General features: G+C 39.5%; 61 protein-coding genes, 7 tRNA genes and 1 pseudogene (1 of these 69 only partly in view). 31 read left to right on the top strand and 38 right to left on the bottom strand.

The features are described 5' to 3' along the window. Positions 1 to 49 precede the first annotated feature (49 nt). From MHB62_RS03015 to cotP, 3 genes are read left to right on the top strand one after another with little or no spacing between them, the layout of a single operon-like run. Positions 50 to 322, top strand: a complete 273-nt coding sequence (locus MHB62_RS03015) for a spore germination protein (RefSeq protein WP_003243854.1) — start codon at positions 50 to 52, stop codon at positions 320 to 322. A 13-nt stretch (positions 323 to 335) separates the two neighbouring features. Further along, positions 336 to 578 (top strand): spore germination protein, encoded by a 243-nt coding sequence (locus MHB62_RS03010; RefSeq protein ID WP_003234151.1) that lies wholly within the window; start codon positions 336 to 338, stop codon positions 576 to 578. Positions 579 to 590: 12 nt separating this feature from the next. Next, entirely contained in the window at positions 591 to 1022 is a 432-nt protein-coding gene (gene cotP, locus MHB62_RS03005; protein ID WP_003234154.1) for a spore coat protein CotP, read from the top strand. Positions 1023 to 1036: 14 nt separating this feature from the next. Here cotP and MHB62_RS03000 read toward each other — a convergent pair whose 3' ends face one another. Then, the gene (locus MHB62_RS03000) at positions 1037 to 1744 is read right to left on the bottom strand and encodes a DUF421 domain-containing protein (RefSeq protein ID WP_003234156.1); all 708 of its coding nucleotides are present in this window, start codon (positions 1742 to 1744) and stop codon (positions 1037 to 1039) included. A 208-nt stretch (positions 1745 to 1952) separates the two neighbouring features. Between MHB62_RS03000 and MHB62_RS02995 the strand changes: the two genes are divergently transcribed. The 4 genes from MHB62_RS02995 to MHB62_RS02980 all read left to right on the top strand — a co-directional run bounded on the left by MHB62_RS02995 (position 1953) and on the right by MHB62_RS02980 (position 3656). Continuing rightward, the gene (locus MHB62_RS02995; RefSeq protein WP_003234158.1) at positions 1953 to 2534 is read left to right on the top strand and encodes a DUF421 domain-containing protein; all 582 of its coding nucleotides are present in this window, start codon (positions 1953 to 1955) and stop codon (positions 2532 to 2534) included. 123 nt (positions 2535 to 2657) lie between these two features. Next, the gene (locus MHB62_RS02990; RefSeq protein WP_019712444.1) at positions 2658 to 2888 is read left to right on the top strand and encodes a spore germination protein; all 231 of its coding nucleotides are present in this window, start codon (positions 2658 to 2660) and stop codon (positions 2886 to 2888) included. 33 nt (positions 2889 to 2921) lie between these two features. After that, the gene (locus MHB62_RS02985; RefSeq protein ID WP_009969672.1) at positions 2922 to 3215 is read left to right on the top strand and encodes a hypothetical protein; all 294 of its coding nucleotides are present in this window, start codon (positions 2922 to 2924) and stop codon (positions 3213 to 3215) included. A gap of 204 nt (positions 3216 to 3419) precedes the next feature. Further along, positions 3420 to 3656, top strand: coding sequence for a spore germination protein (locus MHB62_RS02980; protein WP_003244342.1), 237 nt, complete (start codon positions 3420 to 3422; stop codon positions 3654 to 3656). A 39-nt stretch (positions 3657 to 3695) separates the two neighbouring features. Here MHB62_RS02980 and MHB62_RS02975 read toward each other — a convergent pair whose 3' ends face one another. From MHB62_RS02975 to MHB62_RS02960, 4 genes are all read right to left on the bottom strand, one after another. Continuing rightward, positions 3696 to 4034 (bottom strand): thioredoxin family protein, encoded by a 339-nt coding sequence (locus MHB62_RS02975; RefSeq protein ID WP_003244013.1) that lies wholly within the window; start codon positions 4032 to 4034, stop codon positions 3696 to 3698. Between the two features lie 185 nt (positions 4035 to 4219). Continuing rightward, on the bottom strand, positions 4220 to 4609 hold the full coding sequence (locus MHB62_RS02970; RefSeq protein WP_003234169.1) for a DoxX family protein: 390 nt from the start codon (positions 4607 to 4609) through the stop codon (positions 4220 to 4222). A 101-nt stretch (positions 4610 to 4710) separates the two neighbouring features. After that, complete coding sequence (locus MHB62_RS02965) at positions 4711 to 5649, bottom strand: ring-cleaving dioxygenase (protein ID WP_003234172.1); 939 nt, start codon at positions 5647 to 5649, stop codon at positions 4711 to 4713. A gap of 15 nt (positions 5650 to 5664) precedes the next feature. Beyond that, entirely contained in the window at positions 5665 to 6285 is a 621-nt protein-coding gene (locus MHB62_RS02960; RefSeq protein ID WP_003244392.1) for a nitroreductase family protein, read from the bottom strand. A gap of 475 nt (positions 6286 to 6760) precedes the next feature. On the opposite strand from MHB62_RS02960, the gene mneP reads away from it, so the two are divergent. The 4 genes from mneP to MHB62_RS02940 all read left to right on the top strand — a co-directional run bounded on the left by mneP (position 6761) and on the right by MHB62_RS02940 (position 10464). Continuing rightward, the gene (mneP, locus tag MHB62_RS02955; protein WP_015252717.1) at positions 6761 to 7654 is read left to right on the top strand and encodes a manganese transporter MneP; all 894 of its coding nucleotides are present in this window, start codon (positions 6761 to 6763) and stop codon (positions 7652 to 7654) included. A gap of 113 nt (positions 7655 to 7767) precedes the next feature. Continuing rightward, on the top strand, positions 7768 to 8580 hold the full coding sequence (locus MHB62_RS02950) for a MerR family transcriptional regulator (protein WP_015715309.1): 813 nt from the start codon (positions 7768 to 7770) through the stop codon (positions 8578 to 8580). 89 nt (positions 8581 to 8669) lie between these two features. After that, positions 8670 to 9359, top strand: coding sequence for a DUF554 domain-containing protein (locus MHB62_RS02945; RefSeq protein WP_019712443.1), 690 nt, complete (start codon positions 8670 to 8672; stop codon positions 9357 to 9359). Positions 9360 to 9561: 202 nt separating this feature from the next. After that, positions 9562 to 10464, top strand: a complete 903-nt coding sequence (locus MHB62_RS02940; RefSeq protein WP_019712442.1) for a carboxylesterase — start codon at positions 9562 to 9564, stop codon at positions 10462 to 10464. Positions 10465 to 10876: 412 nt separating this feature from the next. Here the strand turns inward: MHB62_RS02940 and MHB62_RS02935 are convergent, their stop codons facing one another. The 3 genes from MHB62_RS02935 to ydfH form a co-directional block, all read right to left on the bottom strand. After that, positions 10877 to 13051, bottom strand: a complete 2175-nt coding sequence (locus MHB62_RS02935) for an MMPL family transporter (protein WP_019712440.1) — start codon at positions 13049 to 13051, stop codon at positions 10877 to 10879. 115 nt (positions 13052 to 13166) lie between these two features. Continuing rightward, positions 13167 to 13808 carry a two-component system response regulator YdfI gene (gene ydfI, locus MHB62_RS02930; RefSeq protein WP_003244318.1) on the bottom strand — a complete coding sequence of 214 codons (642 nt, stop codon included), beginning with the start codon at positions 13806 to 13808 and terminating at the stop codon, positions 13167 to 13169. After that, positions 13801 to 15024 (bottom strand): two-component system sensor histidine kinase YdfH, encoded by a 1224-nt coding sequence (gene ydfH, locus MHB62_RS02925; protein ID WP_032678641.1) that lies wholly within the window; start codon positions 15022 to 15024, stop codon positions 13801 to 13803. Before ydfH ends, ydfI begins: the two co-directional genes overlap by 8 nt. Positions 15025 to 15291: 267 nt before the next feature. Here ydfH and MHB62_RS02920 point away from each other — a divergent pair, with 267 nt between their 5' ends. The 3 genes from MHB62_RS02920 (at position 15292) to MHB62_RS02910 (ending at position 16146) form a co-directional block, all read left to right on the top strand. Then, on the top strand, positions 15292 to 15441 hold the full coding sequence (locus MHB62_RS02920) for a hypothetical protein (RefSeq protein ID WP_003234189.1): 150 nt from the start codon (positions 15292 to 15294) through the stop codon (positions 15439 to 15441). Then, entirely contained in the window at positions 15438 to 15617 is a 180-nt protein-coding gene (locus MHB62_RS02915) for a hypothetical protein (protein ID WP_010886421.1), read from the top strand. The genes MHB62_RS02920 and MHB62_RS02915 overlap by 4 nt, the downstream gene beginning before the upstream one ends. An 85-nt stretch (positions 15618 to 15702) precedes the next feature. Then, on the top strand, positions 15703 to 16146 hold the full coding sequence (locus MHB62_RS02910; RefSeq protein ID WP_014478970.1) for a carboxymuconolactone decarboxylase family protein: 444 nt from the start codon (positions 15703 to 15705) through the stop codon (positions 16144 to 16146). A 79-nt stretch (positions 16147 to 16225) separates the two neighbouring features. Here the strand turns inward: MHB62_RS02910 and MHB62_RS02905 are convergent, their stop codons facing one another. Next, on the bottom strand, positions 16226 to 16906 hold the full coding sequence (locus MHB62_RS02905) for a helix-turn-helix transcriptional regulator (protein WP_019712438.1): 681 nt from the start codon (positions 16904 to 16906) through the stop codon (positions 16226 to 16228). 89 nt (positions 16907 to 16995) lie between these two features. Here MHB62_RS02905 and MHB62_RS02900 point away from each other — a divergent pair, with 89 nt between their 5' ends. Beyond that, positions 16996 to 17619: a flavin reductase family protein gene (locus MHB62_RS02900; RefSeq protein WP_019712437.1), complete on the top strand. Its 624-nt coding sequence runs from the start codon at positions 16996 to 16998 to the stop codon at positions 17617 to 17619. A 117-nt stretch (positions 17620 to 17736) separates the two neighbouring features. On the opposite strand, the gene MHB62_RS02895 is transcribed toward MHB62_RS02900, so the two are convergent. Next, on the bottom strand, positions 17737 to 19185 hold the full coding sequence (locus MHB62_RS02895; RefSeq protein WP_019712436.1) for a PLP-dependent aminotransferase family protein: 1449 nt from the start codon (positions 19183 to 19185) through the stop codon (positions 17737 to 17739). A 132-nt stretch (positions 19186 to 19317) separates the two neighbouring features. Between MHB62_RS02895 and MHB62_RS02890 the strand changes: the two genes are divergently transcribed. Further along, positions 19318 to 20238 (top strand): DMT family transporter, encoded by a 921-nt coding sequence (locus MHB62_RS02890; RefSeq protein WP_019712435.1) that lies wholly within the window; start codon positions 19318 to 19320, stop codon positions 20236 to 20238. Between the two features lie 56 nt (positions 20239 to 20294). Here MHB62_RS02890 and MHB62_RS02885 read toward each other — a convergent pair whose 3' ends face one another. The 5 genes and pseudogenes from MHB62_RS02885 to MHB62_RS02865 all read right to left on the bottom strand — a co-directional run bounded on the left by MHB62_RS02885 (position 20295) and on the right by MHB62_RS02865 (position 24460). After that, positions 20295 to 21080, bottom strand: coding sequence for a GNAT family N-acetyltransferase (locus MHB62_RS02885; RefSeq protein WP_080015514.1), 786 nt, complete (start codon positions 21078 to 21080; stop codon positions 20295 to 20297). Positions 21081 to 21273: 193 nt separating this feature from the next. Then, positions 21274 to 21591: pseudogene (locus tag MHB62_RS02880) on the bottom strand (hypothetical protein). Next, positions 21578 to 22885 (bottom strand): arsenical efflux pump membrane protein ArsB, encoded by a 1308-nt coding sequence (locus MHB62_RS02875; protein WP_015252728.1) that lies wholly within the window; start codon positions 22883 to 22885, stop codon positions 21578 to 21580. The pseudogene MHB62_RS02880 and the gene MHB62_RS02875 overlap by 14 nt, the downstream one beginning before the upstream one ends. 12 nt (positions 22886 to 22897) lie before the next feature. Then, positions 22898 to 23233, bottom strand: coding sequence for a metal-responsive transcriptional regulator AseR (aseR, locus tag MHB62_RS02870; RefSeq protein WP_015252729.1), 336 nt, complete (start codon positions 23231 to 23233; stop codon positions 22898 to 22900). A 630-nt stretch (positions 23234 to 23863) separates the two neighbouring features. Beyond that, the gene (locus MHB62_RS02865; protein WP_020425115.1) at positions 23864 to 24460 is read right to left on the bottom strand and encodes a TetR/AcrR family transcriptional regulator; all 597 of its coding nucleotides are present in this window, start codon (positions 24458 to 24460) and stop codon (positions 23864 to 23866) included. Between the two features lie 206 nt (positions 24461 to 24666). Here MHB62_RS02865 and MHB62_RS02860 point away from each other — a divergent pair, with 206 nt between their 5' ends. Continuing rightward, entirely contained in the window at positions 24667 to 25854 is a 1188-nt protein-coding gene (locus MHB62_RS02860) for an MFS transporter (RefSeq protein ID WP_019712431.1), read from the top strand. Between the two features lie 161 nt (positions 25855 to 26015). Here the strand turns inward: MHB62_RS02860 and MHB62_RS02855 are convergent, their stop codons facing one another. After that, a complete protein-coding gene (locus MHB62_RS02855; protein ID WP_003234217.1) occupies positions 26016 to 26888 on the bottom strand; it encodes a YitT family protein in 873 nt (290 codons plus the stop codon). A gap of 254 nt (positions 26889 to 27142) precedes the next feature. Between MHB62_RS02855 and MHB62_RS02850 the strand changes: the two genes are divergently transcribed. Beyond that, positions 27143 to 27472, top strand: a complete 330-nt coding sequence (locus MHB62_RS02850) for a winged helix-turn-helix transcriptional regulator (RefSeq protein ID WP_003243941.1) — start codon at positions 27143 to 27145, stop codon at positions 27470 to 27472. An 81-nt stretch (positions 27473 to 27553) separates the two neighbouring features. Beyond that, positions 27554 to 28126 carry an alpha/beta hydrolase gene (locus MHB62_RS02845; RefSeq protein WP_003234219.1) on the top strand — a complete coding sequence of 191 codons (573 nt, stop codon included), beginning with the start codon at positions 27554 to 27556 and terminating at the stop codon, positions 28124 to 28126. A gap of 52 nt (positions 28127 to 28178) precedes the next feature. Here MHB62_RS02845 and MHB62_RS02840 read toward each other — a convergent pair whose 3' ends face one another. Together MHB62_RS02840 and MHB62_RS02835 are read right to left on the bottom strand one after the other, a co-directional pair. Continuing rightward, the gene (locus MHB62_RS02840) at positions 28179 to 28604 is read right to left on the bottom strand and encodes a MaoC family dehydratase (RefSeq protein WP_003234221.1); all 426 of its coding nucleotides are present in this window, start codon (positions 28602 to 28604) and stop codon (positions 28179 to 28181) included. A gap of 193 nt (positions 28605 to 28797) precedes the next feature. Next, positions 28798 to 30189, bottom strand: coding sequence for a PLP-dependent aminotransferase family protein (locus MHB62_RS02835; protein WP_003234223.1), 1392 nt, complete (start codon positions 30187 to 30189; stop codon positions 28798 to 28800). Between the two features lie 154 nt (positions 30190 to 30343). Between MHB62_RS02835 and MHB62_RS02830 the strand changes: the two genes are divergently transcribed. Then, on the top strand, positions 30344 to 31207 hold the full coding sequence (locus MHB62_RS02830) for a DMT family transporter (protein ID WP_003234225.1): 864 nt from the start codon (positions 30344 to 30346) through the stop codon (positions 31205 to 31207). 129 nt (positions 31208 to 31336) lie between these two features. Here the strand turns inward: MHB62_RS02830 and MHB62_RS02825 are convergent, their stop codons facing one another. Continuing rightward, complete coding sequence (locus MHB62_RS02825; protein ID WP_015252737.1) at positions 31337 to 31882, bottom strand: TetR/AcrR family transcriptional regulator; 546 nt, start codon at positions 31880 to 31882, stop codon at positions 31337 to 31339. Positions 31883 to 32214: 332 nt separating this feature from the next. Between MHB62_RS02825 and MHB62_RS02820 the strand changes: the two genes are divergently transcribed. Further along, positions 32215 to 32490 (top strand): HPr family phosphocarrier protein, encoded by a 276-nt coding sequence (locus MHB62_RS02820; protein WP_014478952.1) that lies wholly within the window; start codon positions 32215 to 32217, stop codon positions 32488 to 32490. 809 nt (positions 32491 to 33299) lie between these two features. After that, positions 33300 to 33959: a hypothetical protein gene (locus tag MHB62_RS02815; protein ID WP_026009832.1), complete on the top strand. Its 660-nt coding sequence runs from the start codon at positions 33300 to 33302 to the stop codon at positions 33957 to 33959. 346 nt (positions 33960 to 34305) lie between these two features. Here MHB62_RS02815 and MHB62_RS02810 read toward each other — a convergent pair whose 3' ends face one another. From MHB62_RS02810 to MHB62_RS02795, 4 genes are all read right to left on the bottom strand, one after another. Beyond that, positions 34306 to 34899 (bottom strand): YdeI family protein, encoded by a 594-nt coding sequence (locus MHB62_RS02810; protein WP_019712427.1) that lies wholly within the window; start codon positions 34897 to 34899, stop codon positions 34306 to 34308. Positions 34900 to 35139: 240 nt separating this feature from the next. Further along, positions 35140 to 35514, bottom strand: coding sequence for a hypothetical protein (locus MHB62_RS02805; protein WP_032722936.1), 375 nt, complete (start codon positions 35512 to 35514; stop codon positions 35140 to 35142). A gap of 230 nt (positions 35515 to 35744) precedes the next feature. Further along, positions 35745 to 37037 carry an MFS transporter gene (locus tag MHB62_RS02800; protein WP_032722960.1) on the bottom strand — a complete coding sequence of 431 codons (1293 nt, stop codon included), beginning with the start codon at positions 37035 to 37037 and terminating at the stop codon, positions 35745 to 35747. 109 nt (positions 37038 to 37146) lie between these two features. Beyond that, positions 37147 to 38535 (bottom strand): PLP-dependent aminotransferase family protein, encoded by a 1389-nt coding sequence (locus tag MHB62_RS02795; RefSeq protein WP_032722935.1) that lies wholly within the window; start codon positions 38533 to 38535, stop codon positions 37147 to 37149. A gap of 226 nt (positions 38536 to 38761) precedes the next feature. Between MHB62_RS02795 and MHB62_RS02790 the strand changes: the two genes are divergently transcribed. Continuing rightward, on the top strand, positions 38762 to 39640 hold the full coding sequence (locus MHB62_RS02790; RefSeq protein WP_032722934.1) for an AraC family transcriptional regulator: 879 nt from the start codon (positions 38762 to 38764) through the stop codon (positions 39638 to 39640). A 122-nt stretch (positions 39641 to 39762) separates the two neighbouring features. Here MHB62_RS02790 and MHB62_RS02785 read toward each other — a convergent pair whose 3' ends face one another. After that, positions 39763 to 40722: a DMT family transporter gene (locus tag MHB62_RS02785; RefSeq protein WP_015252746.1), complete on the bottom strand. Its 960-nt coding sequence runs from the start codon at positions 40720 to 40722 to the stop codon at positions 39763 to 39765. A gap of 112 nt (positions 40723 to 40834) precedes the next feature. Between MHB62_RS02785 and MHB62_RS02780 the strand changes: the two genes are divergently transcribed. The 3 genes from MHB62_RS02780 to MHB62_RS02770 all read left to right on the top strand — a co-directional run bounded on the left by MHB62_RS02780 (position 40835) and on the right by MHB62_RS02770 (position 43874). Next, positions 40835 to 41716: an AraC family transcriptional regulator gene (locus MHB62_RS02780; protein WP_032722933.1), complete on the top strand. Its 882-nt coding sequence runs from the start codon at positions 40835 to 40837 to the stop codon at positions 41714 to 41716. A gap of 237 nt (positions 41717 to 41953) precedes the next feature. Next, positions 41954 to 42838, top strand: coding sequence for a DMT family transporter (locus MHB62_RS02775; protein WP_015715285.1), 885 nt, complete (start codon positions 41954 to 41956; stop codon positions 42836 to 42838). Positions 42839 to 43412: 574 nt separating this feature from the next. Beyond that, positions 43413 to 43874 carry a CarD family transcriptional regulator gene (locus tag MHB62_RS02770; protein WP_024572643.1) on the top strand — a complete coding sequence of 154 codons (462 nt, stop codon included), beginning with the start codon at positions 43413 to 43415 and terminating at the stop codon, positions 43872 to 43874. Positions 43875 to 44561: 687 nt separating this feature from the next. Here the strand turns inward: MHB62_RS02770 and cspC are convergent. Continuing rightward, complete coding sequence (gene cspC / locus MHB62_RS02765; protein ID WP_003234247.1) at positions 44562 to 44762, bottom strand: cold shock protein CspC; 201 nt, start codon at positions 44760 to 44762, stop codon at positions 44562 to 44564. Between the two features lie 698 nt (positions 44763 to 45460). On the opposite strand from cspC, the gene MHB62_RS02760 reads away from it, so the two are divergent. Then, the gene (locus tag MHB62_RS02760) at positions 45461 to 46489 is read left to right on the top strand and encodes a fatty acid desaturase (protein WP_032722932.1); all 1029 of its coding nucleotides are present in this window, start codon (positions 45461 to 45463) and stop codon (positions 46487 to 46489) included. 423 nt (positions 46490 to 46912) lie between these two features. Here the strand turns inward: MHB62_RS02760 and MHB62_RS02755 are convergent, their stop codons facing one another. Together MHB62_RS02755 and MHB62_RS02750 are read right to left on the bottom strand one after the other, a co-directional pair. Continuing rightward, the gene (locus MHB62_RS02755) at positions 46913 to 47266 is read right to left on the bottom strand and encodes a hypothetical protein (protein WP_032722931.1); all 354 of its coding nucleotides are present in this window, start codon (positions 47264 to 47266) and stop codon (positions 46913 to 46915) included. Next, a complete protein-coding gene (locus tag MHB62_RS02750) occupies positions 47263 to 47496 on the bottom strand; it encodes a helix-turn-helix transcriptional regulator (protein WP_003240464.1) in 234 nt (77 codons plus the stop codon). Before MHB62_RS02750 ends, MHB62_RS02755 begins: the two co-directional genes overlap by 4 nt. Positions 47497 to 47976: 480 nt before the next feature. Here MHB62_RS02750 and MHB62_RS02745 point away from each other — a divergent pair, with 480 nt between their 5' ends. The 3 genes from MHB62_RS02745 to MHB62_RS02735 all read left to right on the top strand — a co-directional run bounded on the left by MHB62_RS02745 (position 47977) and on the right by MHB62_RS02735 (position 50990). Further along, positions 47977 to 49587, top strand: coding sequence for a ribonuclease YeeF family protein (locus MHB62_RS02745; RefSeq protein ID WP_284675194.1), 1611 nt, complete (start codon positions 47977 to 47979; stop codon positions 49585 to 49587). Positions 49588 to 49707: 120 nt separating this feature from the next. Further along, entirely contained in the window at positions 49708 to 50226 is a 519-nt protein-coding gene (locus MHB62_RS02740; protein ID WP_015252758.1) for a hypothetical protein, read from the top strand. 200 nt (positions 50227 to 50426) lie between these two features. Then, complete coding sequence (locus MHB62_RS02735) at positions 50427 to 50990, top strand: GNAT family N-acetyltransferase (RefSeq protein ID WP_032722930.1); 564 nt, start codon at positions 50427 to 50429, stop codon at positions 50988 to 50990. A gap of 220 nt (positions 50991 to 51210) precedes the next feature. Here the strand turns inward: MHB62_RS02735 and MHB62_RS02730 are convergent. The 8 genes from MHB62_RS02730 to MHB62_RS02695 all read right to left on the bottom strand — a co-directional run bounded on the left by MHB62_RS02730 (position 51211) and on the right by MHB62_RS02695 (position 52501). Further along, a tRNA-Leu gene (locus tag MHB62_RS02730) sits at positions 51211 to 51294 on the bottom strand. 80 nt (positions 51295 to 51374) lie between these two features. Next, positions 51375 to 51456: transfer RNA gene (locus tag MHB62_RS02725), tRNA-Leu, on the bottom strand. Positions 51457 to 51467: 11 nt separating this feature from the next. Then, positions 51468 to 51543 (bottom strand) — tRNA-Lys (locus MHB62_RS02720). 26 nt (positions 51544 to 51569) lie between these two features. Then, positions 51570 to 51644 (bottom strand) — tRNA-Gln (locus MHB62_RS02715). 11 nt (positions 51645 to 51655) lie between these two features. Continuing rightward, positions 51656 to 51727: transfer RNA gene (locus MHB62_RS02710), tRNA-Glu, on the bottom strand. Between the two features lie 29 nt (positions 51728 to 51756). Then, positions 51757 to 51847: transfer RNA gene (locus MHB62_RS02705), tRNA-Ser, on the bottom strand. A 4-nt stretch (positions 51848 to 51851) separates the two neighbouring features. Then, positions 51852 to 51926, bottom strand: a tRNA-Asn gene (locus MHB62_RS02700). A 122-nt stretch (positions 51927 to 52048) separates the two neighbouring features. Further along, on the bottom strand, positions 52049 to 52501 hold the full coding sequence (locus MHB62_RS02695; RefSeq protein WP_003246525.1) for a SprT family protein: 453 nt from the start codon (positions 52499 to 52501) through the stop codon (positions 52049 to 52051). Positions 52502 to 52604: 103 nt separating this feature from the next. Between MHB62_RS02695 and cmpA the strand changes: the two genes are divergently transcribed. Further along, complete coding sequence (cmpA, locus tag MHB62_RS02690; RefSeq protein WP_003225207.1) at positions 52605 to 52718, top strand: cortex morphogenetic protein CmpA; 114 nt, start codon at positions 52605 to 52607, stop codon at positions 52716 to 52718. Between the two features lie 9 nt (positions 52719 to 52727). Here cmpA and MHB62_RS02685 read toward each other — a convergent pair whose 3' ends face one another. From MHB62_RS02685 to sigB, 3 genes are all read right to left on the bottom strand, one after another. Then, entirely contained in the window at positions 52728 to 54887 is a 2160-nt protein-coding gene (locus MHB62_RS02685; protein ID WP_015252761.1) for a Tex family protein, read from the bottom strand. Between the two features lie 106 nt (positions 54888 to 54993). Continuing rightward, on the bottom strand, positions 54994 to 55593 hold the full coding sequence (gene rsbX, locus MHB62_RS02680) for a phosphoserine phosphatase RsbX (RefSeq protein ID WP_003234303.1): 600 nt from the start codon (positions 55591 to 55593) through the stop codon (positions 54994 to 54996). Further along, positions 55593 to 56184 carry the 3' portion of an RNA polymerase sigma factor SigB gene (gene sigB / locus MHB62_RS02675; RefSeq protein ID WP_029727187.1) on the bottom strand. Its footprint extends 197 nt past the window's final position, so only the last 592 of its 789 coding nucleotides appear in the window; its start codon lies beyond the right edge, outside the window; the stop codon is at positions 55593 to 55595. Before sigB ends, rsbX begins: the two co-directional genes overlap by 1 nt.

The following is a 56184-nucleotide window of genomic DNA, read 5'->3' as shown; positions in this document are numbered from 1 at the left end:
TGCAGCGGCGCATAATGTACTGTACAGAAAGATGGAAGGGTGTGATGGGATGCCGTCTACAGTAATCAACCTATATTATTTGAAGATCAACAGTATTTCGGGCAATGGTTCAATTACAATAGGCGAAGCTGCTTATAACAGCCCTACCAACAATCAAAAATCTCAAGGGACCAACTCTTCTTTCGGTGATACATCACCTACAGAATCCGTAATGGAAAACTTCTTAAACGATCCTGATGTAAATGACCAGACATCTATCGGCAACTCTGATACATCCAACGTTAATGCTCCTCCGATTGCACCACCGCCAATTTTAGATTAAAGGGGTTTCGTCTATGCCATATCAAATTAATATCGCAAATATTAAGATCAACGGCGTCACGCAAAACGGAAATATAGATGTCGGTCCGACTGTGCACAACAGCCATACTGCGAACAGCAAATATTTTGGAGCAAACTTTTCCTTAGGGGATCTTTCGCCTACGTCTTCACTTTTAAACACTGGAAATATTGATTCAGACGTTAGTGACCAAGACCAAATCGGAAACCCTTCTGCGCCGATTTCAAATCAAATTTAAGGAGAATCTCATATGGATTTCGAAAAAATTCGAAAGTGGCTTGAGATTACGAATGAATATAAACAAAGTGACTTTTGGACAAATGTGCTCAAATATAAAGCCCCGGAACATTTTTTTGATTCCGAAGCTTCTACGTTTGTTTACGACTTTTATCAAGATGAGGAATATAATTTTATCATTGTGGAAATGCCCGGTGTGTATGAGGAAGAATTAACGATCCGTTTACTGTCTAAAACCCAGCTGCTGATCAAAGGAACGATCACGCCTGTTTTTCCAGCCGAAATGGAAGTGCTGCGTGAACGGTATTACGGAGAAATTGAGCGAATCATTCAGCTTCCCGAAGCCGCTGAAACTCATTTGTTACAGATTCAGCTGTTAAACGGGCTTCTGCATATTTCGTACCCAAGACAAGTTGAAACCGTTGCGTTCAATAAGGGGCTTTAAGATTGATTGTTCCTTCATTCCTTATCCATAGGGACTGATATATGGTCTTTATATTGATCCACATAAATATCCCCATTACCCAGCAGCACTGCGTACACGGTCTCTTTCACCTTTATGTCTCTTTTTCGCAATTCTTCCAAAAGCCAGGATTCCGTCAAACGATTCTGCTTTAAATTATTCTCAATGATTTCTCCGTCCATAATAAGTTCTATCGGAAGCCTTTGTTCTTGGTTTACCGCAATCATTAAATCCTGTTTGGTCACATGCCGGAATTGCGGTTTTCTTAACACAGTCAGCTGACCATTCGTTTCAAGAATGGCAAAAAGAACTTCTTCGATATTAAATATTTCTTTTTCCCGTAATTGCTGATTTAAATAATCAAGTGTGTAACGCATTTTCCTCATATTTGATTCAAGTATCTTCCCGTTTTGAATCAGCACTGTTGGATCTCCGGCAAAAAATTTCCTCAGCTTCCTGTTCTTTATCGACAGAAACGAAATTAGAAAAATGGTTAGCACAAAAATACTAAACGAAATGGCCATATTGTGCGGTTTTATTGAAGTATTGTAAGCTAATCCGGCAGCAATCGCCCCTAGTGTGATCGCCGCAATAAAATCAAAAATCGTCATTTGAGAGATTGTCTGTTTGCCTAAAATTCGTTCTGCGATTAACAGCAAGCCAAAGCTGGCAACCGTTCTAATGACAACTTCAAGTTCAATCATGTTATGGCGCTCCCCGCTTCCCAGATTGTTTCGGCCAAAAAACTCCTGTTGCTATCATTGTTTGGCTTAATATATCCATCTATACCAAAAATATTGTTCGGTTCAGGACAGAATGAACCGACTGCCTTTCGGATATATTAAATTGCGATTGGCCGGAAGAAAAGCCAATCCCATGACAAATCTAATTCATCATTGGTCAGGTGGTAGCATGAATTTCACTTGGGAATCTCTTGTTCTCATTGTAGCCGGGGTCATTTTGCTGAGAATTTCAGGAAGGAAATCAATCGCACAAATGACGTCGACTCAAACGGTTGTCATGATTTCGATCGGAACTATTATCGTTCAGCCAATCATCGAGTACAGCCTCTTCAAAACATTAATTGCAGCGGCAATTTTCACAAGCACACTCATCGTTATGGAATGGATCCAAATGAAATCGAACACCATTGAAAAGATGTTAACCGGAAAAGCAAAAATCGTCATTGAAAACGGACAGCTTCATATCGAAAACTTAAAGAAGATGAGACTTACAGCTGACCAGCTTGAAATGCAGCTAAGGCTTCACGGCGTTACGGCTATACAAGATGTCAAAATTGCGACATTAGAGGCAAACGGGCAATTAGGAATAGAATTAACTGATGACGCCAAGCCTTTAACAGTCAGGGATCTGAAAAAACTCATTCACCCCGATTTCATAAATAAGGACGGACAAGCCCAGTCTGGCAATCAGAATATTTTTGATGAAGTTGGCAAAAAAAATAAAAAAAACGTCCCTAAAAAGCTGCATTAACAAAAGGCGCTTGTGGCATTTTGCAGGTTTTTGTCTCTTACTGAAAGTTTTTGCCGTTTTGTTTAAGCAACTGCTGCTCACACACCATATTGTATAAACAGTCATAACAGAGAGGAGAGATGAATGATGAAATTCCCAGTTTATATTCATTTGATATCCGGGAACAGCGTTTTTAATAACGGATTTGCAGTTTCCATCAGCCCGTTCTCTGTGTCTAAAACAACAGAGGGTTCCGGTGGGAGTAATACAGGTTTGGTTTTTGAATCCAATGCTTTAAGCCAAACAAGCTCCGCCAATCAAGCCCAAAATGTAACATATGCGATCCAAGAGCTGCTTTCCAAGCTTTTAGCGTAAAAATTAAGAAATAAACACTTCATGAGGTGCCGTATGGCTTTTCCAATTATTCACACGAACTTTTGGGATGCTGTGATAGCTGTTCCAATCATCATATTGATAACCCAAATCCTCAAAATATTATTGAAAATCCCCAAAACTTTTGTACCGTCAGTTGCCTTAATAACAGGCCTTGTCATTTCTGTTTTCATAAGCCATCGACACAGCCTCTTTTCTGGCGTATTTATGGGCTGGTTTTATGGCTACGCTGCTATAGGCTCCTACTCATCATTAAAAACGACTATCTTATCCTTCAGGCAAACGAAAAACGATACATCAAATTCATAGATGACATATAACGATCTGCCGCCTCTTTATCAGGCGGCTTTATTTCTGCTGATAGGTTGATCATCTTCAAAAGATGATCATTCACTCGCTATTATTTTTACCATTATGTTGATGCAATGATATAAAAACGCAATATCATAGAAGTAAATAGACTGCCAGCGTCCTTTATGACAGCTACTTCTGAGTGAAAGGAGTTTTTGAAGCATGCGATCTCAAATCAACATCTCAAATCTCACGATAAATGGAATGACACAAAACGCCAATACAGATATCGGACAAAACTTGCAAAACAGCCATACTGCGAACAGCAAAAATTACGGAGTGAATTTCACATTAGGAGATTACTCTCCTTCTCATTCAATTATTATTTCAGCAAGTTGTGATAATGATACAAGTGATCAAGGGCAGGTTGATAACCCTTCTTCGCCTAGTGAAGAATAAAAAAAGAACTCATTTGAGTTCTTTTTTTGCCTTATTCCTTTATTCGCCTTCATATAATCGATAAACCCTTTTCAGCTTTTGTTCAAGCTGTTCAAAATGAACAAAACGGGCTTCTCTTAGAAACTCAGTCCCATCAATGAACAAAAGAAGCACAGGAACGGTGAAAACTGAAAATCTGCCGGCGACCTCTGCTACATCGTCAGCATTGATATGCCCCAATTTGATGTTTGGAAACTGATCCAATACTATTCTGAGCTGGGGCAGAACTGCGTGACATACTGTACAGCCAGGCCTTGATATATAAATAAAACTGAATTTGTGCTGTTTGATAAAGTTTTCTATAGAAACTAATGAATGTAATCCTGTCATCTCTTTCATCCATTTACTCCTTCAAATAGGTCTGTTTTTCATGACCAAGCTCATCAATACGTATCATTCACTATACAGATTTATATTTATGATATCCGCTTTTTTGCTTTGCAGAGTACCTGCAAGCTTGCCGAAAATGTGAAAATAAAAGAACAGTTACTGACAAGCAGCAACTGTTCTTACATACTTTCGTATTAAAAATGCAAAGCGTAAGCTCCTGAACCGATGAGTGCAACCCCTATGGAAACTGCAATGAGCACCAGGTTATATTCAAAACCTCCGGCGCCATTCGCAAAACCTTTCGCTCCATGGACTTTTACGATAGCACCTAACATGATGATTGTTATGATAGCAGCTCCAAGCGGGAGGAATACGCCTAAAATAAATAGAATTCCGCTTACTAACTCCCCAAGACCTGATAGAGCGGCCGCAACGTTTCCTGGTTTCACCCCAATTGATTCGAACCATTGTCCGGTTCCTTTAATCCCGTATCCGCCAAACCAGCCGAATAATTTTTGTGTGCCATAAAACAAAAACACCACACCAATCATTATACGAATAAGCAACAGTCCTGCATCTTCCATTTGTATCTCTCCTCATCTTTGATTTTATCTGATTCTTTGCTGACAGTACCATCCAGCAATCATCAATTGAATATATGTTTCTTTATTTTTTATGTGTCAAATCAATCTAACTCTCTTACTTCAAACGGCAGCAGCCCTTGTTCAATTTGTGTGCGATGCGGTTCATATTGCACAGGCAGCATCAGTTTTTCGCCCATTGTTTCCTGTGTTTCATCATGTGCAAAGCCTGGGGGATCAGTTGCGATTTCAAACAGGATTTCCCCGTGTTCCCTGAAGTAAATGGCATTAAAGTAGTTTCTATCCCGAACAGGAGTTACACCATATCCGTGGGAAGCAATATATCTTTGCCAATCTAACTGATCTTCATCATCGTTAGCCCGCCAAGCGATGTGATGCACCGTTCCGGCCCCCATTTGCCCGCGGCCAATAGGCGTTAACTTAAGGTCAATCACATTTCCGATATCACCGGCGGAACGATAACGAACGAAGTCTCCTTCTTTGCCGACTCGCTCCAGCCCCATGATGTTTTCTAAAAGGTCAGCGGTTTTGTCAGGCTGCTCTGATAATAGGGTTGCACCCCCAAAACCTTTAATGGCAACATCGGGCGTTACTTCTCCGAAAGTCCACGTATTAGCCTCTCCTTCTTCTCTTTCCACGATTTCTAAGTGCAGTCCATGAGGATCATCAAATTCTACATATTGTTCCCCAAAGCGCTCGATTTTGGTGTAGGGAACGTTGAACTTTTCTAGTCTCTTTTCCCAAAATGCCATAGCCCCTTTCGGCACGACATACGAAGTCACGCCAACTTGACCGTCTCCAATGACGCCTTGGCGGGCTCCGGCCCACGGAAAGAAGGTAATGATTGTTCCCGGCTTCCCGCCTTCATTCCCAAAATAAAGATGATACGTACCTGGGTCATCAAAATTGACAGTTTGCTTGACCAAACGAAGCCCAAGCACTCCTGCGTAAAAATCTGTGTTCTCTTGAGGGTGACCGACAATCGCTGTAATATGATGAATTCCCATCGTTTTTTTAGCCATTTTTATCCGCTCCTTTTACATATACTCAACAAACTCATTCACAGGCTTCCGGTAGCCGCGCGGTCTTCTGCTCTCTGTTTTTTCTTTTCCAATCGTAATCATCATGACAACCTCAAATTGGTCGTCTATGTTCAAAATCCGTTTTACGGCTTCCGCATCAAAGCCGATCATCGGGCAGGTATCCCAGCCTTTTTCCTTAGCACTCAGCATAAACATCATCGCAGAAAGTGAAGCATTCCTTATCGCCTCATCTCTCTTAAATTGTTCTCCCCTGTTTTCATAAAACGAAACGGTGTCTTGCACCATGTGGTCATACTCTTGCTTATTTAATATCCCCAATACCTTTAAACCTTCATAGATATCGGCCGCTTGTTGATATGCCTGCTTATCCCCTAATACCAAGAGAACCGCAGAAGAGCTAACCACTTTATATTGTCCGTTTGCGGCCTGCTTCAGCTTTTCCTTTACGTCCTGGTCAAGAACCGTCACATATTTTGTATGCTGCAAATTAAAAGCCGATGGTGCCAATGCAACCAATTCAAACATCTCATTGAGATCTTCTTTTGTGATTGGATGACCTGAAAGAAAATTGCTTGCAGATCGTCTTTCATTGACTAAATGAGTAAATTCAGCCATTACGCTACACTCCCTTTTATCTCGAATTCGAGATATTATGTTATAAAAAATCATATTGAATATTGTGTAAAAGAACTGACAACGATTGAACACTTAGAGTTGCGCTTGATCGCTGATCTTTCCGACCAAATATCTCAAATTAAAATATCTTGAATATGAGATAATAGTAAAATACAGATCTTCTCATGTCAATAGGTTTTTGAAAATTAGGTGGAAATTTTTCACTGACGGCAGCATTTTAATAGCGAATCATCACTGTTGTTACATAAGAACTCATTTGTTTGCTGTATGACCTTTTTAGCATAGCTCCAACTTTTTTTCTGTCACCTTATTTATTAGTAAACAGGAAACAACGTTGCTATAGACCCACTCGAAATTGAATTGGTATGATAAACAAAGTGATTACACAGGAAAGGATACGGAGAGCGTATATAGAGCACTCCTATTTTTTTGTGCAGTTTTATAGGAGGAAAAAATGGCAAGTGAAAGAGAACAAATAAGCAGAAAAGTTGCTTTGATTGCATTGATCGCCAATCTGATCTTAATGGCAGGAAAGGTCTTTTTTGGGCTGGTAGGCGATAGTGAAGCCGTGTTTGCAGACGGAATACATTCCGCGGCAGATGTCGTTGCTTCGATTGCAGTCTTGGCAGTGATCGGAATTTCCAATAAACCGCCCGATCAAGACCATCCTTTTGGTCACGGAAAAGCTGAAGTCATTAGTGAGGCGATTGTAGGAATTATCTTAGTGATCGTATCCGTTTATATCCTCATAGAAGCGATTCTGTCCTTTGTTAAAGGGCCAAGCGTTCCCCAATACAGCGCATTGTTTGCGGCTCTGATTTCGTACGTGGCTAAGGAAATCTTATATCGTTATTCTATAAAGCAAGGGGAAAAATGGAACAGCAAAGCGATTATAGCGATTGCGTACGATCATAAAGGCGATATCGTTGCCTCTCTTGCCGCTTTTATCGGCGTCCTGTTGGCTATCATCGGAAACACCCGCGGATGGTCCTATCTGTTGTACGCCGATGCCATTGCCAGTGCAATCGTTGCTTACCTCATTTTTAAGATTTCAATGGAATTAATCAGGCCGTCTGTTGATGTGCTCATGGAAAAGAGTGTTGATCCCGAGCTGATAGAGGAATATAAAGCTGTTATTTTTCAATGTGATCAAGTAAAACGAATTGATAGAATCCGCGCGCGAGAACATGGCCACTATAAATTGCTTGATGTCCGTTTATCTTTGGATCATGATTTGACAATTAAGCAGGGACACGATATTGCCCGCGAAATTCGAAATGAAATCAAAAGACAGTTTTCAGATGTAGAAGAAGTGCTCATCCATGTAAATCCTTATTTCGAAGAGTGAAAAGCTCCTTTTTAGAAGGAGCTTTTTCTTTATGATGCAAACTTTACCTTTAGAACTCGCCCGTACTATATAATGTGGATGTATATAATCATAGGGACAGAAAGGTTGTTAGAATGAAGGAATTTTTTTCGATTGGAGAAGTGTCAAGGTTATTCAATGTGAAAATCTCTGCTCTTCGGTATTATGATGAAATCGGCCTTTTGAAACCGGAATATAAAGATGGGCAAACGAACTATAGATATTATTCTACCCAACAGTTTGAGCGGCTGGATACCATCAAGTATTTGAGGGCCCTAGGCCTGCCAATCAATAAGCTTCTTGATTTTTATAACTCTCAAAATACAAACACTCTTCTTCATTTACTAAAAAGCCAGCAGGCTGAAATTGATCGCAAAAAGAAAGAATTGGAACGCATTGAACGAAAGATCTCCCGACGCATCACACATATAGAAGATGCCGTTAACATGCCGTTATATCAAATTACAAAAATCAAACTTCCCGCAATGCGTGTGGCTTACTTGCAGCATGAATATGTTCTCGGCCATGATATCGAACATTCGTTAGCTGAATTGAGAACCCACCTGAATGTGAACGAAGATATATTCATAGGCAAGATCGGTTTATCCATATCAGCAGCAAATGTGAAAGCAAAACAGTTTGACAAATATTCCAGTATATTTATGATTCTTGAAGATGAAAATGAAAAAACTTCTTCAGAAATCATCTTTCCTTCAAGAGAATATCTGCAAATTAGGTTTAAAGGGTCACATCCAGAAGCCGAACCATACTACAAAAAATTACTGGCATATATGAAAGAACATCATTATGAGGTAGCAGGGGACTCAATTGAAATCACACTCATTGATTATGGCATTACGAATAACCTAGATAATTATGTGACTGAAATCCTGCTGCCCATCAAATAATCTCATGAATATGTTTTTATCTCCCTTGACTCTCTACTAACTAGAGGGTTTATTTTTTATGCAGGAATGATTTTTGGAGGAGAAAGCTTATGTTTGGAACGATTTTTAACACAGTGATGATTATTGCAGGAAGCATAATCGGGGGGATATTCAAAAAAGGCATTAAAGATGAATACCAGGATATTTTGATGCAGGCAATGGGGTTCGCTGCGGTCGCGCTGGGGATCAACGCCATTACACAGCACTTGCCTGATAGTAAATACCCCATTCTATTCATCGTGAGTTTAGCCATTGGAGGTTTGCTAGGCCAGATCATCAATTTAGAATTACGATTCAACAAGCTGGTGAACAAATTTTCTAAAAGTAATTTAGCAGAGGGCTTATCTACTGCGGTCTTATTATTTTGTATAGGTTCGCTGTCAATATTGGGCCCTGTTGAAGCCGCTCTGCATGGAGATTATACATACCTTCTGACAAACGGGATGTTAGATGGGATCACCTCCATTGTGCTCGCTTCAACTTTTGGTTTTGGAATAGCGGCTGCCGCCATTGTATTATTTGTCTGGCAGGGCTCCATCTATTTATTTGCTAAAGTAATGGAGAGCGCAATCAATACAGACCTTATTAATGAAATCACAATTGTGGGAGGCATACTCATCCTCAGTTCAGGTCTAAGCATTCTTGGAATCAAGAAGTTCAAAACATTGAATTTGCTGCCTTCCCTCTTGATCCCTCCTGTTGTGATTTTTGTGATTCATGCATTTGGATTGCGGCTTTAATGAAGCGGCTCCACAAAGGAGGTTAATATTCTGTTATATTGATTTTCAATAATCTGTTCCAATCGTTTTATTTCCTTTTCATCTTGGATTTGACGTCTAATAACAACTGTATTATATTGTAAATAAAGTCTGTTATATCAAAATCAGATTCCCCATCACGAAACGGCACATTCATTTAAATAAAATTGGGAGGGGCATTTGTATGTCAAACCATTCATCTAGTATTCCCGAATTAAGTGACAACGGTATCCGCTATTATCAAACTTATAATGAAAGCCTTAGTCTTTGGCCGGTCCGTTGTAAATCATTCTATATATCTACTCGTTTTGGTCAAACACATGTGATTGCAAGCGGCCCAGAGGATGCCCCGCCGCTTGTATTACTCCACGGAGCATTATTCAGCTCGACGATGTGGTATCCCAACATCGCCGATTGGAGCAGTAAATACAGAACTTATGCAGTTGATATCATAGGTGATAAAAACAAGAGTATTCCTGAGAATGTAAGCGGTACAAGAACGGATTACGCCAATTGGCTTCTTGATGTGTTTGACAACCTGGGGATCGAAAAGTCCCACATGATCGGACTTTCGCTTGGCGGTCTCCATACGATGAATTTCCTTTTATGTATGCCTGAGAGAGTAAAAAGCGCAGCTATACTGAGTCCGGCAGAAACGTTTTTGCCATTTCATCACGATTTCTACAAATACGCTCTTGGCCTTACAGCGTCAAATGGAGTTGAAACATTCTTAAATTGGATGATGAATGATCAGAATGTGCTGCACCCGATTTTTGTGAAGCAGTTTCAGGCAGGGGTAATGTGGCAGGATGGATCAAGAAACCCAAATCCTAAAGCCGACGGATTTCCGTATGTTTTTACCGATGAGGAATTACGTTCAGCAAGAGTTCCTATCCTATTATTACTTGGTGAACATGAAGTCATCTATGATCCCCACTCAGCCCTGCACCGAGCCTCTTCATTCGTTCCTGATATTGAGGCGGAAGTCATTAAAAATGCCGGACATGTTTTATCGATGGAACAACCCGCTTACGTAAATGAACGTGTAATGCGTTTTTTCAATGCAGAAACAGGCATTTCACGGTAAGGGCTTATAAGATAGTGTTTTGCATTCATAAAGACCTGCAATATACTTCTAGCCGGGCATTTCAAAAAATAGAGTCTCTCTCATGGACTCTATTTTTCTTGGACAAAACCCGCAGCTGGTTTTGTGTGCTTGTTTCTTTAGGTTTCTTATATGATCAGTTGTAAAATCCTTTATTTTCAAGAAGGATTCTCAAGATCGTTGGCATCAAGTAGTGAATGCAAAGTCAAAAAATCATGTCACTTCTCCTGGGATGCCTGCTAGTATGATGCAGCTTCTGCCAATATGAAACAAAGTTCCATCCATATCGAAAATGAGTGATGGCGCCATAAGTGTCTCCTTTTAACTGCCGACTTCATCTTCTAAATACTACCATATGCAAAAAAAGCAGATCATTAAAGATCTGCTTTTTCTATTACACACTGATTTGTTTCTTTTGTTCATGATCTATTTCCGGCTGTATTTCCTTTGTCAGTTGATGCCCTTCTATATCCACGTTCGGAATCATCTTGTCCAGCCATTTCGGCAAATACCAGGCTGCATTCCCCATCAGCTTCATGACACTTGGAATCAGTGTCATTCTTACAATAAAGGCATCAAAGAGCACACCAAAGGAAAGAGCTAATCCGTTGGCTTTAATAGAAGCTTCGCCTGCAAAGATAAATCCTGCAAAAACGAAGATCATGATCAAGCCGGCTGCTGTAACAACAGGACCACTGTGTTTTAATCCAGCCTGAATGGCTTGTACTGGATTGTTTGTTTTTACATATTCTTCACGCATTCTGCTGACAAGGAATACTTGATAATCCATGGCTAACCCGAACAGAATCCCAATAGATAAAATCGGCAGGAACGCGAGTATCGGCCCTCTTTCAGGTATTTTGAAAAAGTCGATGAGATTCCCGTCTTGCAAGACAAATACACAGATTCCAAGAGTGGCTGTCATCGTCAACATGAAACCTGCAACAGCAACAAACGGCACAAGCAGCGAACGGAAAACGATGGTCAGCAATACAAACGCAAAGCCAACAATAAGTACAGCAAACACCGGTATCGCATCATTCAGGCGATCTGAAATGTCAATATTCACTGCAGTCGATCCAGTAACAAGCAAATCTACTCCGTTTTTATCTGACAAACTGCGTACATCGTGTACCAAATCTTTCGTTGTGACATCATTTGGACCTGTTTCCGGAACGACCGTAATGATGGCAAAGTTCCCTTCTTTATTAGGCATTGCAGGGGTGACACTTGCTACATGGTCTAAGCCCTTTATTTCTTTCACTGCATCTGCGAAAGCCTCCGCCTTATTTTCTGTAGCATTTGTGGCATCCGCTACGATTGTTAATTGGCCATTAAATCCTTCTCCAAAGCCTTCGGCAAGCAAGTCATATGCCCGGCGATCCGGATTATCCTTAGCTTTCATCCCAGCATCAGGCAAGCCCAGTTCCAAATGCATAGATGGGATACTAATGACGATCAAAATCAGAATGCTGCATACACTTAGCATGATAGGATTTTTGGTGACAAAGCGTCCCCAGACATTTGTTTCAGTGCTTTGTTTTTCTATTTTCTTGTTTGATTTCGGAATCATCCGCTTCCCTGCAATCGATAAGACCGCAGGCACAAGTGTAATGGAAGCCAAAACAGCCATCAGTACACTAAGCCCTGCTGTCAGCCCCATCGCAGACATAAAAGGAATGTTAACAACAGTCAATCCGCAAAGTGCAACGATAACAGTAAGTCCGGCAAAAACGACTGCGCTTCCCGCTGTTCCCACGGCTCTCGCAATTGATTCATTCTTTTGTATGCCTTCGCCTAAAAACTGGCGGTGTTTCATAAAAATAAATAAAGCATAATCAATACCAACAGCAAGGCCAATCATTCCGGCTAATGAGAGACTGACGGAAGCAATATCAAATACTTGTGTCCCAATCAAAACCAGTCCAATACTTACACCTAAACCAATCAGTGCAGTTAAAATCGGCAAACCTGCTATTAATAAAGAACCGAATGTAATGGCTAAAACGACAAAAGCCAAGATAATGCCGACAATTTCAGAGACACCGCCTATCTCCATCTCGGCTCCCGGTACATCTCCGCTTAGCTCAGTTTGCAATCCTTCATCATCAGCCATTTTCAAACTGTCTTTTAAGTGTTTGATAGAGTAATCCTTTATATCATCTGCTGATGATTTATACTTGATATCAGCATAGGCAACTGTGCCATCTTTCGCGATTGTCCCTGTCACAAAAGGACTTGCAATCGAGTCAACAGAATCATCTTTACTGATTTCTTTGAACGTATCTTCTATTGCTTTTTTTGCTGGCTTCCCAGTAAGTTTCTCCCCATCACCAGCACCGAAAATAACCCGTATGCTCCCTTTATCAGGACCGTGAGGAAATTCTTTCTGAATCACATCCATCGCTTTTTCCGAAGGTGTGTCAGGTATGGACATATCTTCAGAAAAACTTGGTTTTAAGGTGACTGCAAGGCCTATCGAAGCAACTAACACAACGATCCACGCACATATTGCTTTTATGCGATTGCGAGCAACCCATCCTCCTAATGTATATAACATTTTTGACATGATAATCTCCTTTCAACACATTGCTTGATCACATTCTTTCTCATTGTAGTTGACAATGAAATGAAAAAAACGTACATTCGGGCATGTACGTTTGGGCAATTTTCAAATATGCAGTTTAGTTGTCTATTGTCAGAATACCTTTTTGCATGGCAATCGTTACTGCCTCAGTTCTTGAATTCGCGCCTAATTTATTGTAAATGGACGTTAATCTTGACTTTACTGTTCGCTCAGAGACGCCCAAATCAAAGGCAATCGCTTTGCTTTTAAGACCTTTAGCAATTGCTTTTAGAACAATGACTTCCTTTTCTGTCAGCTGCGTCTCATTGCGCTGCTTTTTCATCCGCTCAAATTGGATTTCTTGCAGACGTTTGAGGATATCAGGCTGCAATAGCACATTTCCTCTGATCGCTGCATCCATTGTGTGAAAAAGGGTTTCTGAACTCGTATCCTTTAACAGATATCCTTTCGCTCCTAATTCAATCCCTTCGATCATTAAGTGATCTTCATTATATGTAGTCAAAATAATGATGGGGGTATCGTGTTTTTCTTTTATTTGTTTAATGGCCTCTAACCCGCTCATCTCCGGCATATACAAATCCATCAGAATGATATCCGGTTCTAATTCATCTGCAAGACGGACTGCGACTTTTCCATTTTCCGCCTCTCCTATAATGGTGTATTGATCATTCGTTTCAATTAAAAGCTTCAAACCTTCCCTCACGACAAGATGGTCATCAACGATTAAAACCTTATTCATCTTGCATCTCTCCCTGAATTGGTACAGTGATCTCAATTTGTGTTCCTTTCAATTTTGTACTCTTGATATTGAATTGGCCATTTATTGCCCTGACGCGTTCTTGTATGCCAAGAAGCCCATAATGTCCTCTCTTTTTCTTTCCTTTTTCAACATCAAATCCCTTGCCGTTATCCTTAACTGTTAAATGGAGCCTTCCCTTTTCATCATCCCAAATGGATATCCAGATTGTTTTCGCCTCAGCATGCTTTGCCGCATTCGTCATGCATTCTCCAATGATGTAATAACAGTTTTCAGCTGTACGCACATCCAGCACCTGATGCAATCTGTAATCTAATAAACAAGCCATGCCTGTCGACTCTATAAAATGATCCATTAGCGAGGTAATTCTTTCTTTTAAAACACCGATTTCTTCTGATTTGCTGCGGAGATCGTCAATAGCTGAACGTGCATCAGCTAATGTGCTTTTCACTCTTTTCATCGATTGTTGTATGATTTCCTTCGCTCTCTCTGTGTTGCCTTTGGCGAGATGAACATGAATCGCATCCAGCTGCATATTTAAACTGACAAGACCTTGAGCAAGCGTATCGTGTAAGTCTCGGGCCATCCGCTGTCTTTCGTTCTGCAGCGTCAGCTGTTCTACCTGCTGATGAGCCAGCTCCAGCCTTTCAAGAGTCAATTGAGCTTTTATTTTTTCATCGACTTGGGCAAAAAATGTTGCGGCATAAGTGATGATGACAATCATGATCGGCGCAGCAATAACAATAAAATGCAAAACTTCACCTTTATGAAGGTGATACGCCGAATTTATGACCAGCAGCAGCAATAGATAAAGAATGAGAAAAGTCCTTCTTCTGTCTGCCATTCCTATAATTTGTCCAATTAAAAATGCATAAAGGCCGATAATGACAAGTATAAAGAAGCCAGTCATGAGATTAGCAAGTGCAAAGGTGATCAAACCTTGTACCGCGAAATACAGAATCACTCTTTTCTTAACCCAGCGATATGAGTGCCAATGAAGCAAAGCAAAAATGGCGATTAATATGGTAAACGCATAAAGCAATAAAATGGACCAGCCCCCAGAAACAAATTGTAGCACGATAGAGGCTATATAGATCATGAGAATAAAAGCCAGGCCCGGCACTCTGAGTGCAAGCATGTTTAATGCCCGCCTATCATGTGAGTAATATTTATCTTTAAAAGGATTCCTTATAAGCAAACCTTATCCACTTCCTTTACCTGTTTCACCGAATAGAGATTCATGAAAATCGAACCCATATTTCAACGTGCAAACATACATGTATCCAATCATTTTATAGGAAGAGAAGGAACACAACAATATCAGGTGCAGGGAAACATTAGAGTTTCCAATAAGTGATCATTGCCCAAACGTACATGAACGTTCTGCCTCTATGTACGTTTTATCTTTTCAAATTTACCTTTAAAATCATAAGGAACTTACTATTCATTGAAGGAATGATCATCATTGAAATCGATTGATCTCACAATTTTATCATTAAAGAGAAAAGGAATCCGGACCGAAAAGGTATTAAAAAATCAGAACCCTGATCGATTAAGCCATATGACAGACAAAAATGCGCAACCAAAAAACACGGGCAAGAAAAAAGAGGAATGAACATGTATTGGTTTCTAGGTGCTTTATTATATTTTCTGATCGGTACTTATATATTCATTAGAGTCACTAGAGACAGCCAATCAGGCTCATGGATACTGCTTGCATTAGCAGCTCCACTCATCATTGCTGGCTACCCTTATTTTTATTCAAAGAAGCTTCTTTCCAAAAGACGCTGAAACAGCTGTCATTCAAACCGCACATTGGTAAAATGATCAATACCGGGATACAATCTAGGTATTCTATGGAAAGGAGTCTTGCTTTATGAGTCAAAGAGTGTCCTACTATGAGATTGCACCTGAAGGTATGAAAATCATGATGGATATGGAGAAATACACGAAACAATCCTCAATTAACCGAACGACGAGAGAACTAATCAAAATCAGAGTCTCTCAAATGAACGGCTGTGCCTACTGCATAGATATGCATACGTCCGATGCCCGCAAAATGGGGGAAACTGAACAGCGAATTTACTGTTTACATGCTTGGAATGAATGTGATTTTTACTCACCTGAAGAGAAAGCGGCTCTCGAACTATCTGAACACATCACGCTCATTCCATCTAAAAGGGTTCCTGATGAGCTATATCATCGGGTGCGGGAACATTATGATGAAAAACAATATGTTGACCTTGTTCTCATCATTAATCAAATAAACAGTTGGAACCGCATCTCTATTGCAATGGGGAATCGAGCTGCTTCAAAATAAGAAGAAGGAGTAAGATTAGAACAAATCTTACTCCTCCTAGATATCGTGCCTCATCATCTGGTGTTTCCGCTTCAAAATCCTAAATCTTCACGTTTAGGTGCTTTTCAAAAGCGATTTTCCCGCTTTGTGTAATCCTAATCGCTCTCGTTTTCGGCATACGAACGATCCACTCTTCTTCTAACATGCGCACCAATAGGGCGTTTCCTAATGCTCCTGCAATATGATGCTGCCGTTCACTCCAATCCAAACAGCAGCGGGCAAAGGCTCTCCTCTTATTCCGTTGTTGCTCTTCATTGATGCCTAACTTTGAAAAGAATAAAGCACCCTCTGAAGTCACCTCAAAGTTTAAATCAACTTTTTTTAACATCCCCTGCTCAACTAATGAATGTGCCATTTGCACGCCCACATAACCTGCCAAATGATCATAACAGGTACGGGCGAAATGCAAGTCCTTTTTCTCTTTTGACTCTTTTAAAGATGTGACTTTTGCTTTAGGCGCAATATGAAGCAATTGTTCGATCACATTTGCAGCATCTGAGTCAGCCAATCTGTAATACCGATGTCTCCCATGCTTCTCTACGCTAATCAGCTTTGCTTCAAGCAATTTATTCAGGTGAAAACTGGCGGTTTGAGGTTTAATGTTAGCGAGATATGCAAGCTCTCCCGCAGGGTGTATCCTGCCATCCATCAGACTGAGAAGAATGGAAGAACGCGAGGGATCTGATAGCAACGAAGAGATTTTTGCAATATTAGGATTCATGATTTTCCTCCTTACATTCATATTTCGATGATAGTTGAAATGTTAATCCTTTACAATATAAATGTAAGCGTGACAAGGAGGAAAAAACGTTGGACATCAAAAAACAAGACACTCGTCGATTTAAGGAAATCAAACCCAAGATCATGTATTATGGTACCTCGACATTTCTTCTAACCACATTGAATGAGGATGGAACCACTAATATTAGTCCTATGTCATCTTCTTGGGCTCTTGGACATTATATAATCCTTGGAGTAGGACTGGGAGGAAAAGCCATCGACAATTTGGAAAGACACAAAGAATGTGTCATAAACTTGCCTGGCCCGGAATTATGGGAAAACATTGAAAGAATTTCATCTTATAGCGGAAAAAAGAGTATACCGCCTTTAAAGAAGCAGCTCGGATTTACATATAAAAAAGAAAAATACGAGGCAGCAGAGTTAACGCCTTTACAATCAAAAACAGTATCACCAACACGAATTAAAGAATGCCCTATCCAAATCGAAGCCGAAGTGAAACACATTCGGCTTCCAGAATATGAATCGTCATTCGCAATTGTAGAGACGCAGGCACTACATTTTCATGCCGAGGAAAGTATCATTCTGGACGAAAACCATATCAACCCTTCCAAATGGAGCCCGCTTATCTATAATTTCAGACACTACTTTGGTTTAGGAAGAGAAGTCGGAAAGACTTTTCGCTCAGAGACATGATCATTTTAAGACCGAACCATGATTTGATCTATTCTAGTAACCCTTGTTATTATCAGATCAAGCGATCATTAGGCTTGATCTCTTTTTTAGTGAAACATCCATTTAAGGATATAAAAGTTACCTGCTTGCCAATTCTTTTATCATTAAACCCAACTCATAAATCCCCTTTTGAAGGTCTTCAAGAGATGCATAAGCATATGATAAGCGAATATAATTCCCTTTTTCCTGAGCATAGATACTGCCGAGATTGAGCAGAATCCCTTTTGATAAGGCTTTAGTATAAAGTAATTTCATTGATATGGAAGGCAATATTTTTATCCAGACAAAAAATCCTCCTTTTGGGATATTCCATGTCGCCACATCTTTCAAATGAGTTTCTAAAGCACTCAAGGCCAATTCTCTTCTCACCTTTAATTGCTGCCTAACCTTTTCTACATGCTGCTGGTATTGGCCGGAAGTAAACCACTCTGCCGCTACTCTCTGGGATAGCGAACTGGATCCATAATCTGTTTGCATTTTAATGTCAGATAAACGTTCAATCACCGGTTCCGGTCCGACGATCCATCCAATCCTCAAACCTGGGCTTAATGTTTTCGATAAACTTCCTATGTACAGTACGTGTCCATTTTTATCAATTGTTTTAATAGGATATGGCGGAATTTCATCGATCCATAACTCACGATAAATGTCATCTTCAATAATAGGAAGCTGTGTATTCTCACTTACTGCTAGGACTTCTTCCCGTCGCTTTTTAGACATAAGAATACCAGTCGGATTGTGAAAACATGGATTTGTATATAAGATAGCCCTTCCCCGCTCTCCTCTTGTTAAATGAACATTTTCAGGCAAAAGTCCTTCATTATCCATAGGAAGTCCAGTCAGCTTCATACCAGCTGATTGAAATACGTGTAATGAATAAAGGTAGGAGGGCTGATCAAGATAAACGGTTGATCCTCTTTGTAACAGCCCCATTGATATCAGCTGCAAGGCTTGCAACGCTCCTGAGACAATCAGAATGGAAGAAGATGAGACGTTGATTCCAATGGTTTTTAAATAGTTGCTTAATGCCTCCCTCAAAGGTAAGTAACCTTTTGGTTCTTCATATCCGAATGCCTCCATGTGTTGAGATACCTTCCCCATCATCTCTTTCATAACAGCCAAAGGAAAAATCTCAGGTGAAAGCTCACCTTTGCTGAGCTGTATCAGATCCGGATTGGATTCCGATTGATTGATCTCTTGAACGATTTTTCGGCTTGGCATCTGAATGCCAGAGGTGACATATTGATCCCAATCGGGAGCAGAATTCTTAGCCATCAGTGTCCATGTGTTGTTGATAACAACTGTGCCTTTCCCCATTGTGCCTTCTATTAGCCCATCGGCCATCAATTCCTCTAACGCTGTAATCACTGTGCTCCGATTCACCTGAAAATCTTTTGCAAGCGTGCGCTGGCTTGGAATCTTGCTTCCAATCGGCCACTCTCCATTTCCTATTTTCTCTTTAATAAAATGAACGATTTGTCTGTACTTAGGGAGCTTTTTCATCTTTTTTTCTTCTGGAAAGCTCATAGAATCGGTCTCCTTAAAATAAATTGGTTGGGTCAAAATCTATTGAACTGGTTGAAGCCATATCATCAAATCTTTATTAGTATAGAAACACATTAAATAACTGGTTGGTTTTTGTAAAGAGGAGTGAGAGGAATGCGAAAGAAAACAGTTCAAATAATGATATCTCATAGTCTCATGATTGGTTTATGGGCATCTGCTTTTCCGGGAATTCGCGCAGGACTTGAAGGGTACACGCCAGAACACCTTGCTTTATTTCGTTTGTTAATCGGCTCTATGGCATTATTGCTTTTTGCTGTTTTGACTCAGATGCGCCTACCCGACTTGAAAGACATTCCTGCCATTTTTCTTTTAGGGTTTTTAGGATTTGCATTCTATCACATTTTGCTGAACATCGGTGAAAAAACAGTTAGTGCCGGAGTTGCAAGCTTACTCGTTACTACGGCACCGATCTTCTCAGCCATGCTATCCCGCCTGTTTTATAAAGAGCATTTTGGATTTACGAAATGGCTTGGCTCTATGATCAGTTTATTGGGTGTATTATTGATTGCATTTGGGGCGGGAGACTTTACATATTCAATGAGCGGTATCTTGGTCATCCTGCTGGCAGCATTTTCGGAGAGTATTTATTTCGTTTTTCAAGCCCGCTATATAAAAAAATATGGTTTTATTCCATTCGTTACATTCACCATTTGGGGCGGAACAATACCTATGCTTGTGTTTCTGCCAGGCTTAGGCGAAGAGATGATGAACGCTTCAATAAGCGCAACTTTGTCTATCGTTTACTTAGGATTATTGCCGACGGTTATTCCTTACTTCGCACTAGCATATGTCACTTCACTCGTCGGTGCTTCAGAAGCAACCCTTTCACTTTATGTTACACCGGCTTTAGCCTTGATCATATCTTGGCTCTGGATCGGCGAAATACCCACACTGCTCTCTCTGCTAGGCGGAGTGGTTACAGTTGGCGGGGTATGTTTTACCTACCTAAAAGTAAATAAAATGAATAAGATTTTCATCACCCATTTTTCTGCTAAAAGGGTAAAAAAACTCTAAAACAAAAAAGATACCAACATCGGTTGGTATCTCCTTTTAAGGTTCTTTCATTAAGGTTAGCCAGAGTAGTAAATAGTGTATTCCGTTACCGTCTTAAACCCTAGTTTAGCTGCTAATGCAATGGACGAATTGTTGCAGATATCACAATCCCAGCTAGGAACAATCCCACTTTCCATACAAAACGCTATAAACCTATTTGCTACGCAATAAGCTAACCCCAGTCCTCTATATTCTTCAAGTGTATAGATATCCATTTCCGCTCGATTATGCCCTAAAAATATAGAGGTACACTCACTTACTACGTGATTGCCATGTAATACGGCAAATCCAAAACCTTTTGAAGCAAACTGTGAGACAGAATTCCAATACTCCTCATAATACGCGCTGTTAAACGCTGTGCTATGTGAAATGATGTCTTCGTCAATTCTTTTCAATACAAGCCCCTTTGGCAGTTGCAAAGTCTTTTTGAAAGATTTTGGTTGATAAGAAAATGCAGCTCTTCTCATTTGGTTTAAGTCATCTTTCAGTATGGGTTTCAGTACGCTATCCCATGTATCACTGGAAGAAAACAAGGTAAATCGTTTTGATGATTTCACTTGTTCTTCATAATATCTTGCAATGAAATCATGAAAATCCCGATTCCCTTGGTCTCCCGCAATAAAATAAATGCCTGATTCAGTTCCTATAAAAAACGATTTAGGAAAGGTTTGATCATCTGCATAAACAGCTCCCGGAATGGTTTGGTCTAATATTGAATAGACAAATGTGGGACAATATTTGTCATCAAACATTGTTTTTAAGCTACTGTATTTTTCTTTTGTTAATTCCTGCAAAACAGACAACTCCTTTAAAACACCGTCTCCTTCATGATTCTGTTCACAAATCAATTTTCCTCTGTCACCAGCTAAATAACTTCCCTGTTACGAATCTCAGACAAATAAAAACAAAAACAGGTGTCTGCACTCAGCTCGCAGACACCTGTTGAACAACACATTGCATTATATAACCCAAGGAAACGCTGAATATATCGATTCTTTATTCCCCAGTTACAGCAAACTGTTTTAAACGGTCACCAATTTCATCACGGACCCTTTGGAAACACTTCTTCTGTTCCGTGTGCTTTTGCCGGATCATCAAATTTATCCGATGTTTGATTTGAAATATCAATCCCTGCTTCTTTCATTGCTTTGACAGCACTCGATGTCATCCATGAGCTTCGATTCCTGCGCTGTACACATTCCACTTAGCCCCAAGGTATTTTCTCCCCCACCCTTCAGCCATTTGGCTGCGGCAAGAGTTACCAGTGCATTGTTTTCCTTGATATAGTGACCTTGTCCTTTTAGAAACAAGAATGGATTATCAGCAGCCAAATATACAGGCCGACAAGTGTGATCAATAAAGTGGGTATCGTGAGGATAATTCCTGTTTTAAAATACGTGCCCCAGGAAATCTTCATACCTTTGTGCGAAAGAACATGAAGCCATAATAATGTCGCCAAGGAACCAATCGGTGTTATTTTAGGCCCTAAATCTGAACCGATCACATTTGCATAAATAAGCGCTTCTCTCATCATCCCATGTGTATCTGTACCGGCAATCGCCAATGCGTCAATCATAACAGTCGGCAAGTTATTCATAATGGAAGAAAGAATCGCCGCAATAAAGCCCATTCCAATTGTCCCAGCAAACAATCCTTGATCAGCTGCGGCTTGAATCACATCTGAAAGGACATCCGTTAATCCGGCATTTCGGACACCATACACAACAACGTACATGCCAATTGAAAAGAATACGATAGCCCATGGCGCCTCTTTCACCACTTTCTTTGTATGGACGGCCGGACTCTTTTGCGCAGCGATTAAGAAAATGATTGCAATGCTGCCCGCTACCACTGATACAGGGATAGAAAAAAATTCACTTGCAAAATATCCAATTAACAGCAGCCCTAAGATATACCATGACAGTCTGAACATGTTTTGATCTTTAATTGCTTCAACAGGTTTTTTAACCTCAGTCAGATCATAGCGTTTTGGTATGCTTTTTCTAAAGAAAAGGTAAAGTACAATGATGCTCGCCAGCAGCGAAAACAGGTACGGGACAACCATTCTGGATGCATAATCAATAAACGTAATATGAAAATAGTCCGCTGAAACAATGTTGACCAAATTGCTCACTACTAAAGGAAGCGAAGTGGTATCCGCAATAAATCCGCTGGCAATGATAAAAGGAAAAACTAATTTTTCATTAAAATGTAATGCTCTGACCATCGCTAATACGATTGGTGTCAATATAAGAGCTGCACCGTCATTTGCAAATAACGCGGCGACAATAGCTCCTAATAGAGATACATAAACGAACATCCGCACACCGTATCCTTTTGCAGCCTTAGCCATATGAAGCGCTGCCCATTCAAAGAAACCGATATTATCAAGAATTAACGATATCAGTATGATGGCCACAAAAGCCAATGTCGCATTCCAAACAATCCCTGTCACAGTTAACACATCATGAAAATTGACAACACCTGCTATTAGAGCTAAAACTGCGCCTCCACAGGCTGACCACCCTATAGATAAATTTTTCGGCTGCCATATGACCAATACTAGAGTTAATAAAAAGATGAATACTGCCAAAATCATTGATGTCAATCTAATGCCTCCTTACTGGCAACACGCTTGAGTTTTCTTTTGTTTGATATGGTTTAACAATTCATCCTCCTGATCAATTTGATGTAAGATCAATTGCAATGTATCAAACTCAGGACAGGAACCATTTATTGAATAATAACGCCATTGGCCTCTTCTGTCCTCATTCACAAAACCTGCGTTTTTTAATTTCCGCAAATGCTGGCTTATGGCGGGCTGGCTCATTTCGAACATATCAACCAATTGACAGACACAATATTCTTTTTCAAGAAATAATCTCATCATTATAAGCCTAGTTTGATCACTAAGTGTTTTCAAACAACGACTCATCGCCGCAACATCAATCGTCATATGAGCTCCTCCTTCCCAAATCAATATATAAGCAAATCGTTATATACACGCCAAATGATTATACATTCCCCTTTACGTTTCCATATGTAGCGCTCCGTATATCTTAAGGATCAAAACTTTGAAACGAAAACCTGAGTCGCTCCCCGCGTTTCCTTAGCGCCCCCGTCATTATATAAACTTTTATTTATATAAACAATCCCTTATATTCGGAACATCAGATATTCCGGTATAAATATTAGACTATTTCAGTTATGGGAGTAGTCATAGAGCCCAAGATGAAAATAGACAGATCCTCTGGATATTAAAAAACAGGTCTCTTTAGAGGCCTGTTTACATTGCAAGTATTTTTTCCATTGCCATGACATCTACATAATGGCCATCGATTTTCCCCTGTTCTTTAAATACTCCAACTTTGCGATATTCCATTGAAGTATAGAACCCTTGTTCCAATCGATGAAAAGGAAATGTAATAATATAATGTATTCACGATTGAATGACTTCTTTTTCGACATCCGATAAGAGAACTTTTCCCTCGATGATTCCGCTCAGCAACAAAAATCTTATCTTTCACTGTGCGATTAGAGAGAACCAATTTGTCATATAAACCGTAGCTTTTGCAGTTCTTATCAGCTACATACTCTCTGTAGCAGAGGTAGCTTGAACTCCCTTAAACGCGTTCATCACCAAATCATGCACATAGGAATCATTCACCTCATCCCCTGTTATAAGCAGACGATAGAAAATTGGTCCGTAAATGAGATCTATGCTTACTTCAATATCAAGATTCTCTCTCAATTCACCTTTCTGAATTCCCTTTTCTAGAAGGCCTTTCGCTTGGAGGCGGCGAGGCTGGAAAAATCGCGTGCGATATTCTTCTGCCAATTTTTCATCCAACTGCCCTGCCCCTATTAATTCCTTAATAACGGTTCCTTCCCGGCTTGTCAAAAACCTAGCTAAATTCGTGGCGTGGGTTACTATATCTTGTACTGACGACCCTGTATCAGGCACAGGCAGCCTGTCCGTCGCTGTCGAAAGAAAGCTGTCCATGATAACGGCAGCTTTGTTAGACCACCATTTATAAATCGTTGCTTTACTCACTTTCGCACGCTCGGCAATTTTATCGACTGTCACCGCATCGAAGCCTTTTTCCAGCAATAGGCCATAGGCTGCAGAGAGAATCGCCTTATGCGTTCCTTCATCACGCGGCCGCCCTCGTTTACTCTGCACATGAATCATTCCTTCCCGCAATATAAACTATACGTTCAGTATACTTAATCTGAATAAAAAAAGAAAACAGAAACCTATTTACAAAACTGAACGTTTAGTATATTATTTTCCTTAATCAACGAAACTGAACGTTCAGTTTATAAAATCACTTGTGTTGAGAAGTCATGATTACACTCAAAAAACCACTTAAAAAGGAGTTCATTCTTATGGCTAATGGAAACAAACAAGCAGGTCAGAGGATCTCACCCAGTTTAACCCTTCTTCTCGCAACAGCATGCGGTATCATTGTTGCTAATCTTTACTATGCACAACCCTTGGTCGGATTAATTAGTAAGGCAATTGGACTTTCTCCAAGCAGTGCTGGATTGATTGTCACACTAACCCAAATCGGATACGTTGCCGGCTTACTATTTCTTGTCCCTTTAGGAGATATTATCGAAAACAAAAAACTTGTCGTTGCATCGCTCCTGCTAAGCGCAGCGGCTTTGACACTAACAGCATTTGTGAAGCATGGAACACTGTTTTTAGCAGCTGCGTTTTTCGTCGGATTGGGGTCAATCGCAGCCCAAGTGCTTGTTCCATTTGCATCATACCTTGCATCAGACGCTGCACGCGGCCGGGTTGTTGGCAATGTCATGAGCGGCTTATTACTCGGTATTATGCTTTCCCGTCCGATATCTAGTCTAGTCGCTGATATCTGGGGGTGGAATGCAATATTCGCTTTGTCCGCCGTGGTAAGTGTTATCCTGGCCATCGTATTATCAAAAGTGCTTCCTGCCAGAAAACCAACAGCAAATACAAACTATACTGCCTTACTCGGTTCAATGTGGAAACTGCTGCGCACGACTCCAGTCTTACGCCGCCGTGCCATCTATCATGCGTTTGTATTTGGAGCTTTCAGCTTGTTCTGGACTACCGTTCCTTTATTATTGTCGGGTCCTGATTTTCATTTTTCTCAGAAGGCAATAGCACTCTACGCATTGGTGGGCATTGCGGGTGCAGTCGCTGCACCAATAGGCGGCCGGCTGGCTGATCGAGGCTTAACCAGGCTTGCCACTGGAATCGCTCTCGTTGTTGTCGTTGTCTCTTTATTAATGCCGCTCATGATTCAGAGCAGCTCCCCCGTCGGTATAACAGTTCTAGTGGCCGCAGCTATTCTGTTAGATATGGGTGTATCTGCAAACCTTGTGCTCAGTCAACGTGCTATTTTTTCGTTGGCGCCTGAAATTCGCAGTCGATTAAACGGATTATTCATGGCGATCTTCTTTCTAGGCGGTGCGATAGGGTCATCAATTGGAGGATGGGCATATGCCTCAGGCGGATGGAGTACAGCATTATGGATTGGAATCGCTTTTCCGGTCATCGCTTTGCTTTATTTCGCCACAGAGAAATAATCTTTCACCAAAATGGCTTATTTTTGGCAGAAAAAATACCAAGGGTTTTGACACCCTTGGTATTTCTATAATTCAGACCTTTACGGTTACACCCTCAAGCCCTCAAAAAGTGTTTTTGATTATATTTATCGGCGGCATGTCAGTTAAGGTCATTCTTTTTTCTAATGATGATTGAGATTTCTAAAATTGCTGCCCTTCACTTCAGCTACATCATACACGGTAACAAAGGCAGTTTTATCAATATCATTAATAATTTCCTTTAGTTTGGTTTCTTCTAAACGGTTGATGACACATGTGATTTCTTTAAATTTCTCGTGGGAAAAACCCCCGTAAGCTTCTTTATATGTGGCGCTTCGGCCTAATTGATCACGTATTGTCTCTACCATTAATTCAGGTTGGGTTGTAATAATTTGAAAGGTTTTAGAGCCGCTTAAGCCTTCCTCCACAACATGAATCACTTTGGATGCAATGTAGTAAGCAATGACTGAAAGCAATGCCCCTTGTAAGCCAAATACTGTGGAAACAAAAATAAACACAAATAGGTTTAAGAATAGAATGAGATCGCTCGTTCCGAATGGCAGTTTTCGGGATAGCAGCACAGCAAGCATGTCAATTCCATCTAATGCGCCGCCATTACGCAGCGCCAGCCCCATTCCGAATCCAAGGATAATCCCGCCGACAACGGTAATTAACAGGGTATCTCCTTCTATGATAGCGGGTGTGTGGTGGAAAAAGCTTGTCCCCGCGGCAAGCGATACGATTCCGATAATTGATAATAATGCAAAGCTTTTCCCAATTTGCTTATATCCTAACCAGACAAATGGAATGTTGATCACAGCAATCAAAATCCCCAGCGGCAAGTTGAATAGCTGTGAACCAACGATGCTAAGACCCGTCACCCCTCCATCAGATACACTGTTTGGAATGAGCACTGTTTCTAGTCCATATGCCGCTATGATTCCTCCAATGATAACCATGATGATTTGGAGAATCATTTTCGCTTTAAATTTCTTATGTTTTTTGGGTGTATTCATACCATTCCTCATTTCTCAAATATTTCTTTATATTTAAATATACCATAATAGATATTTTCAGCTAAAAACATGCGTTTTTTTAAATAAAGTAACTAACAGTAAGGTAACCCTCTTTGACTTAGAACATTCATGTACCGTGCCGCCTGTTGAGCAAGCGGCCCCTTTCACTTCAGATCGTGAATCGCCCTCAAACTTCAACACCGAAAATCCTAATTTATTCTGATATGATACTTAAAAAAGGAGGTTTGATTACAATGAATAGCCTGTGCCGCAGTAAACAAGCCCCATTTGAATACACCTTATCTCTTATAGGGGGCAAATGGAAAATGAGAATTCTCTATGAGTTAGGGTGTGAAAAAACGATGAGATACGGCGAGCTGAAAAGGGCTATGCCCTTCATCACCCATAAAATGTTAAGCGCACAGCTTAAGGAATTGCAAACTGACGGCCTTATTCATCGGTCTGAGGTTTCTCACACCCCACTGAAAGTAGAGTATTCGTTATCTGACAGAGGGCGATCTTTGTATCCCCTCATAGATGAGATGTGTAAGTGGGGAATGGCACAAGGAGGGCCTCATATGTAAAGCTACTTACAAAAAAGTGCGTACTTGTTTCCCAATGAGAGGAATTTTATACTGAATGAAAATATTTCTTAGGAGGAAATAATGACAAAACAAGTCTATATCATTCATGGCTACAGAGCCTCCTCAACAAATCATTGGTTCCCTTGGCTGAAAAAACGTCTGCTCGCAGATGGGGTCCAAGCAGACATTTTAAACATGCCTAATCCGCTCCAGCCAAGACTTGAGGATTGGCTGGATACACTCTCTTTATATCAGCACACTTTACATGAAAATACGTATTTGGTTGCGCACAGCTTAGGTTGCCCCGCCATTTTGAGATTTTTGGAACATCTTCAATTACGAAAACAGCTTGGCGGAATCATACTTGTTTCCGGCTTTGCCAAATCATTGCCCACTTTACAGATGTTAGATGAATTTACACAGGGATCGTTTGATCATCAAAAAATCATCGAGTCCGCGAAGCACCGTGCTGTCATTGCTTCTAAGGACGACCAAATTGTGCCTTTTTCATTCAGCAAGGATCTGGCACAACAAATTGATGCTGCGTTATATGAAGTTCAGCACGGAGGTCATTTTCTAGAAGATGAGGGATTTACTTCTTTGCCTATTGTTTATGATGTTTTAACCTCTTATTTTTCAAAGGAAACCCGCTAACATCTTTCACCCATCTGCTTCAATCGAGCCCGCGAAAAGCGGGCTTTCTGAGTTATCGTTTGATCAATACAGATAACTCACCTTCAAACACTTTTACTTCTTTTTGATTATAAGTAGATAGCAATACTGTGAGTATTCCCAATTCATTTCTCTTTGGCTGCTTATCAAGAACCTCAACAATTGTAAACAATTCATCATCCGGATATACGGGTTTTATGAATGTCATATGATTCATCTCTGTTCCGGCTATAATATCGTCTCCATAGAAACCTTCTTCAATCCAAAGTTTAAAAGATATGGCCAGTGTTTGTATGCCGGAAGCGATAATTCCATTAAATCTGCCTTTACTCGCTTTTTCTTCATCTACATGCATATACTGAGGGTCAAATTCACCCGCAAACCGCATAATATCATCTTTTGATACTTTTAATGATTTCGTTTTGAAGACCTGGCCAATTGTAAACTCATCTAACTTCATTCTTACACCTCTATTTTTTCAATTGTCTATTTTGTTTATTTTAGCACTGTGAGGAGCAAATAAAAAATTCTGTTTTTCGCTAAACAGACGTATCGTGGCCTGGACTGCAGGCACTCATCATATACTTAAAAAATATTGAACAGCTCTCAACACTTAGTCGTCACTTGGCCGTTTTGCTAAACTGAAAGCTCCCTCATATCTTCCAGGCAGCCTTCAGTTTTTTTATGCCTTCTCTTATGTCGGATTCAGAAACCCCTGCAAACCCGAGCGAGACCGTTTTTGTAGGAGGATGATGTTGATAAGAAAGAGAAACAGGATAAATTTTTACTCCATGTTTTTTCGCCTTCTCAATTAACTCTTTTTCACCAAATGGCAAATAAACGTCAAGTAAGATACGAAGCCCAGAGTTTTCTCCGCGGATTCTGACATGCTCTCCTAATTCCCTTTGCACTGCCTCTAATACAATGGCTCTTTTTTTGCGGTAAAGTTTTCTCATTCTGTTGATGTGTTTTTGCCACTCTCCATTTTTTATAAATTCAGCTAGGGTTAGCTGACTGTGGCAGGACACTGTCTGCTTATATAAGGACGTGATTTCATGACCCTTTTTTAAAAGAGGCGAAGGAAGAATCATATAGCTGATACGCAGCGAGGGCAAAAGAGACTTAGAAAAAGTGCCCATATAAATGACACGGTTATGCTGATCAAGCCCTTGCAGAGAAGGAACCGGCTGTCCTGTGTACCTAAATTCCCCGTCATAATCATCCTCTATGATAAAGGATTGATTTTCGGCCGCCCATTTGAGCAGCTGAATTCTTCTGTTTATTGTCATTATGGTTCCCAGCGTAAATTGATGGGAAGGTGTGACATATACAAGGTTTGGCTGCTGTTCTTTGATCTTCTGTATACAGATTCCCTCATCATCGACTGGTATAGGAACAATATTCATGCGGTTGGCTTCAAAAATCTTGCGTGCTCTTGGATAACCAGGATCCTCATACCCTATAGAAATATTCGGCTCAAAAACTTGGCACAAGATTTGCAGCAGAATAGGGTTCCCGGCACCTATAATCACTTGTTCAGGGCCGCAATGAACCCCCCGAGATTGATACAGGTACTCTGCAATGAGTGTTCTCAGCTCAAACTCTCCTAAAACATGTCCCGGCCGATAAAGCTCGTGTCCATATTGGTCTAAGCTATTGACCATGCTTTTTCGCCATGCGGAAAAAGGGAAGTAAGAAGAATCTACATTCCCATAATGAAAATCAATCCATTGTTTATTTTCTTCTGCTTCTTGTTGAATGGGTGTTGTGCTTGGCATTCTATCATAAGCAAAATCAGAATCATGATAATCAGCAAACCACCCGCTTCTTGGCTTGCTCACAATATAACCTTCAGCAGCGAGCTGTTCATAGGCACGTTCTACAGTCGTTTGGCTGATGGAAAGCTGATTCGCCAGGAGTCTTTTTGAAGGAAGCTTCATTCCTTTTTGAATACGGCCCCGATGCATATTTTCTTTAAAATACCGATAAAGCTGCTGATAAAGCGGAATATCCAGAGTTCTATTCAAAAAAGGCGTGATATCCATTTGCGCGTTGTTCTCCTAACTGGTATGCATTTTTTTATGAAAACTGGCTGTTTATAAAAGGCCAATTCCAGTTTATAGTCATTGTAATCCTTAGCTGCTGGTTTTGTTAAGAAAATACAGACAATGAACAAGAAAGATATGTGGAGTGATTATAATGAACAAAACAACAAATGGCTGGATAAATGGTTTTATAGGCGTACTCATTTTCAGCGGCTCGCTGCCTGCGACCCGTTTGGCTGTGTCAGACTTCGATCCGTTATTTCTCACAGTTTGCCGTGCTGCGATAGCTGGTGTACTGGCGGGAGGTCTCCTTCTCATCTTCCGGCAGCAGCATCCTGCCAAAAGAGATCTCATTTCATTGTTAGTGGTAGCGTTCGGCGTAGTGATTGGTTTCCCGTTGCTGACAGCTTTAGCGCTTCAGCATGTCACATCCGCACACGCCATTGTCTTCATTGGACTTCTTCCACTCGCAACGGCAGTCTTCGGCGTACTGCGCGGGGGTGAACGCCCTCGCCCCGTCTTCTGGATTTTCTCAGCTGCCGGCAGCTTGTTAGTAGCAGGTTTCGCCCTCATTCAGGGGGGAGGTTCATCCCCGCTTGGCGACGCGTACATGCTGGCTTCTATTGTCGTATGCGGTCTTGGTTATGCAGAAGGGGCCAAACTTTCACGGCGTCTGGGGAATTGGCAGGTGATCTCATGGGCACTCGTTCTGTCGCTTCCTCTTATGCTGCCATTGTCGTTCTTTTTTACGCCGGACTCATGGTCGGCGATCGGCGTTCCCGCACTGCTCAGTCTTGCATATGTATCCTTATTCAGCATGCTGATTGGCTTCGTGTTCTGGTATCGAGGTCTTGCCCAAGGGGGAATTGCAGCGGTTGGGCAGCTCCAGCTTCTCCAGCCTTTTTTTGGACTGCTGCTTGCCTCAGTGATTCTGCACGAGAAAGTGGGCTGGGCACTCGTAGCAGTGAATATCGCCGTTATCATGTGCGTTGCAGCAGCTCGGCGATTTGCAAAGTAAGGCAGACCTTTAAGCATAAACTTCAAAAATGCATGAAGGTATAAAAATACCAAGGGTTGCTGGCCCTTGGTATTTTGTATGCGATCGAAGTGCCTAGACAAATAAGTCAACACCCGTTTCCTGCCTCCATTATAAAATCCGCTCTAATAAATCCCCCACTTTTTCTGCCATGACACGAGGCGGATAAGGCATTTCGTTTTTTAACCACCATTCCACTACCCCTACGTAAGCATTTGCTATAAATTCAACAATGACATCTTCACTTTGGCCGTAATTCTTGCCTTTCGTTACATCTACATCTTTCCTGAACTCTTCGATATTAAACTTAAGGAACTGACTGCGAAAATATCGAGCGCCTTCACTGGCTAACATCGTCGAAAAGAATAAATAATTACTCTCAAGGTATTCCATGCAGTGTACAGTCGATTCAATCCAGTCCATTTCAGCTGCCGACTCACAAAAATCCCCCATATTGTTTATATGCTCTTCCATAATTTTTTCTAATAGATCAAATTTATCTAAGTAATGAAGATAGATTGTTCCCCGGTTTACATTTGCCCTTTCAGAAATTTCCTTAATCGTAATATGATCAAAACTTTTTTCAGTCATCAGCTCAATCAGAGCTATTTTAATAGCCTCTTGGCTTTTGGTTATTCTTCTATCCACTTTGGACATAGCTTTTCACCAAACTTTCTTAAGATAATCAACAATTTAGAGTGGAATGTTGAATAATCAACAAATCGCCTGAATGTAACCATTGTACACACCATGTTTGTATTTACAATAATAAATAAAAGCTGATAGTGAATCATGCTTTTTCCCGAATGAAGTCATTGTCCATTTTAGTTAGTTGAGAATTATTTTGTAAACACAAAGAAAGGGTGTTATTTCAAAATGCAGAGAAAATGATGAAATTAGATCACTTATCCTAAAGGTACTCTAAATTCAAATTTGATCTGCAACCCAACTATAAATCCGTCAAGAGGCAGACTTTAATGAGGTGAAGAATGATTAAAAGACAATTTACGATCATTAAGGAAACAGGGTTTGCGCGACCAGCTACCCTGTTAGTCAGTATAGCTCATCGGTTTACATCAGATATTTTTCTTGAATACCAAGGGAAAACTGTTAACCTCAAACAAGCGCCAAAAGCCATCATGGACATTATGGATTTAGGAATTAAACCAGGAACCGAAATACATATATACGCTCATGGAGCCGACGAAGCGAAGGCAATTCAAAAAATGAAAGAGCATTTACTAAAAAACGATTATATACAGTAATCAAAATCAGACACACAATATATCGTAGTAGCGGGTTTGTTATCGTTGATCATCGGGGTGGTATTTATTCCGCGACAAAACAGCTTTTCAGATCATGCGTTCATTTTTCTTCTGGTGATCATTCAACCTAAAATACAAAAATTAAAAAGGATCTACAAATGAAAATGGAGGGTTTATATATGTGCAGCAGAACATAATACCAAGGGCAGTTATACCCTTGGTATTATTGGATACCGAAAGAACTTAAATCTCTACAGGTGCTTATAAGCTATAAATGGTTAGTCCCGTGGCATTTCTATGTGCTACGTTTATGCTTAAGGGTGTTCCACATTTTAATGGATACAATAGAAACCAAAACAAATGATGCGACAACCAATACAGTTCCCATTAATGACTCACTAAAATTGATCACAATGAAACTCGAAAATATCAATAAAGGGATATTCGTAACGATAACCGTTAAAATGTAAGTGGTATACTTGATTCCTACAGCTGCCGATAAAAAACAAACGACATCTGTTGGAGCTATTGGACAAATCATCCCCAGCGCCAAAAACTTATAATTGTAAGTCTCCAATAATTTTTTCAACTCTGGATATTTACGTTCTAAATCCTTCATCATGTTCCCGCTTAAAAACACAGAAAAAGGGGCAAAACTTCTTAAGAATTCTTAAGTTTTCGCGATGTTATTCAAGATCGTTTCCTCTTCTTAAGCAGTTTTCAATATCATCCTATCTATTCCATGGTAATATTTAGATACATAAACTTATATATGAAGCTGACCTGAGTTAATGGAGAGGAATGAAAGAATGAAGAAATGCAGAATGATATGTTATTGCAATACTGCCCTGCTGCTCATGATTTTGCTTGCTGGATGTACGGGCAGTAAGGATGAAGAAGCACATCAACCTTCAAATCAAGCTTCTGCTGTGCAAACTGACGAAAAACACACTGAGCCTGAAGAGAGAACCAAAATACGCAAGGATGAAGCGGAGCCAATAACAGAATCAGAAGAATCCGCAACAAAAGCTGCAAATAATACCTCTTCAGCAGAAGAGAAAAGCAAAGAAGACAATGTATTGGCAGCATACTCTTCTGAAAAAATTGAATATGCCAGAGTTTGGCTTCAACTTGGACCTAATCAAGAGATAGATGAATTAAATGTTCGACATATTGCGGCTGGCGAGCCAATTAATCCTAATGATGATACAAGTGCCAGCTATCCAGAAGATGTAACCCAGTTAGCAGGTTCTCGTTTAGTGGATGGATCAGTCACTTATCATGGCAATGGGGATGGCACGATTCATGTATATAATGTGCCTTTACGATGGGATTCTGCTGATGATGTAGAAAAAGGCGTCATGAGGGAAGTGACTGAGAATATCATAAAAAACAGAAAAACAGTGTATGTTGATACAGGTGACGATGAAAAAATCAAGCGGATCATCGATATCATGATGATTCATTAATCAGTATTCGTTTGTCTGCACCTGACTAAAAACAATGGTTAATAAGGTATATTAATACAAAAAACAAAGTTTGGAGTGTAGTAACTTGCTAAAAATCTTCCGGTTCTATTAGTTCTCCTAGGCATTCTAAATGTGATGAGCCGTGCCATTGAGCTATTTCTAGGTGTTGCATTAATATTTTATAACGCTGTCTAGTGGCATACAATGTTAATCAAAAGAAGCATTTCAGCAGTAAGTGAATGTTGTCCTAAGAAAAAAACAAGCATCTTACTATGCTTGTTTTTCTTCTATAGAAAGTATCTTATTACGCTATGATGCTATTCCTTTAGCCTGAACCTTGGCGTGCCTAATCCTTTAATCCCTTTCCATCGAGAATTTTTTGCACATATTTTTCGACTCTCGATTCTCGGGTTTTGGATTGTTTGGCTTGAGAAAAATAAAGAGTGTATGCTCTTTGCCGTCCCGGGGTCAATGCTTCAAAAGCAGTTTTCAAGGCAGGGATTTCATCGAATTTATTTTGAAGTTCTTCAGGAATGTTCAATTCAATATTTTTGTTAACATCCACTTTCAAACCAGCTTTTTCAACTTCAATGGCTTCGTGAATATAGGCTTTCAAAATGTTTTCTAGCTCATTTATTTCCTGAACATTTGTAAACCGAATCTGGCGCGCCGCCTGTACATTCTCCGTTTGTTGAATGAGAATTCCATCGGTATCCTGTAATAAGGCGCCTTTGTGAAACAGAAGCGCACAATATTCTTTAAACCCATGTATTAAAACGACATTTTTATTATTGTATGTGTAACAAGGATGCATCCACTTAAAATCTTCAGTCAGCTCACAGTCAAGAATGATGGTTCTCAACTTCTCAAATTCTTCCTTCCACTTTTTCGCTTTACTTAAAAATTCATCAACCTTCGGATTCGTTCTGCTATTTGTCATGAAGGAATTCCCCTCTTTCCAAGCTTTTTACATTTACGTGAATTGATAATAATGAAGTCCAGTTTTATTTTTGACATCTCGTTATTTATTTTATTCTTCTATAGGTTCCTTCTCTTATTATTCAATAGATTAAGCTTAAAGTGGGGATGATGCAACAACAAAAAAAAAAGAAGGCCCACAAAGCCTTCTCATCTTGTTTTATTATTTCACTGACAATCTGAAAAAATAACAATTCAATTATTATATATCTTTTTTATTCTTGCCAATGCATAAGGTTACGGCAACACTAGCTATACTGACTAAAGTTCCTGCAATAGAAACTAGAATTGTCAAAAAGCCATTGGGAATAAGAAATCCAATTGGAATGAGCCCCAGAAAAGTGAAAACGATAAAACATTGGTATACACCAGATATTATTCTTACAACCAAATTGCCAAAAAAGGACATGACTAATGGAGGGATAAATAAAAATACAACGATCCCAATTGAGATCATCAAGATAAGAGGTTCATCAAATGAGATGACATAATCTCCAGGCGACTCTTTAGCAGCCGCTAAAACAACAACGATAGACATCATTAGTGTAACAAAAACAAGAGAAAACCTTTTTAACAACGTGATGACTCCTTTACCTAAAGCGAGTAATCCTGCCTTTTTCAAATCCGATAACCATTTTATGTGATTCAATTAAAGAATATGCAGTGAGTGACACAGCTATAAGGAATCCTAGTCAAATCTTTATAATAGATTTAATTGAGCAACTATAGTTAGTTAGAATATTAGACGACGAAATAGACTTTATCTAACAATATAACAAATTAATGTAAATTAAACAATCCTATCCTTTAGCGGCCCCTAAACCATACCACCACTGGAATGAGTAATAAGGACAACATCCCTCCAGTAAATGATAATGCGAGGTAACTTGACCCTGCCACAATCATTCCAGATAATGCTCCGCCAGCAGCTCCTGACAACGCAATCAGAACATCCACTGTCCCCTGCGTTTTAGCTCGTGTGGCACTATCAGTTGAATCTACAATAAGGGCAGTCCCGCTTATCAAACCAAAATTCCACCCTAATCCCAGTAAAGAAAGAGCAATGACGAGAAGAACCATAGAATCTCCCGGAGCAAATGCTGCTATTACACCTGCCAAAAGCAACGTTGTTCCAGAGGAAATAGCCATTGCGGTACGTCCCAACCTATCTACAAGAACACCTGTAACCAGTGAAGGGAGATACATAGCACCTATATGAAAACCAATAACAAGCCCTACTGCCCCCAAGTCATGCCCATGATGTCTCATATGAACCGGTGTCATTGTCATAATAGCTACCATTACTATTTGAGTAAGAACCATAACTGTTGCCCCAACGATTATCCCTTTTTTGTTTTCTGTATGCTCAGTTGCCGCCAAATGTCCTTTATCACCAGGCTCTTCATTTGCCACTTCTATTGTTCTTGCTATAACTAATGGATCTGGACGAAGCATAATGAAAAGGACCCCACCTGCTAACATATATGCTGCTGCGGCTAAAATGAAAGGGCCAGCAAGTGATGGAACACCAATAGAAAGAGCGAAATCCCCCATCACATTCACTAAGCTTGGACCTGCCACTGCGCCAAATGTAGTAAAAACCATCGTAATACTAACAGCAGTCGCTCGCTGCTTATGATTTGCTAAGTCTGTACCAGCATAACGGGCCTGTAAATTTGTGGCTGTTCCTGCACCGTAAATAAGCAACGAAATAAATAACAAGAAAATACTATTTATGATTGCTGCCATAATAACGCCTATTGCTCCAAGTCCGCCAATCATAAAGCCAGCTGAAAGACCTGTTCGACGGCCATAACGTTGAGAAAGTCTTCCAACAATTAATGCAGATCCTGCTGACCCTAAAGTAAATAAAGCAGAAGGCAAACCAGCAAACGCATCAGTGCCAAGCATTTGCTGTGCAATAAGCGCACCGACAGTCACTCCTGCCGCCAGCCCCGCACCGCCAAAAATTTGTGAGATACTCACAACGAATAGTGTACGCTTGTATAACGATTTTTGTTTTTCTGGTGAACTGATGTAGCTTTGTAATGAAGCAGTTTGAACATCTATTGCTTTTACGCTGTCCTTGTCTAACATCATCTGACCTTCCTTTCTAAAAGCCAATTTTGTATAAACCTCCCTCTAGATGTGGATCATCATAACACGCACAAAAAAGCCATACAATGTCTTAATTGTATGGCAAACAATATTAGGTAAGATCGTCTAGCAAACGTCTCAGGATCATTAATCCTTGTTCAAGCTCTTCAAGTGTTTTTGGTGCACAGACAGAAACCCTTACAGCCCTTTCAGGACAACTATTTCCCACTACAAAGCGTTCAGCCGCATACACTTGCACGCCATGTCGAGCAGCCAATTCTTCAAATTCGGCACCAGACATTTTACCCGGTAACAACAACCAGCGAAAAATGCCTGTTTCAACACCTAAACATGTATATCCCGCAACATATCGGTTTACGAGTTGATTTCTGCGAATGGTTTGTTCACGATGACTCTCAATTAAGACTTCAAATTGATTTGATACAATCGTGCGAGCAGTAAGTTCAGCTAATAGCGGGGAAACAGTTATATTTAAATTATAAAGCGCCTTTGATATTGGCTCCTTATATTGTCTCGGCACTGCTACATAAGCCAAACGCAGGCCTGGCGCTAACGATTTTGATAAACTTGCAATATGGATAACCTGTTGCGGTGCGAATGAGGCGAGTGCCGGAAGCGGCTTTTTGCTAAGAAGATGGTACGATGCATCCTCAATAACAAACAGATTATATTTCTTTGCAATGTCTGCAACCATTCTTCGATTCTCAACAGACATAAAGGAAGTCGTCGGATTATGATAATCCGGGATTAAATACAAACCTTTAATATTTTCATTTTTACACGCATATTCAAGTGACTCCGGACTCATTTCATCGTTCTCTGATTTTATCGGTACGATTTGCACACTAAGCAATGATGCAACAGTTTTTAAACCAGGGTACGTATGATGGTCAACTCCGATGCGGTCTCCAGGCTTACAAAGACTCGCCAATGTCGCTGCAATCGCATTTTGGCCTCCATTTGCAAATAAAATGTGTTCAACAGTTGTTTCAAACCCGCCTCTTTGGATGAGCTTTACAGCTGCATCTTTTTGCCAAAGGCTTTCACCTGCCCGGCCATAGCTAAACCATTTTTCATAATCCTCCTCCTGAACCATGTTTTTTAGTTGGTGTAACAAGGGCTCATATGAAGCGTGATCTGGAAGTATTGCTCCCATTTCAATTAAATGTTTCGGCTTTGTATCCTCAAGTAAATACGCATTCGATAACGCATCATACGATACAAATGTGCCGCTCCCTACAGTCGCACTTAACAACCCCTTTAACTCACACACTTTAAATGCTTTTGAAATCGTACTCACATTTAAATCTAAATAATCAGCCAATTCTCGCTGCGGAGGAAGTTTTGTTCCAGGTAATAAAACTCCGTTTAAAATATCCTGTTCCAATTGCCCTGCAAGTGCTTTATAAATAGGCTTTTCAGCTTTATCAATCGATGGCTTCCAGCTCATCGGATAATTTTCAAAAGAATTGATAGGCATGATACGCATCCTTTTTCACTCAATTATATGAATGTGCTGCTTATAAGACAATTATAATTATCTTTTATTGATGCCTTTTTATGAACAGCATGCTTCAATAAAACCTGTACAAATACAAGTGAATCACTTACTTTATTTCATATAAGTTATCCTGCAAAACTGTGCACAGAATGTCGGATAAATACATTTCACTCCTGTTATTCTTTGGTTAAAGGAGACCAAATAAATGGATTTGCTTAAAAGTATGAATAGGGCGTTAAAGTATATTGAAGAAAACCTCACTAATGATATTGATTTTCAAGAGGCAGCAAAGCTTGCTTTCTGCTCTGAATATCATTTTAAAAGGATGTTTTCCTTCCTTGCAGGTATTTCATTATCGGAATATATTCGTCGCAGACGTCTTACTCTTGCAGCTTTTGAACTGAAAGACAGCGATGTAAAAGTGATTGATATTGCAATAAAGTACGGTTATAACTCACCAGATTCTTTTGCACGGGAATTCCAAAATTTACATGGCATAAACCCATCAAAAGCCAGACTTAATGGCCATTCCCTTAAAGCTTATCCACGAATGACCTTCCAGCTAACAATTAAAGGAGGAAATGAAATGAACTACCGTATTGAAGAAAAAGAGGCATTTCGCATCGTTGGCATTAAAAAAAGAGTTCCTATTATTTTCAAAGGAATTAATCCGGAAATTGCATCTATGTGGGAAAGTTTAGATGAAAAAGCAATAAATAAACTAAAAGAGCTTTCTAATGTAGCACCATCAGGCCTCATTAGTGCATCCACGAATTTTTCTGAAGGTCGGACAGAGGAAAAAGGAGAGCTCGATCACTATATTGGCGCAGCCACAACGAAACAGTGTCCAGATAATTTCTCACGGCTTGAAGTTCCTGCCTCAACATGGGCTGTATTCGAATCAATCGGGCCATTTCCGGATACACTGCAAGAAGTATGGGGACGCATTTATTCCGAATGGTTTCCATCGTCAAATTACGAACAAATAGAAGGTCCAGAAATATTGTGGAACGAGCATAAGGATGTAACATCACCATCTTTTAAAAGTGAAATTTGGATACCAATTACAAAAAAGAAAAATTGAAGGTTCTTGAAGAAAAAATACCAAGGGCGTCAAAACCCTTGGTCTTTTTGATATTGCCGAGAGGGCTCAAACTCCACCAGTGTTTTTCATTGTCTGACCGGTCATGTAAGCAAAAAAAGCCCCTATATATCCCGATTTGCATGATTCCTAATCTTTAATATCGATTTTTCACTCTCCATAGAAGGCTCTTTATGTAAAGCCAATATTAAAGTTATCCCTATAATACAAATAGCACCAATCCATTGAAAAGAACCAAATGGCGCTTTTAACCAAACGACAGTTGTTACAACAGCTGATAGAGGCTCTAGACTGCCTAGTAGGCTTGTTTCTTTTGGAGAGAGGCTTTCCAAGCTTTTTATGAAGAACCAGAACGCAATCATTGTTCCAAATAATATCACAAATAAAATATATGCATACGCCTCAGCAGTTAATCGTTGAAAATCCAGTTGCCATGGCGGATGGATAAAACCCAATGCAAAACCGCCAATAATCATAGCCCAACCTACAACGACAAGAGAATCAAATTTATTTAATAAACCAACGGCATACAAAGTATAAAAAGCTGCCGCGAATCCTGATAAAACTCCCCATACTACTGCAGCTGCCGGCACTGAAAGTTGAGACATTGAACCATTTGTTAACAAAAAAAAGCAACCCACTAAAGCAAGTACAACAGTAATGATATCTTGTTTGGTAAGAACCGTTTGTTTTCGCAAAAGCGTGTAGATAATGACGATTACTGGGGATAAATATTGCAATAATGTAGCAACGGCAGCATTCCCATGTTGAATGGATGCCATATATGTGTACTGCACAGCTAGCATTCCCAATAGGCCAAAAATAAGAAGCTGGCCAGCCGACGCTTTGTTTCTCCAAACCTCAATAACCTGAGACCGATCCTTTCTGAACAGTTGCAGCATTAAAAGTAACATTCCAGCCGTAAGCAAGCGTGTCGTTACAAGCCAATTGACATCAATTTGATATTCTTGAAAAAGTTTTTTGGCTACTGTGCCTCCAATCCCCCAACATGTCGCCCCTGTGATAACATAGAACAATCCCATTCTTCTATTGGAAGTATTCATACATGACTCCTCACTAATAAATATAATAATAGTGTTATAATAAATGCAAAACATGATAAAAAATACTCAAATTGAATGAAAAAATATAAATATATTGAGGTGTGAAGTCAGAATGAAGAATTTTGTGATCGATCAAAATTTAAAAGAATTAACAGAGCACCGAACGGTAGAATTGCCAGTTGCCTGCTACAAGACAACGATCAATCAAAATATAAATGGCTATATTCCGCTTCATTGGCATGATGAAATCCAATTTGTTTTGATACTAAAAGGGATAGCTCTCTTTCAAATAAATGAAGAAAAAATAGAGGTTCACGAAGGGGATGGATTATTTATCAATAGCGGCTGCCTGCACATGGCCGAAGAAAAGGAAGGCTCGGATTGTACGTATATTTGCTTGAATGTGTCACCCCATTTCGTTTTATCTCAGGAACTGTATTCAAGCTATGTTCAGCCCTATATGTTTTCAACCAATTTGCCCTATTTATTTTTGGCTGGAAATCAACAGTGGGCAAAAAATATTCTAGATGCTGTTAAAAAAATAAATCAATTGATTCAACAAAAGACATCGCTCTATGAGATTGACATTACGATGCAATTAACGTTAATGTGGAAAAACCTGGTCGTTAATGGTTTTCAATTAGAGTACGATCAATCTGAAATGATAAAAAGTCATCGAATGAAACAAATGTTAAACTGGATCCATCTCCATTATGCTGAAAAAATCACATTAGAGGACATTGCAAAAGCTGGCCAACTGAGCCGTTCTGAATGCTGCCGTTATTTTAAACGAATGCTGAATAAGACGCCATTACGTTATGTAATGGATTATAGAATTCAAAAAAGCTTATTATTACTGCAACACCCTGAATCCAATGTGACAGAAGTGTCTTATCAAGTTGGATTTAACAGTACCAGTTATTTCATAAGTAAATTTCAACAAGCGATGAATATGACGCCATTATCATACAAAAAAATTCATATGAGACATTAATTCATAAGGTTTATTCTATTAATAAATGGAGTCCCCTTAAGGTGTTTACGGCTTTATAACCAACATTGTATAATGATAGTCATTCTTAAAAATCGAGGTGATCATAACATGTTTTTAGCTCCACTATTTGAAAATGATGTTCCAGTAGCACTTCTCCGCCCTTAATGGAGTAAAGTGACTACTTCTCTCCGTTAGGGCATTTATTGACCTAATTTTAAATACGGAGGGAACAAAAAAATGAAAAATACCCTGTTAGGTTCTATATATTTAGCTTTAGCCGCTAGTATCTGGGGTGGCATGTATGTTGTGGTTAAGGTTGTTGTCGCAGTGATTCCGCCTTTTGAATTGGTTTGGATCAGGTATGTCATCGCCATCCTTGCGCTTCTTATTGTTGGTTTAATAAGGAAACAATCTTGGAAAATTCATAAGCGCGATCTTTTATTAATTGTGGCCATTGGAATTGTTGGCAACACCATTTCAATTGTTACACAAGAATATGGAACGATGTTGTCTTCAGCACAAATGGGAGCAATTATTACGTCCTCCACACCAGCGTTCATGGTTATTTTTGCTCGTCTATTACTTAAAGAACCATTGAATATAAAAAAAGGAACTTCAATAATTTTAGCGACCACAGGCGTATTATTTATTGTTGGAAACGGACATATTGATACCTCTAATCAGCTTGGCGGTATTTCTCTGCTTGTTGCAGCACTTACATGGGCACTGATGTCAGTGCTTATCAAACGCGTGCCAAACAGCTATTCGCCTATACTTGTTACAACGTATTCAACTTTTGTGGCCATTGTGGCACTAACTCCTTTTGTAAAACCTAGCACGATTTTTACGCCACTACTGCTTGAACCTAAAATTCTAGGTGGCCTTTTGTATTTGGGAATTGTTTCAACCGCTTGTGCATTTTTATTGTGGAACCGTGGCTTACAATTATTAAATGCTTCAAGCGGAGGCCTCTTTTTCTTTTTTCAGCCTCTGGTTGGAACCTTACTCGGATGGATTCTGCTGGGAGAACAAATAGGCGGGACATTTTGGATAGGTTCGTTTTTAATTCTTAGCGGTGTTTTATTAGTCATTAAAGAGAAAGAAAAAGAAGTGAATTCATAACAAAAAGAAAAGCAAACTATTTTATATAGTTTGCTTTTCAATTAACCTTGTTCTTTCCCCTTTACTTCTTTATGTTCTGGTCTTCATTTATAATCTCTCCTTTCTTTATTTTTCTTCTCACCTCAATACCCATTTGAAGGTTGTCAATTTCCATATTAATAATGCCAATCTCGGTGGCAAAATGTTCAATATCCACAAACCTTTTTCTGTTCGCAAGATAAGTGAAAATGCATCATTAAGTAAGTGGGCGTTATCCATATCAAATCGGTAAAGAAATTAGAACTTAATCATGTGCTTTTAATATTTTCAGCTGACATTTCACAAATATCGTTCCTTCTTATTTCTACTCAAATCATTTCTGTGATGTCATTGAGCCAATGAAAAACTGATCACACGGATCAATTGACCTTTTCCTGATTGGAAATCCGACACGTTCCCTATTGTTTTTGCTTGATCTGTTTTTTCAAAAAAGTTATTGACATCAAAAATTCGATCATGTTATTATTAAAATTTTGATATTACACCTCCATATATGGTAATCTTAAGAAGGTTACCATATATGGAGGTGGATGATATGTTTCAAATTGGCGATAACATTGTTTATCCAATGCACGGAGCAGGTATAATTGAAGCCATAGAAGAAAAAGAATTCTTAGAGGAAAAACAACAGTATTATGTCATAAGAATGTCAATCAGTAATATGACAGTTATGATTCCAACGCGTAAAATATTGAGTTCGAATATACGACCAGTTACCGATATACTTGCATTAAAACACATTATGCACATTTTTCAGCATGGAGAATCAGATAGGTTACTGCCATGGAAGCAAAGGTATAAAATAAACACGGACAAAATAAAAACAGGTGAAATACAAGAAGGCGCTGAAGTTGTACGTGATTTAATGCGTATGAAGAAAGAAAAAGCACTTAATGCAAGCGAAAAAAAAATGCTGGATAATGCATATGAATTTTTGATTAGTGAACTGGAAGTAATTAAAGGAATCACTGAAAAACAAATAAAAAGTTTTGGTTAGATACATCCCAAAAAATATTTCGGAATATTATGATGAAAAGCAAATCTTCTCCAACTTATGTTTAGAACATTAACGACCTCTTTTGTTATTCCTACATTCTAATCCATTTTTATTATTTACATTTCTTCTGCGAAGATTGAAGTTTTACCAAAAAACTCAATAAAATAGTCACTTGTTATTAGTATCCTGATTCACACTGGCACGGACAAGGAGCCGTAAGGATGGAAGAGAGGTAGGGCTTTCATTGTTTTAGGTATCTCTAAGTGATTATTTCCAGGAGAAAAAAACAATCGATCTCCTCATTATTTTTAAGAATTTCTTATATCCACTGCCACATTGAATAATAATTGTTTATCTTCTTCTCATAAAAGAGATATGCGAGTTGATAACATTTAGATGAAACCATTTTTATAATTCATCTAATCTTACTTAAATGAACGAACAGGTTAGTGAAAAAAAGAGTCAGTTATCTATATTTGAACAAAAAATTAAATATTTTATATACATTCCGCATATTGTCAATCCAGTATGTTATACTGTAAACAAACCTTTGAAGTTTTAAATCTTTTTCTATTACCTTGTAGCATCTCCCTACTCGAACGTTGAGTAGGGTTTTTTATTGAGTATGATATAGACATAAAAAAACAGGCCCTATATAAAGAGCCTGTTTGTATAAACGATTGAAGATTAAGCTTTTTGAACGTTAGCAGCTTGAGCTCCACGAGCACCTTGCTCAACGTCAAACGATACTTTTTGACCTTCGTCTAAAGATTTGAATCCGTCACTTTGGATTGCAGAAAAGTGTACGAATACATCGTCTCCATTTTCGCGTTCGATAAAGCCAAAACCTTTTTCTGCATTAAACCATTTAACTGTACCTTGTTCCATTTTTGTTGCCTCCTAGTGTGTAACCACACAGTATATACTATCCTTGCCCAAAGTATCATCAAGACGAAAAGTCAATCTTCATACTATCCTTTACACCGAACAAAAATAATTCTTCTTTATTATATCAGGAATCGGAAATAACTGCAAATTATATTTACGATTTATTCATGGCATTATTTGTTAAACATGTGTATACCAGCGCAGAATAAGAGGCCTATTAAAAACTATGGTTTGAAAACACCGTGAAAAATGAATCACGAGTTGTCTTCAAACCTTTTTCTTTGCTTAATAGTACTTAGCTCAGCTGTTTCTTGTTCAAGAGCAAGATAATCTTTTAAAAGCAGGGCTGTTCACTTGTAAAACTTTGTTTCTGCAGATGTTTCCAAACAGTCACTCATGGATATACCCATTCTTTTTTCCTCAAACAATCAATGTTCACGGTCAAATAAATCGATCCCCATGGGGGAGCATTGAGAGAGTTTGACCCGATAATGTGCTGGGTATAATCTTCATACGCCTTTTGTATCCCGGCTGACTCTGCTAATAATAAACTGGAAATCAGTTTATTATTTCCAATAATTTTACAGATGAATAGGAAGAATACTTATCATATATGAGGTGTATAACGTTGGGCCTTCTAAGGCTATAAAACGTTTTCTACACTTAGAAGATCACCAGGGAAGGGGAAACTTTTTAATATGAAAGAACAAAACCTAAGGACTTTGAGAAAACTGGTTACACCTTATGAAAAGTCCGATTTACACAAAAGCATTTGTCAAATCATTAACACATTGGTGCCATTTTTCCTATTATGGTGTTTGGCATATAAGAGCTTGTCGATTTCTTATTTCCTTACATTAGCGATTTCTGTTGTTGCGGCAGGTTTTTTAGTGAGAACCTTCATCATCTTTCATGATTGCTGCCACTATTCCTTTTTTAAGAACAGAAAGGCGAATCGAATCCTTGGTACATTAACAGGAATTCTAACTCTGCATCCTTTTGATCATTGGGCACACGACCATTCTGTCCATCATGCGACAAGCAGCAACCTGGATAAACGCGGTACAGGCGATATTTGGGTACTGACAGTTGAGGAATATAAGAAAGCCTCAACTAAGACAAAAATAATGTACCGATTGTACAGAAATCCGTTTGTTATGTTTATTATTGGGCCGATTTACGTTTTTGGGATTGCCAATCGTTTTAATCGAAAAGGGGCAAAACGCAAAGAACGGATGAATACGTATGTAACGAACCTGGGGATCGTCACTTTGGCAGCACTTTTATGTTGGGCTGTTGGCTGGCAAAACTTCCTGCTAGTTCAGGTGTCGATTTTTATGATATCGGGCTCTCTCGGAATTTGGATGTTTTATATTCAGCATACGTTTGAGGATTCTTATTTTGAAGAAGATGAGCATTGGGAATATGTAAAAGCAGCAGTTGAAGGAAGCTCTTTTTATAAACTTCCAAAAGTCATGCAGTGGCTAACAGGCAATATCGGTTTTCATCATGTTCATCATTTAAGCCCGAGAGTCCCAAACTATAAGCTTGAAAAAGTGCATAACAACACTGAACCATTGCAAAACGTTCCGACCATTACACTGGTAACAAGCCTTAAGTCGTTAAAGTTCCGCCTATGGGATGAAGAAGGCAAAAAATTTGTTAGTTTTAGCCACTTAAAAAAAGCTTCTAAAAGCCAAGTATCGGCGCGGCTAACAACGGATTAAAATAAACTCCCCATAATCGCAGAATAAAAGTGCAGACTCGCGCAACGATGTTGTGCAGAGGTCAGCACTTTTTTAGTGGACTCCACAATGCGGTACAGCCGTATTTTCCGCAAAAAAATAACACCAAAGATGGTTAAACCCTTGGTATTATTGGGGTGCGGCCGAGAGAACTTGAACCTTTACGGGTTATTCATCCCACTGAGCCCTCAACATGGTAAATTCATATCACTGATTATGAAAGCTTATTTTCATTACATTTTACATCATCTCTAACGGTTTGTATGAATTGTGGTTAATAATTGGCGGCAAAAAACCCCCATACTTTCCCACATCTCCAAATCTCATTATAAAATGATTTCATATTCGTTCCCTCTCCTAAAACAATTAAAACTACAGAGACACTATCTTTCTCGGTAATTGAATTCACAAAAAATCTTTTTTATATCGAACTGCTAGATAGATTGCTGAAGCGAAGAATGCAATAGAATACTTAAATAAGAAGAAAACTTGCCACATATATTCTTTTGGGAAAAGCAAGTCGCAAAAAATTAGTGCACATAACGTACAGAGACTACCTTTTAAAGCGATTTGGTTTGTTCTTTCGTCAGTCTTACCCATTTTTTTAGTAAATACGAATGTCAGAATCAATCCGACTACAAGCAATACAAACCCACTGCCAATAAGAATATTCCAATTTCCCGGAGAATGTTCAGCCCAGGACTTTAAAGGGGAAAAAATTGCGTTGGTGATCATATCTGTGATCGAATTCATTTTCATTTTTGATCATTTCCTTTCTCATAAGTAAAAATCTCGTTTACATCCACATTAAAAAATTCGGCAATTCGAAAAGCTAACAGCAGAGTCGGAACATAATTTCCTTTCTCCATTACAAAGATGGTTTGTTTGGAAACCCCGACTTTCTTTGCTAATTCTTGCTGAGACAATCTGGCAAGTACACGATATTCATAAACCTTATTTGAGATCGAATCACCAAAATCTTTCTTCATGACCATCACCTCTTGAACCAAATTATAAACTCACCTTATATAAAAGTAAAGTAAACTTATATAAAAATATAAAATACTTTTATGTTTATTAAGATTACTTTGATTTAATCATGAACCAGAATGCAGAAAGAACCTGACGAAATTCATGATTCCGTCAGGTTCGATCTAGTGTAATTTATATTTTTAAAAGAACACGGTTTTGATGGCGCATACAGAACAATGATTCTTGGTTATGACTCTGAGGCGCTGAAGTTGTAGAGCAAACAAAAGAATACAGAATCACTGATTATGTAAGAATATTTTCATTACACTTTCTAACTTCTCTTTACGTTAATAATTGGTGAGCAAAAAAACACCCTTACTTCATATTTCTCCAACTCTCATTATGTTCAAATGATCTAAGATTCGTTCCCTACCCCTTAAACTTCATATCTATTCCATGGTAATATTTAGATATAAACTTACTGAAAGGATTGGACAATGAAGGTATTTGAAGCTAAGTCTTTGTTATCTGAAGCTGAAAACCGAGCAAAAGATTATAAAGAATTGAAAAATCAAATGATTAAGCTAAGAAAAGCATTTAAGGATGTTGCCGATCTTGATGACAGTGAGTTCTCTGGCAAGGGAGCAAACAATATTAAAGCTTTTTATCACGATCATGTGGGTGTCACTGATCAATGGATTGATTTAATTGAAATGAAGATCGCTTTCCTTACTAGTATCTCCGGTGTTTTAGAAGATGCCAGCTTATCTGACGCATATATCGAGGAATCCTTCTTAGAACATGAACTAACAAACGCATATAAAAAATCAAAATCAATTATGTCTGAGCAGAAGAAAGCAATGAAAGATATTCTGAATGATATCGATGACATTCTTACACTTGATTTATTTTCAACAGAGACTTTTAAAGATGAACTCTCTTCTGCCGAAAACACACGGAAAAAGACTGTTGATAAAATAGGCGATGTGGATGAAAACTTAAAAACTGAATATGCGATAACTGAACCTAACGAACAATTCATTAAAGCAGACTTTCAAAAGTTACAGGAATCAACAGGTAAGGGCAAGAATGCTACACCCCTTCACTATAATGCCAAGGCATATCGTGAGAGCGATATACATAAGAAAAAAGGCGATATCGAAAAGCAATCTGAAGCATATTTAAAGATCAAAAAAGAGGAAGCTAACAAACGTGAGATAAAAGATTTGAAAAAGCAGCTTGTAAAGGTAACAGATCCAGACGAGTATTTAAAAATTGCGAAGAAAATAGGATACGAGAATTTGGAACCTGAGCAGCAAGTTTATTTCCGCCAACTCGAAGAACTCCAACAAAAAGCTGAAATTGGAAAAGGTATTGCAGTGGGAATGTATGAAGCAGGTAAAGATACAGTGATGGGTCTCTATCAACTTGCAAGACACCCGATTGAATCGCTTTCTGGAACCGTGAACGCAGCCTTACATCCAATCGATACTTATAAGATCATAGCAAAAGACATAGAAGACACATTTCAACGTGAAATGATTAATGGAGATAGCCACAGCAGAGCAAAATGGGTTTCCTATGTCGGCAGTACTGTTGTTCTTGCAATAGTTGGTCCGAAAGGTATTGATAAAGTATCCAAAGTTGCAAAAGCCGGTTCAAAAGTTGCTGCACTTAAGACACTTGAAGTTTCAAAAACAGGAATAAAAAAAGGAATTGAATACGTTAAAATACCAAGTGTTTTTGAACAACAGTACGCAATGGCTGGTGGTTCAGGGACTTTTCCTTTTAACGTGCTTGATGGAGAGAATTATAAAAACTCTGCACTTGAAATATTTAAGAACTCGTCTACTGTACAAGGATTAAAGAAAGCTAAACCGCATGAAGTTGTAAACGAATTAAAAACTTTCCAAAGCAGAAAATACACTTTTGGAGGACAATCATTCCTCATTGATAAGCGAGGAATGAAGCATATTTTAGAGCGCCATCATCCTAATTTATGGGATGGTTCAATTAAGTCTCAACAATCTTTTCTCAATAAAGAGATGACTGTTAACGATGTTGCAGATGCGATAGAATCAATTATGAACAAAACCGTGAAGAGTTAACAAAAAAAGGAACTAAATTTAGTTATCAAATTCGAGGAACATATGAGGGTCAAAAATATGTTGTTGGCTTTCAAAAAGGAAGAGTAGGACAATTCTATCCAGAAAAATAGGAGAGGTAAAATGTTTTATATTGAATCATTAATTCTTAGGCCAAATAAGAAGATAAACGATCTTTCAATCTTAAAAAATAATATTGACGATTACTTTGTTCCACTTAGCAATATAGAGGGACTAAAGAACATAAAATCACAGTTAGACTCTTACTATTTATCTGGAGCGATTATTTTAAAATATGGTGAACAAGATTTGCTTGATGTCACTATGTGGGACTTGGTTGACCAATTGTGGGCTTATTTTTTAAATCTAATTGAAGAAGCTATTGAAACAGGAGAAAGCGAAACTTATTTTCCTGATCAACCCCTTCTATTGAAAATGAAATCAATATCGAATGATATGTTGTTATTTGAAATTGATCAAAAACAAAAAGTTTTACTACCGAAACTTGATTTTTTTGAATCACTCTTAAAGAATGCGAGAAGTTTCTTTGAAACTATGAATTTTGTTTTAGAAGAAAACTGTGATTATGAGTATGAACTTAATAAGATTGATGAATTGCAAACCAAAATTAAATGTATGTGAGGCTACAAGTGAATTACTCTAGTGTGAAAAAATTCTTTGAAGAGAATAAAGAATATTCAATTCTTACTGGAGGCATCATAGATAAACAAATAGATACCAAGTAGTTATAACTCACGTCCTCAAGAATTATTTCTTATAGATAAGAGTTTTTATTACTTATTTTCAATTTTTAACATTGAACTTACGAGAGGAGTTATCAAATGAATCCTTTATTGTTAGATGTGCCTTTACAATTGGAAACAGAAAGACTAATCCTTCGAGCACCACACCAAACAGGAGACGGGAAAATTGTAAACCAAGCAATTAGGGGTTCCTTTAATGAATTAAAAGCGTGGTTGCCATTTGCTCAAAAACTTCCCACTGTTGAAGAAACAGAGATAAATTTAAGACTTGCCCATATAAATTTTCTAAAAAGAAAAAGTTTTCGTTTTCTTATTTTTAATAAAGATACCAAGGGCTTTATTGGAATAACTAGCCTTCAGGGGATTGACTGGGACATACCTAAATGTGAAATTGGATACTGGGGAAATACCACATTTAGCGGGAATGGGTATATGGTAGAAGCAGTAAAGAAATTAGCTGACTTTGGGTTAAACAATATCAAATTTAGAAGAATTGAAATAAGGTGTGAATCGACAAACCTTAAAAGTCGTGCTATTCCAGAAAAACTTGGTTTTGTATTCGAAGGCACTTTAAGAAATGATGATTTATCCGCAGATGGAAGCAAGCTGACCGACACTTGTTTTTATTCCATAATAAAGTAACATTGTACCCTTAAAATAACGGAGGCGTTATTAAAACAAAAAAGGGCATAACATATTTTGTATGCTAATATACAATGCCCTTTTTATCTTATTAAACTATATACTTTTGCGGACAAATCAGACCACCTACTTAAAGTAAGTGGTCAGTTTTAGTCACAAAATACGTTCTGTTCAAAAGACACAAAAAATACCAAGGTACTCTAACCCTTGGTATCATTGATGCGGCCGAGAGGACTTGAACCTCCACGGGTTATTCACCCACTAGGCCCTCAACCTAGCGCGTCTGCCATTCCGCCACGACCGCGTGATCATTAAATTGTGTTGTGCTGGTTTAGTAGGCTCTTAACCTAGTAAAACAGATTTGCGTGCACTTTGTAAATAAAGTGCGGGTGAAGGGACTCGAACCCCCACGTCGTAAGACACTAGATCCTAAGTCTAGCGCGTCTGCCAATTCCGCCACACCCGCAAAAAGACAAATGGTGAGCCATGAAGGACTCGAACCTTCGACCCTCTGATTAAAAGTCAGATGCTCTACCAACTGAGCTAATGGCTCTTACTATTAGATTTCAAAAATAAAAATGGCTGGGCTAGCTGGATTCGAACCAACGCATGACGGAGTCAAAGTCCGTTGCCTTACCGCTTGGCTATAGCCCAACGAAATGGAATGACCCGTACGGGATTCGAACCCGTGTTACCGCCGTGAAAGGGCGGTGTCTTAACCGCTTGACCAACGGGCCGATGGTTGAGAACTTATATCGAAATCTTATGGCGGAGAAGGAGGGATTTGAACCCTCGCGCCGCTTACGCGACCTACACCCTTAGCAGGGGCGCCTCTTCAGCCACTTGAGTACTTCTCCAATATGGCTCCACAGGCAGGATTCGAACCTGCGACCGATCGGTTAACAGCCGATAGCTCTACCACTGAGCTACTGTGGAATAATGAGACAAGACTTATTATATCAGCCTTGATTTGCAGTGTCAAGAGGTAAATGTTTTTATTTATCTCTCGTGACGACTTTTATAATGTAACATAGGCTTGCCATATTCGTCAACCTTTTTCACGAAAAAATTCTTTTTATTTTTCCGCGGCATTTTCCGCATCTGTATCTGTCAGGGTTCATGGCGCGCTTCTTTATATACTGTTGGCCGCAGGTCGTACAGATATACATATAAGTTTTTTTGTTTTCCGCTTTTTTCTTAAGGGGTGTACAGAACCTCGGCGCGTTGACCTGCTGCAATAGCATTCTAAAATCTCTGTCTCTGTGCTTGTACCCTTTTCCTTCAAGATGAAGATGATAATGGCAGAGCTCGTGCTTGATGATGCCAATCAGTTCCTCCCTGCCGTGTTCAATCAAATATTTTCTGTTCAATTCAATGTTATGGGAGGTTAACAGGTACCTGCCGCCAGTGGTTTTAAGCCGGTCATTAAAAAGCGCCTGATGGCGGAACGGCTTTTTAAAATATGTTTCAGAAATATCCTCTGTCAGCTTTTGAAGCTCTTTGTTATCCATGGTGCACCTCACTTAAAAAACATTGAACGGGACAATTCACCGTTCGCATACAATATGGTAATCACCGTCCCTCTTATGATAAAAGCTGAGGAGGAATGAGCCTATGCCAAATTGGCTTAAAAAGCAGATGCAAAAAGCGTTCCTTGAAAAAGATAATTACCAAATTAAACTGCTGAATCAATGCTGGTATTTCTATAGGAAAAAACACTGCTCGTAAGCAGTGCTTTTATTTTACCATAGACAGCGATACTCTGCCTTTTTGTACATCTACGCCGTCAACCCAAACTGTCACAATATCGCCGACAGATACGACATCAAGAGGATGCTTGACGAATTGATTGCTCAATTTTGAGATATGCACAAGCCCGTCTTGTTTGACTCCGATATCAACAAACGCTCCGAAGTCCACTACATTGCGCACGGTGCCCTGCAGTTCCATTCCCTCTTTCAAATCTTCCAGCTGAAGGACGTCTGTTTTCAGCAAAGGCTTAGGCACCTCATCGCGTGGATCGCGTTCCGGCCTTGTCAGCTGTTCACAAATGTCTTTCAGAGTGATTTCGCCGATTCCCAGCTCTTTTGCCGTTTCAGAGAGCGCCAGCTGATTGATTTTGTCCTTCAATTCCGCCGTGCCGATATGTTCTGTTGAAAGTCCGAGTTTTTTCAAAAGTGCTTTTGTTTCTTTATAGCTTTCCGGGTGGATGCCTGTTCTATCCAAAGGCTCTGTCCCTTCCTGCACTCTTAAGAAACCGATACATTGCTCGTAGGTTTTCGCACCTAACCTTGGGATGTCCTTCAGTTCTTTTCGATTTGAAAACTTTCCGATTTCCTCACGTTTTTTGACAACGTTGCCTGCTACAGACTTCGATAATCCCGCTACATACTGAAGCAGCGCGGCGGAGGCTGTGTTGACGTTTACTCCCACCTGGTTTACGACCGTTTCGACGACAAACCGCAGAGATTCATTTAAGCGTTTTTGGCTGACGTCATGCTGATACTGTCCGACACCAACAGACTTCGGATCGATCTTAACGAGCTCCGCGAGCGGGTCTTGAAGTCTTCGCGCAATAGATACAGCACTGCGCTCTTCAACCTTAAGGTCAGGGAATTCTTCTCTGGCCAGCTCTGAAGCCGAATAGACGCTTGCTCCCGCTTCATTGACGATCACATAATAAATTTTGCGCGGCATGTCTTTGAGTACATTGACGATGAATTGTTCTGTTTCTCTGGATGCTGTGCCGTTTCCGATCGCCACCATCTCGACTTGATACTGCTCAAGAATCTTTTTCACTTTTTCATGGGCTTCTTTTGTTTTGTTGACTGGCGCATGCGGATAGATCACATCAATTTTCAAGACTTTTCCAGTCTCATCTGACACAGCGAGCTTACAGCCGGTTCGAAAGGCTGGGTCAACACCGAGAACGGTTTTGCCTTTCATCGGCGGCTGCAAAAGAAGTTTTCTCAAGTTCTCTGAGAAAATATGAATCGCCTGTTCATCAGCTTTTTCTGAGAGCTCTTTCCTGATTTCACGCTCGATTGCCGGCTGGATCAGCCTTTTATAGCTGTCTTCAATTGTCTCCTGCAAAATCTCTTTTACGGATGTTGAGCGATTTTTGATGATTTGTTTTTCTAAATACGCCTTAATGTGATCCGCAGGCGGTTCGATCGACACCTTTAAAATGTCTTCTTTTTCGCCGCGGTTCATTGCCAGCACCCTATGCGGAACGACTTTTGCAATTGGCTCTTCATACTCGTAATACATTTCATACACATTTTTCTCATCGGTGTCTGCCGACTTTCCGGCTGCAGACTTAATGGTTCCTCTTTTGAAGGTTTCCTGGCGAATCCACTTTCTGAAGGTCGGCTCGTCTGAGATTTGTTCTGCAATAATGTGCTTGGCACCTTCAATCGCTTCTTCTCGTGTGAACACTTCTTTTTCTTCGCTGATGTATTGGTCTGCAGTTGCTGCCAGACGATCATCTTGGGGAAGTGTCAGGATATAGTCGGCAAGCGGCTCAAGGCCTTTGCTTTTAGCGACTGTCGCCTTTGTTTTGCGTTTTTGTTTATAAGGGCGGTAAAGGTCTTCCACTTCCTGAAGCTTCACCGATTGCTCGATTTTACGTTTTAGATCATCTGTCAGTTTATCCTGCTCTGCAATCAGCCTGATGACCTCTTCTTTTCGCTGATTCAGGTTTTGTATGTATTGCCAGCGTTCAGAAATCGTTTGAATCTGAACCTCATCCATTGAACCCGTCTGCTCTTTTCGATACCGGGCAATAAACGGGACTGTGTTGCCGTCCTCAAGCAGACGGATAACACTTTCAACATGTTTTTGTGATAAACCTATTTCTTTCGCAATTTGCTGTTTTAAAAGGGCTGACGTTTCCATGTAACCAAAGCCTCCAATTTTGTCGTTCTTTCTCTAGTGTATCAAAAACCGAAAAAAACACATAAAAAAAGAAGCCGGCATTCCGGCTTCTTTTTGTTCTTATTCTCTAGGACAGCTGTCCGAGAATATAGGTCAGGTCATCTTTTCTCGATGTCGTATACATTTTCAGCGAATTCGATATTTCTTCTACCGATTGGCCTTTTTTCAAGTGGGAGCGGATATCAGGTACGTTGAGTCCATCTGTATGTATAATGAACTTTGAACCCTTTTCATAGGTGGCGGTGTGCGTTTTGTATTTTTGCGGCTTGCCTGATAAATAGCCCGAAATCGGCAGAGGATAAAAGCTTTCACCAGACGGGGAATGCAGAATAAACCGTACATTTCCGACAGAGCAGTACGTAAACTGCCTTTGCTCAAAATTGATTTTCAGGATAGATGCTGTAGCGCCTCTTTTGTTTTTCATCGCCTGATTACAGCGTTCGATAATGCTTTCTACGTCTTCATTCGCATAGTTTTCCACTAAGTCTTTGATGGCTGCAGAGGATTCGTTAGCAAGTGATCCACTTCCCAGTCCGTCAGCAACCGCGCAAATTAACTCCTTATCATCAGCTTTCATAAAAAAGCTGTCACCGCAAATCGATTTCCCTTCTTTATTCAGTTGATATACTAGAGTTTGAATATGCTCGTTTTCTTCAACCTGGATCATTACATTAACTCCATCGAGGGATCTTCAATCAAGGCCTCTCTGAGCTTCTTCACAGCTTTGCGTTGCAAGCGCGAGACGTGCATTTGAGATATACCGAGAATGTCCCCAGTTTCTTTTTGGCTTTTGTTTTGAATATACGTAAGGTCTATGATTTGTTTTTCACGATCTGAAAGGACATGAAGCACGCTTTGCAGCATCAATTGCTGGTTGACCCGCTCATATCCGTCCTCCTGTGATCCGACGATATCAAGAATCGTGACGGTGCTTCCGTCCGAATCCGCTTCAATGCTGTGGTCAACGGATAAGGCTTGATAGCTTTTGCCCATTTCCATCGTTTCAAGAACCTCTTCTTCAGAAACATCGAGGAATTCGGCAATCTCTTCGACTTTCGGCGATCTTTGTGTTTCAGTGGTCAGCTGATCAACCGCCATTTTGATTCTTGGACCCAGTTCTTTAATTCGTCTCGGCACATGAACGCTCCATGTTTTATCTCTGAGGAAACGTTTAATTTCACCGATGATTGTCGGAATTGCAAAAGCTTCAAACGATTTGCCGACAACAGGATCGTATCGCTTAATCGCGCCTAGCAGC

The organism is Bacillus sp. FSL K6-0255, assembly GCF_045040725.1.
Classification (GTDB): Bacteria; Bacillota; Bacilli; order Bacillales; family Bacillaceae; genus Bacillus; species Bacillus subtilis.
The sequence above is the reverse complement of the archived record's forward strand: the minus strand, read 5'-3'. Positions and strand labels throughout refer to the sequence as shown.

Bases quoted from the DNA above. Each gene is read 5' to 3' on its own strand.
- MHB62_RS03015 (WP_003243854.1), top strand. From the start codon at position 50: ATGCCGTCTACAGTAATCAACCTATATTATTTGAAGATCAACAGTATT.
- MHB62_RS03010 (WP_003234151.1), top strand. From the start codon at position 336: ATGCCATATCAAATTAATATCGCAAATATTAAGATCAACGGCGTCACG.
- cotP (WP_003234154.1), top strand. From the start codon at position 591: ATGGATTTCGAAAAAATTCGAAAGTGGCTTGAGATTACGAATGAATAT.
- MHB62_RS03000 (WP_003234156.1), bottom strand. From the start codon at position 1,744: ATGATTGAACTTGAAGTTGTCATTAGAACGGTTGCCAGCTTTGGCTTG.
- MHB62_RS02995 (WP_003234158.1), top strand. From the start codon at position 1,953: ATGAATTTCACTTGGGAATCTCTTGTTCTCATTGTAGCCGGGGTCATT.
- MHB62_RS02990 (WP_019712444.1), top strand. From the start codon at position 2,658: ATGATGAAATTCCCAGTTTATATTCATTTGATATCCGGGAACAGCGTT.
- MHB62_RS02985 (WP_009969672.1), top strand. From the start codon at position 2,922: ATGGCTTTTCCAATTATTCACACGAACTTTTGGGATGCTGTGATAGCT.
- MHB62_RS02980 (WP_003244342.1), top strand. From the start codon at position 3,420: ATGCGATCTCAAATCAACATCTCAAATCTCACGATAAATGGAATGACA.
- MHB62_RS02975 (WP_003244013.1), bottom strand. From the start codon at position 4,034: ATGAAAGAGATGACAGGATTACATTCATTAGTTTCTATAGAAAACTTT.
- MHB62_RS02970 (WP_003234169.1), bottom strand. From the start codon at position 4,609: ATGGAAGATGCAGGACTGTTGCTTATTCGTATAATGATTGGTGTGGTG.
- MHB62_RS02965 (WP_003234172.1), bottom strand. From the start codon at position 5,649: ATGGCTAAAAAAACGATGGGAATTCATCATATTACAGCGATTGTCGGT.
- MHB62_RS02960 (WP_003244392.1), bottom strand. From the start codon at position 6,285: ATGGCTGAATTTACTCATTTAGTCAATGAAAGACGATCTGCAAGCAAT.
- mneP (WP_015252717.1), top strand. From the start codon at position 6,761: ATGGCAAGTGAAAGAGAACAAATAAGCAGAAAAGTTGCTTTGATTGCA.
- MHB62_RS02950 (WP_015715309.1), top strand. From the start codon at position 7,768: ATGAAGGAATTTTTTTCGATTGGAGAAGTGTCAAGGTTATTCAATGTG.
- MHB62_RS02945 (WP_019712443.1), top strand. From the start codon at position 8,670: ATGTTTGGAACGATTTTTAACACAGTGATGATTATTGCAGGAAGCATA.
- MHB62_RS02940 (WP_019712442.1), top strand. From the start codon at position 9,562: ATGTCAAACCATTCATCTAGTATTCCCGAATTAAGTGACAACGGTATC.
- MHB62_RS02935 (WP_019712440.1), bottom strand. From the start codon at position 13,051: ATGTCAAAAATGTTATATACATTAGGAGGATGGGTTGCTCGCAATCGC.
- ydfI (WP_003244318.1), bottom strand. From the start codon at position 13,808: ATGAATAAGGTTTTAATCGTTGATGACCATCTTGTCGTGAGGGAAGGT.
- MHB62_RS02915 (WP_010886421.1), top strand. From the start codon at position 15,438: ATGAACATGTATTGGTTTCTAGGTGCTTTATTATATTTTCTGATCGGT.
- MHB62_RS02910 (WP_014478970.1), top strand. From the start codon at position 15,703: ATGAGTCAAAGAGTGTCCTACTATGAGATTGCACCTGAAGGTATGAAA.
- MHB62_RS02905 (WP_019712438.1), bottom strand. From the start codon at position 16,906: ATGAATCCTAATATTGCAAAAATCTCTTCGTTGCTATCAGATCCCTCG.
- MHB62_RS02895 (WP_019712436.1), bottom strand. From the start codon at position 19,185: ATGAGCTTTCCAGAAGAAAAAAAGATGAAAAAGCTCCCTAAGTACAGA.
- MHB62_RS02890 (WP_019712435.1), top strand. From the start codon at position 19,318: ATGCGAAAGAAAACAGTTCAAATAATGATATCTCATAGTCTCATGATT.
- aseR (WP_015252729.1), bottom strand. From the start codon at position 23,233: ATGACGATTGATGTTGCGGCGATGAGTCGTTGTTTGAAAACACTTAGT.
- MHB62_RS02860 (WP_019712431.1), top strand. From the start codon at position 24,667: ATGGCTAATGGAAACAAACAAGCAGGTCAGAGGATCTCACCCAGTTTA.
- MHB62_RS02855 (WP_003234217.1), bottom strand. From the start codon at position 26,888: ATGAATACACCCAAAAAACATAAGAAATTTAAAGCGAAAATGATTCTC.
- MHB62_RS02850 (WP_003243941.1), top strand. From the start codon at position 27,143: ATGAATAGCCTGTGCCGCAGTAAACAAGCCCCATTTGAATACACCTTA.
- MHB62_RS02845 (WP_003234219.1), top strand. From the start codon at position 27,554: ATGACAAAACAAGTCTATATCATTCATGGCTACAGAGCCTCCTCAACA.
- MHB62_RS02840 (WP_003234221.1), bottom strand. From the start codon at position 28,604: ATGAAGTTAGATGAGTTTACAATTGGCCAGGTCTTCAAAACGAAATCA.
- MHB62_RS02835 (WP_003234223.1), bottom strand. From the start codon at position 30,189: ATGGATATCACGCCTTTTTTGAATAGAACTCTGGATATTCCGCTTTAT.
- MHB62_RS02830 (WP_003234225.1), top strand. From the start codon at position 30,344: ATGAACAAAACAACAAATGGCTGGATAAATGGTTTTATAGGCGTACTC.
- MHB62_RS02825 (WP_015252737.1), bottom strand. From the start codon at position 31,882: ATGTCCAAAGTGGATAGAAGAATAACCAAAAGCCAAGAGGCTATTAAA.
- MHB62_RS02820 (WP_014478952.1), top strand. From the start codon at position 32,215: ATGATTAAAAGACAATTTACGATCATTAAGGAAACAGGGTTTGCGCGA.
- MHB62_RS02815 (WP_026009832.1), top strand. From the start codon at position 33,300: ATGAAGAAATGCAGAATGATATGTTATTGCAATACTGCCCTGCTGCTC.
- MHB62_RS02810 (WP_019712427.1), bottom strand. From the start codon at position 34,899: ATGACAAATAGCAGAACGAATCCGAAGGTTGATGAATTTTTAAGTAAA.
- MHB62_RS02800 (WP_032722960.1), bottom strand. From the start codon at position 37,037: ATGATGTTAGACAAGGACAGCGTAAAAGCAATAGATGTTCAAACTGCT.
- MHB62_RS02795 (WP_032722935.1), bottom strand. From the start codon at position 38,535: ATGCCTATCAATTCTTTTGAAAATTATCCGATGAGCTGGAAGCCATCG.
- MHB62_RS02790 (WP_032722934.1), top strand. From the start codon at position 38,762: ATGGATTTGCTTAAAAGTATGAATAGGGCGTTAAAGTATATTGAAGAA.
- MHB62_RS02785 (WP_015252746.1), bottom strand. From the start codon at position 40,722: ATGAATACTTCCAATAGAAGAATGGGATTGTTCTATGTTATCACAGGG.
- MHB62_RS02780 (WP_032722933.1), top strand. From the start codon at position 40,835: ATGAAGAATTTTGTGATCGATCAAAATTTAAAAGAATTAACAGAGCAC.
- MHB62_RS02775 (WP_015715285.1), top strand. From the start codon at position 41,954: ATGAAAAATACCCTGTTAGGTTCTATATATTTAGCTTTAGCCGCTAGT.
- MHB62_RS02770 (WP_024572643.1), top strand. From the start codon at position 43,413: ATGTTTCAAATTGGCGATAACATTGTTTATCCAATGCACGGAGCAGGT.
- cspC (WP_003234247.1), bottom strand. From the start codon at position 44,762: ATGGAACAAGGTACAGTTAAATGGTTTAATGCAGAAAAAGGTTTTGGC.
- MHB62_RS02760 (WP_032722932.1), top strand. From the start codon at position 45,461: ATGAAAGAACAAAACCTAAGGACTTTGAGAAAACTGGTTACACCTTAT.
- MHB62_RS02755 (WP_032722931.1), bottom strand. From the start codon at position 47,266: ATGAAAATGAATTCGATCACAGATATGATCACCAACGCAATTTTTTCC.
- MHB62_RS02750 (WP_003240464.1), bottom strand. From the start codon at position 47,496: ATGAAGAAAGATTTTGGTGATTCGATCTCAAATAAGGTTTATGAATAT.
- MHB62_RS02745 (WP_284675194.1), top strand. From the start codon at position 47,977: ATGAAGGTATTTGAAGCTAAGTCTTTGTTATCTGAAGCTGAAAACCGA.
- MHB62_RS02740 (WP_015252758.1), top strand. From the start codon at position 49,708: ATGTTTTATATTGAATCATTAATTCTTAGGCCAAATAAGAAGATAAAC.
- MHB62_RS02735 (WP_032722930.1), top strand. From the start codon at position 50,427: ATGAATCCTTTATTGTTAGATGTGCCTTTACAATTGGAAACAGAAAGA.
- MHB62_RS02695 (WP_003246525.1), bottom strand. From the start codon at position 52,501: ATGGATAACAAAGAGCTTCAAAAGCTGACAGAGGATATTTCTGAAACA.
- cmpA (WP_003225207.1), top strand. From the start codon at position 52,605: ATGCCAAATTGGCTTAAAAAGCAGATGCAAAAAGCGTTCCTTGAAAAA.
- MHB62_RS02685 (WP_015252761.1), bottom strand. From the start codon at position 54,887: ATGGAAACGTCAGCCCTTTTAAAACAGCAAATTGCGAAAGAAATAGGT.
- rsbX (WP_003234303.1), bottom strand. From the start codon at position 55,593: ATGATCCAGGTTGAAGAAAACGAGCATATTCAAACTCTAGTATATCAA.